Source organism: Chloroflexota bacterium (assembly GCA_026710945.1).
Taxonomy (GTDB): Bacteria; Chloroflexota; UBA11872; order VXOZ01; family VXOZ01; genus VXOZ01.
Genome location: JAPOQA010000070.1, coordinates 1 through 57,671, shown reverse-complemented (window position 1 = coordinate 57,671; position 57,671 = coordinate 1). Strand labels below are relative to the sequence as shown.

Here is a 57,671-nt window from a genome sequence, read left to right as displayed (position 1 = left end):
ACATTCAATGCCCAAAGCAATCCCTTGTCACGTGCCGCACGACAAAAGTATAATCGCTGTGAAATAGGGTTGCCTAATGCGGGCAAGACTTGTCCGTGGTGATGTCTCGTTTCTTGGGCAGTCTAGCTGGTATGCGTCCCTCATGTTAAACGATGGACGCGGATCTTACCCTACCACTGTTGGGCAACGACCCTTTCACTGCTTCTTTGAGAACTGCATAGAATTGCTCTGCACGCTAGGTCAACCACATGAAGGTACGTAAAGGGGTCTTTCTGGTTGCCGGACTGGGCACCCGCACACTCCCCGCGGCAAAATCAGTCCCGAAAGTTATGCTACCGCTTGCCGACAAGCCGGCAATCCAGTACGTGGTTGAAGAGGCCGTGGCAGCAGGCATCGAGCAAGTCATTCTTGTCACGGCTACCGGCAATCAAGCTGTCGAGGACTACTTCGATACCGCCTACCGTCTTGAAGAGAGTCTTGCCGCGAGAGGCAAGCGCACGGAACTGGCGGAGTTGCAAGCGCTCAAGGAAATGGCAACGGTCATTGGCGTACGCCAGCATGCGCCGCTCGGCACCGGCGACGCCGTACGCACGGCCCGCAGCGTCGTCGGCGATGAACCCTTCGCGGTTTTTCTCCCGGATGACGTTATTGACGGCAATCCTCCTGCCATCAAGCAGCTCATCGACGCGCATGAAACCTACGGAGGAGAAGTCGTTGCCGTGATGCCTGTGCCGCATGCCCACGTCGACCGGTACGGCATCGTGGAAGGCACACACGTTGCGGCAGGCATTCAGCGGCTGCACCGTCTCATCGAGAAGCCGCCGGCAGACGAAGCGCCGTCTAACCTGGCCATTGTCGGTCGCTACGTCTTTACGCCGGCAATATTCGATTTCATCGACCGAATCCCCGTTGGCTCCGGTGGCGAAGTTCAGATCACGGACGCTATAAACTCCCTTGCCCAAGCAGGTTCTGTCTACTCGTGCGAGTTTACGGGCAAGCGCTACGACATGGGCGACAAAGTAGGCTACTTGAGCGCCTCTATCGACCTTGCCCTCAAGCGGCCTGACCTTAGGCCCGGGCTGCTCGCCTATCTGCGCAGTCTCGATCTCGACCATCTGGACACCGCAACGTGAGCCCTGGGATTGCGCGCGCTCAGTTGCTTGCGGAGCTTACCTCTCGCCGTGAACGCGTCTATGGCTACCTTCAAACAGGAATTGACCCTAACGCTCTGCGTTCGCTCCACCTCGGCGAGGCAGTGGCCAGCTACCTGCAACAGCCGGGCAAAGGGCTGCGGTCAAGCATCCTCCTCTTGTGCTGCGGCGCCACCGGCGGCGCAGAAGAACGCGCAGTTCCCGCCGCCGCCGCAGTAGAACTCTTCCACATCTGGACGCTAGTGCATGACGACATTATCGACCAGGACGACCTGCGCCGAGGCAGACCGACGGTTCATGCAGACTTTGCGGAACGAGCCAAGCAAGAGCTGCACTTGACCGGTGCTGACGCCGCCCACTATGGACGTACGCAAGCCTTGCTGGCCGGCGACCTGCAGCAAGGTTGGTCCGCTATGCTGCTCACGAAATCCACAACAGAGCGAGGCGTAGATGCAACTCTTGTCCTTAATCTCATTGCTGAGCTCTTCGGCTCGGTAGAGGCGCGTCTCGTAGACGGCGAGGCGCTCGACGTGCAGTTCAGCTTACAAGATATCACGGAGATTACTGAGGCAGAAGTTCTTGACATGATGCAAAAGAAGACCGGCGTTCTCTACGCGTTTGCTGCCACCGCCGGAGCTTGTATCGGCCTGAACGCCTGGCGGCCGGAAGACTCTACGGTCTCAGCGCTGACAGCCTTTGCCACCAACTGTGGCATCGCCTTTCAACTGCAGGACGACGTGCTTGGCGTAGTCGGGGATTCCGCTGCCACAGGCAAGCCGGTCGGCGCGGACATTAGAGAAGGTAAACGGACACTCATCGTGAAAGAGGCACTGCGCAATGCTTCTGCCGCACAGCACAAACAGATACTCAATACCCTCGGCAACCGCACAGCCAGCAACGAGCAGGTCCAAGTCGTGACGCGACTGCTGCTGGATTTGGGTGGCGTTGCCCACGCGCATGCGCTCGCCCAAGCCTACATTGACCGGGCACACAGCAACCTCGCGCCCATACCGCAGCAGCCCCATCGCCAACTCCTGCACGCGATTGCCGACTTCGTCCTGGAGCGCGATTCCTAGCTCGTTTCTCGTTTGCATTCACTAGTGTAGTAGCGTACTCTAGCGCCAAGTAGACCACAGGGACTTAGCGCCCAGAGTGTGACAGTTCAGACTGCCGGTAAGGCTCAAGAGACTGGGCTTTCATCGCTCCAAGGGAGCCGAAAACAGGCCCATTTTCACTAGACGGTGGCAAGACCACTACCGTGCGGTAGTGCGTAGCAGACGAGGCGCCGGTCCGGGCACACAGTTTACCAAAGGAGAAGGCAGCATGGCAGACGTTATGGGAGTTGGCTTGATTGGCCCCGGGTGGGTAGCCAGCGAGCACATTCGCGCTTTCAATAAGAACCCGCATACGCGAATGGTGGCAGTTTGCAGCCGGGACAAGGCCCGCGCGCAGGCGGCGATTGACGAGTTTGGGCTTGACGCCAAGCCCTATACCGACTACGAAAAGATGCTCGCCGATCCCAACGTTGACATAGTTTCCATCTGCACGCCCAACTTCGCCCACGCTGAACAGGGCGCCCTGGCAGCGGAAGCAAATAAGCATCTCGTCATCGAGAAACCCATCGCAATCTCAGCGGAGCAACTAGAGCGTTTGGTAACGGCGGTAAGGAAAGCCGGCGTCAAGAGCGTCGTGAGCTTTGTGCTGCGCTGGAACCCGTTAGTCCAAACGCTGCACCACCGGCGGGAAGCAGGCGACTTTGGGCACCTCATCTATGCTGAAGCAGACTATATGCACGAAGTGGGCTACTTGCGTCCACCCGGCCACTGGGGCCGCTATAAGAAGAACGTGGGCAGCGCAATGCTCTCCGGCGGCAGCCACGCGATGGACTGCATCCGCTGGTTGACCGGCAAGAACGTGGAATCGGTGTCTGCCTATGCCACACCGGTGCGCTTGGAGGAAAAGGGCTTCGACTTTCCGCTCACCACAGCGGCAGTGCTGCAGATGGAGGATGGCGTCGTCGGCCGTGTAACCGCCACCATGGAGGCCCACATGCCCTACGTCTTCCACATGTCTTTGCAAGGCGATCAGGGCACGGCACGAAACAATCTCTTTTATTCCTCTGCCTTTCCCGGCACCACCGGATTCATGGAAATTCCAACTGTACCGCCGGATTCAGGGGACGTGGCCCATCATCCGTTCCAGGGGGAGATCGATCACATAGTTGATTGCATTCTGAACGATGAGGACTCTTTCGCCGACATCTTCGACTCGGTAAATACACATGAAGCGTGTTTTGCCGCCGATATTTCGGCCGCGGAAGGACGCCCCGTCGCGTTGCCCCTTGTCGGTTGAGTCGAAGAGCGTGTTTGTGGTGTCACAGGATTTCGCAGGCTGAAGTTTCCGAACTTGCAGAAGCCGTTCGTGGTGATTGCTGCGCGCAGCACCGTTTGAACCATGAACGGCCCTTCCACAAGCTCAGAGCTTGCCCCGTACGCGATACTTCGTATCGCACGATACAGCGTATCGGACGATACGGGGGCGAATGGAAAACGTAGCCCTACGCCCCATTGCAACACCCACTAAGCGAGGTGAAGCGCAACCATGCCAATCGTCGAATCTCACGTTCACATCTGGACCCAGGACAAGAAGTATCCCTTCTCTCCCACATTGCCGGATGTGCCTGTGCCGACGACGTCTGCCACTGCCGAATTGCTGCTGGAAGAAACGGGCCAAGCAGGCGTCGATCACGTTGTTCTCGTCCAGCCGAGCACATACGGCTGGGATAACCGCTACCTTGCAGATAGCATAGACCGCTATCCTCAGCAGCTTGCCGGGGTCTGCCTAGTAGATCCCTTGGACGACAAAGCGCCGGAGCAGCTTGAGTACTGGGTCACGGAACGCAATTTTCACGGCGTGCGGCTCCACGCGGTTCGACCCGACAGCGCCAGTTGGTTCACGACCGCACAAACCGACCGCATCTGGCGAAAAGCTGCAGACCTTGGCATCCCAATCTGCTTACTCTTGGACTTAGAGCATGCCCCAATGGTTGAAGTGATGCTGCAGCGCTTTCCTCAGGTAGATGTCGTTCTCGACCACATGGGTCGCATTGATGTTTCGGAACAACCGCCATATCCCGTTTTCACTCGCTTTCTTGCGCTCGCGGACTTCCCCCGCACGTATGCCAAAGTCTCGGGCATGCTGCACTATAGCGCCGAGGCGTATCCTTTCGCGGATACCCATCCCTTCTTCCGCAAGGCAAGAGACGCGTGGGGGCCGCAACGCCTCATGTGGGGCACTGACTGGCCGATGTTGCTTGACAAAGCCGGATACCTACCCCGCTTGACCGCAGTCCGCGATGAAATGCCGTTCTTTAGCGAAGCTGATCTCGAATGGGTTCTCGGCGGGACTGCTCTGAGACTCTGGGGCTTCGCCACGTAAGGGTTCAGAGAAGCCGAACAACGCCTGTTGCAGGCTCAGACGTGAGTCATTGGGGCTGCAAGGCGTATGTCAAATAGACCTTACATGTGTTCGGTCGTTCGACCGTTTCGGCACTTCTTACTCACAGGGGTCCGCTATTTCCCAGCGCTTTCAATGGTTGAAGCGTAGATTGCTATGGCTTTCAGTTTGTCTCCCCACAACGACGAGCTTCTCAGTTTCTCCTGCAATGCCGTTCTCGTGAGCGTAGACCCACCAAGGCTTCCAACCCATTCTCCAGCGCAGATCTCTCAGTCTTAGACTGTCATTTTGCAGTGATCGACGGGGTAGTGTATTATTGACACAGACAGTTTGCTCAATCCAGCCGAGCGGGATCAACGACGAATGCCCGTGCATCTTAAACTCGGCAGACTGGCTACCTCTCTAGTTTTAGGTATCACCCTCAGTCTGCTTTCCTCTACTCTGCCTCTCTACGCTGCTGATTCTATGGATCATGCAATCAGCGGCGGGCACTTCTATCGGCAAGCCAACGGATTCGGTGGCCAAGGCGACCGGGGATTCCTGATCTGGGATGAGCCTGGTGGCCCTGCATTCTACAGTGTGTTCCGCCAGCTTGGCGGCGTGAGAACGCTTGGCTATCCGGCCTCGCGGCGGTTTGAAGAAGACGGCTTCATCTATCTGGTAACCCAGGGCGCGCTGCTTCAGTATGACCCCAAGCTGCGTCAGGTGCTCCTTGCCAACACCTTCGAAATCCTCGAGAGAGCCGGCTTGAATGACCTCCTCTATGCCCGCGGTATCCCCATGTCTATTGTCGATGACGGCTCAAACGGGGACTTTGCAAAAGCGAAGCAGACGCGTCTCAGTTGGCTGACAAACGACGCCATCAAACAACATTATTTGAGCGTGGGCGGCGAGGAAAGGGCAATCAATCTCTTCGGTCTTCCCATGTCAAAGCCACAAGCGTTTGGTCCGTTCGTTACCCAGCGCTTCCAACGCATCACGCTCCAGTACTGGATAGAGGACATTCCCGGTGTTGCGACAAGAGGTGACGTAAAGACGATTCTCGGTGGAGACCTCTTGAAGGAGTTCGACCTGCTGCCGCTTGAAGCAAAGCTGCCGCACATGAGCTACGAACGTCCCTCTCCAATCAATGTCAGCACATTGCAGGAAGAGAAGCGTTTCGCAAACATCATTGCCGAAGGCAACTCAGAATTCACTGGTTCCTCCCGATCGCGCGTACACAACATTGTTTTGGCTGCGTCGAGGATTCATGGCAACGTCATCCAGCCCGGTGAGACCTTTTCCTTCCTGAAGGCACTTGGTCCTATTACCCTTAGCGCCGGGTATCACACCGGTCTCTTGATCTGGGGAGATCAAACCATTTGGGGTGTTGGCGGCGGCGTCTGTCAGGTGTCAACTACGGTGTTCCGCGCTGCCTTCTGGGCCGGCTTGCCAATTACGGAACGAAACCAGCACTCGTATCGTGTGAGCTATTACGAGCTAGACGGCAGCCCTCCCGGCTTCGATGCCTCAGTCTACAATCCGGGCCTGGACCTCAAATTCGTCAACGACTCCGAGCATCCCATTCTGATACAGGCGCACGTTGACCCACATGACATGGAACTTACAATCACGTTGCGCGGCAGGGAGCTCAACCGCACTGTAGAGATGCTGCCGGTCATCGAGACGAACGTCGAGGCTCCGGGGCCGCCGCTGCCGGACACGCCGGATCCCAGTCTTCCATGGGGCGTACGCCTGCAAGTCGAGTGGGCCGTAGAGGGCGTAGATACTGTGATTCAAAGGCAGGTGGTGCAAGGAGAGGATACTCGTACTGATGAGTTCCGCAGCGAGTTCACTCCCTGGCGGGAACGCTGGGTAGTGGGTAGGGCGAGATAACGAGATTGGAATAAGCAACGACAGTCGGCGGTGTAATCCCTTATCGAAACAGCCTGAGCCCAATCCTCCAGCCAGCCTAGACGCGGAACAGGCGATCCGCTCACTGGCGACCGTGAAAGCAAGAGACCTGCCTCAGAATGCTGAACAATCTGAGGCAGGTCTGTTTCATTTAAGACAGAGGATTTTGTAACGCAGAATCAAGAACGTCCACCGCCGCCACTAGCTATTCATCACACGCTGCTCAAACTCGGTGACGACTGCCAGCAAGTGGTCATCGAGCCGTTGCAAGACTTCCTCGCGTATGTCCGGCGGCACGCCGCCAAAATAGGGTTCCGCAATGGACCCGGCAATACAGGCCAGGGTGTCCGCATCGCCGCCAAGTGAAATGGCGTTGCGGATAGTATCTTCGAAGTCCTCTGCTTCCAAGAAAGCCGTAATCGCCTGCGGCACTGTTCCCTGGCACGATTCGTCAAAGCTGTATGAGGGTCGGATTTCATCCAATGTTTGCCGCAAGTCGTAACCGCACGAGGATTCCACGAATTCTTTAATCTCGGTCTTGTCGTGGCCGGTCTTTGCAAGGAAAACTGCGGCGGCAGTGGCCTGTGCGCCTCGTATGCCCTCCGGATGGTTATGCGTAACCGCAGCACTGCGTTCCGCCAGATCCAATGCCTCCTCGAGGTTGTTTGCAGCGTAAGCTACCGGGCTAACTCGCATGGCCGACCCGTTGCCCCAACTGTTGTAGGGCGCGAACGAGTCGGACGTTGCCCAGACGTGAAAACTCGTACCATATCCGGCACCGGGATAGCGCCCATAGTACTCCTTGAGCGTGACAGCATAGTCGAGATCGTGCAGCAACGCGTCGGCCAACGCGATAGTCAACACTGAGTCATCGGTAAAGAAGCACTTGGGGTCAATTAACGGAAAGTCTTTCGTCTTGGTAGCAGTATACTCGTGTACCGAGCCGATCACATCACCAGCTATTGCGCCAAGCATTGCTCGACCCCCTGACTAACGCGCGTTGATAAAGACAATGGCAAACATCCCCAATACAATGCCGGTGGCGGTGAGTCGTCCAAACCGCTCGCCAAACAGCACCATGCCACCGATCAAGGTCGTTGCCAAGCCCACGGTTGCAGCCAGCGGAAACACGATCGTGCCGGGGAGGACCTCCAGCGCACGGAGCAGCATGGCAATTTGAAAGAGATTGGCTGCACCCATCAACACACCCAAGCCGATGTTGTGCCGCAGCGAAGCGGTCCTCCATTCCGGCAAGCGGAAACGCTTGCGCAAGGGCCAGACAAACGCGGCGCCTAAGGTCGCGGTCACGAACACGGAAGCAGTATACAGTGGTTGATACTCCGGTGTACTCCACACGGCAAACGCTTTTGCCGCGGTAAATCCCACGCCGGACAGAACTAGCACCACCAGCAACACGCTCCACGTCCGCAGCGAGTGCCCGCGTCCGTTACGCGCTGCCTGGTGCGCGTCCGCGCCCAACAGCGGCAAAGCTACGAACGCGAGCGCGAGACCGACCACTTGGAGCGCGGCCGGCTGCTCCCCCCACAAAAAGACCGACGCCAGCGTTGGCAACGCGATTGAAAGACGAATGATGCCAAACGTTACACCAATACCGACGAGCTCTACTACCGTAAACAGCACCGCCAGGCTGATCTGGTATTGGAGTCCGTTGATAGCTCCCAAGACAATTACGCGCACGTCCAGGTCGGGAATACCGTTCAGCACCGCCCAGGTGACAGCCAGCAGCGCCGCTACCGCATAGTTGATAGTTCCTACGGTCAAATAGTGGTACTGCTTGCCCCGCGCCAGGCGCAGTGACATGGCAAACACAAAGTTGCCGAAGACTTGACCGGCAATGAATATCATGCCGGCCTGAAGTGTGCAGGTTGAACCGGCATACCGGTCTGCCAAGATTCAATCGCGGCAAGCGCCACGGCGACCGTGTTGGCCCCCTCCCACACGTTGGTGAGGGGAGTTTCGTTCTTGACCACACACTGGTATACGTGATCGACCACGGCGGCAATGGGTTTTCCGCCTGGGGGTTGAAACGGCACAGGCCATGCTTCTTCATCAAACGCGTGATTTGCTGAAGAGACAAACTGTTTGTCGCGATCCTGCTGCCCTCGCGCGCGCTCGATCGTGCCGTCGGTACCGAAGAGTACCAGGTTGTGCATTGTCTCTCGCACCAGGCCGTATGAGGTAGTGCACTTCCCTACGGCGCCGTTTACAAAGTGCAAATTCGCAATCATACAGTCCGGGAAGGGAAAGTCCGGCAGAGCTCGTCCCGCTGCCTCGCAATGGACTCGGTCTACTTCACCGACGAGCCAGCGCAGCATATCGAGAGAATGCGAGCCACCGCCAAGTATGGGGTAATGCGAGTGTTCGGCGGAACCGCGCCATACAGTCCGTTCGCGAATTAGCCGGGCAGTGTTGTGAAGGTAGTCGGCCTCGGCATAGTAGATGTCTCCCAATCCCCCACCGACAAGGTGTTCCTTGATTGACTGGTAGTAGGGATAGAACCGCAAGACCTGATCGACCGCCAGCAGCTTCCCAGATTCCTCCACCGCCCGAATCATTGCCTCGCACTCCTGGAGCGAAATGCACATCGGCTTCTCCACAATGACGTGCTTGCCGGCGTGCAGAGCCTGCACCGCCATGGAGGCATGAAGCGCGTGGGGTGTCGCAATTACCAAGAGCTCGATGTCCGGATCGGCCACAATCTCGGCGAAGTCCGTGTAGCAGCGCACATTTGCATGCTCTTGACTGACCGCCGCAAGCACGTCTCGCTCCTTACCGCAAATGGCGGTGACCGTCGCGTGGGGATGCGCAGCGAACGCTTCAACGAATCTCCGGCCTACTCCGAGTCCAACAACACCCACGCGCAAGCTGGGGAAATGCGATTTCATAACGGCTACCTCTCTCACACTGGACTGTTGCACGTGCGCCCCGGCAACCGAGCGCAGCGTTCTCCATTCTAGCGTATTCCAGACTAAGTCACGTATGCTTTCCGTGAGAAAGAACGTGGGTGGGAGACCTGACTTTGCATCCAGCACTTCATTTGATAGTATGCTAGTCAAGATTTCGCATTATTGCATAGTTAGAGTTAGACCGAGTACCAACTAAAGGAAGTCTTATTGTGGCTTTCGATGTCATACTCTCAATTGGGCTGCTAATCGTCGTCGCCAAGCTCTTGGAGGGTGTGCTCCGGCGGTTTCGACTTAACTCTATCGTGGCATTTACTGCGGCGGGCGTGGCGTTAGGCCCAATTGCCGGCGTCATCGAGCCGACGGAAGAATTGCAGGTACTGCTCGGCATCGGCATCTTTCTCTTCTTCTTTCTCATTGGCCTCGATGAGATTGATATTTCCGGCTTTATAGCCACAATCCGCGGTCGTTTCTTTGTGGCCGCGACCCTATCGGTCATGATTTCTCTCCTGCTGGCGCTTGGCGTTACCTCCGATATTTTCTTTGACTTCGGACTGGGCCTGGACTTCACGGAAGCGCTGGCATTGTCAGGGATCCTGTCGCTTTCCAGCCTTGGTTTGGTAAGCAAAGTTCTCGCCGATGAAGGTCATCTGCGCAAGCCAATCGGCATCCAGATTTTCGTCACCGTTCTGATTGCGGAATTGATCGCGCTGCTCATTGTGGGGTTTACTATTGGCGAGCACGTGGCGGAAATCAACGTGCAGAGCATCCTCATTCTCCTGGCGAAGATCGTCGGCTTCACGCTCGTTACGTGGATTCTCTCCAGTCGCGTGATCCCGCCTTTGATCGTACTCTTGAAACGTACGTTGCACGTGCCCCAACTCTCATTCGGCTTACTCATCGGCGGGCTCTTTGTAGTGGTTGGAATCTCCGAAGCTGTGGGCACCCACGGCTCACTGGGGGCATTGCTCTTTGGCGCCGCCCTCTCCGGTCTGCCTTACCAACTGCGCCAGGACATCGTACCGGGCATGCGGAGCGCTGCCGAAGGGTTGTTCGTGCCCCTCTTCTTCGCCTCGGCGGGACTGCATCTCAGTCTCTCATTCACGGAGTTGCCGATTGAGACTATTATCGCGCTGGTGAGTGTTCCGCTCGTGGGCAAATTCGCCGGTTCTCTCGTCGGCGCCTTTGTATCGCGGCTGGAAATGCCGTTCGCCCTCGCGACGGGGCTGATGGCAAAGGGCGTAGCGGAAATTGCATTGCTCTTGGTGCTCCTGGAAACCGGCATTATCGGGGATGACATCTTTTCACTCCTCGTGCTCATCATGTTTGCGTACATCTTGCTGGCGCCGTCGGTGATCAACTATGCCGTAAACCGCGCCAAGCCTTCGGAACATACAACGCTGCCCGATTCAATTCCGGCATCTCTGGCGCGCTTTGCCCTCGACGACATTACCGTCAACGACATACTTGACCGCACGCGTAGCTATCCTGAACCGCAGATTTCGGTGCGAAAGTTCGTGGATCAGTGGCTCATCCCCCAGCAACACGACTATGTGATCGCGGATAATGGGAACATCTCCGGAATTGTTTCATTGGGCATGCTGCGCTACTTGCCGAAGGAAGCATGGCCCACGACTCAGTTGGAGAAAGTCGTGCGCCGCAAGACACCAATGGCCCGACCCGACGAGCCGATAGAAGACGTGCTCCAACGCATGATGGAAAACTCACTAACAGTCATTCCGGTGGTGGAAGAGGACAGTGGGAAGTTTCTCGGAGTGGTTTCCCGGCAGGACGTTGTGGATCTCATAACGCTGGAAGCCCGCGGGGCGCACTAGCCACCCGTTTGAGAGGCGCTCGGACGAAACTGGCGGTTACTCGTGCCCTCCACAGGCGAGTGAAGACCCCGGTGCGGATGCCGGTTCCCTCTATGGGGAAACCCGCAAATCACCCCGTCATTCCGGCTTTAGCCGGAATTCAGGGGGAGTGGATGGCTTGGCATTGCTCGCCTTCAAGCCGTTCTTCACCCCAATCCCGATCTCTCTCCCTCAAGGGAAAGCAATTCGTAAAGGTCTCAATTGGGAGTGTAGCTATCCCGTTTTCATGAAAACAGGCACCCCTCCCGCTATCATCGAATCTGCTACCATGAAGCGAAAGCCTGTATAGAGCACACCCCAAAACGATAGGAATTAGGACTTCTATGAGCGCCGTCGATGCCAGCCGCATACAAGCAACTGCCGAGCTACTTTCCGCCCTCGTAAGCATTCCGAGCATGAACCCGGCCTTTATGGCCGATGGCTCCGGCGGCGAAAGCGGGCTTGCCGACTTCGTCGAGTCTCAGCTACAGGACCTCGGCATGGAGACTCAGCAACACGAGGTGCTGCCGGGGCGGTCTAACGTCTTCGGCCGGCTGCGCGTGCCCAACTCCAAGGGTCTTTTGCTCTTCGAGTGCCACATGGATACGGTCGGCGTAGATACGTGGGGGCCGGAAGCCTTGGAGCCACGGGTGGAGGGGACCACGCTGCACGGGCGGGGCTCCTGCGATGCCAAGGGCTGCCTGGCGGGCATGATACTGGCAATCCGCGAACTGGCAAAGCACCCGGAAGACCTTGACTATGACATAGGATTGCTCGGCGTCGTTGATGAAGAGTACCGCTTTCGCGGCATCGTCGGATTCATAGAGCAAGGGATTGAAGTAACAGCAGCAGTGATTGGCGAACCAACAAGGCTAGAGCTGGTGACCGCCACGAAAGGCGCGGTGCGCTTCACGCTGCAAACCAAGGGCAGGCCCGCCCATAGCAGCCAGCCTGAACGGGGTAACAACGCGATTTACCAAATGGTCGACGTCATTCACCACTTGCGCGAAACGCTGGACCCGCGCTTTGCGGCGCGCTCGCATGCGCTGGTGGGGTATCCCACCTGGGCCATCGGTATCATCCACGGCGGCCACGCGGCCAATGTGATTCCGGAGACCTGCGAGGTGGTGGTAGACCGCCGCATCATTCCAGGTGAGACTTCGGAGGGGTCAATCCGGGAATTCGAAGAGGCCATGGAGCAACTCGCTGCAACCAAGCCGGACTTGCATCCCAGTGTCGCCTCGCGCGACCTCGCCGATTGGCCGCTGGATACGGCTGAAGACGAGGAGATCGTGCAGGCCGCTATGCGCGCGCTGCGGGCACACAACCTCCCGCCGGAGCCGCAGGGCGTGACCTACGGCACCGACGCCAGCAAACTGCAAGTCAAGAGCGGTGTGCCCTGCATCGTCTATGGCCCCGGCGACATCGGCTACGCCCACACCGACCACGAACGCGTCGACCTCACCGAAGTCGCTCAAAGCGCCGACATCTACGCCCAAATCGCCCGCGAGTTCAAGCCCTAGCGAGCAATCCGTCTTGGATTGCTGCTATGGGGTGACCTCGCTCATTGACGCAGTTGCCCTTAGCACTAGTAGACACGGAGATACAACCCACCAGCCCTTCGGCGGAACATGCTCCTAGCGTGAGGCGTTTCCGCGCTCCCAACTACGCTTCAAGCTGTGGGGGAGGGAGAAGTTGGTTGATGTGCGCCATGGCGGCGTCGACGTGGCGCTTGCCGTCTTGCAAGCTGAAGCCCACGTGGCCGGGGAAGAACTGCGTGAATTCCAGTTTGGCAAAGCGCCTTACGGTGGCGATGGACTCCTCAAGCGAGCAATCCCAAATGTTCTGGAGCAGGATGCGCCCGCCAAAGAAGAGGGCGTCGCCGCAAAAGAGGGCACGGCGAACGCAGTCGTTGTATTCCGTGCAGTCTGCACGTTCCGCACAGTCGTCGCTTGCGGCGCGCTCGTCAACCAGAAATGCCAGGTGACCCTGGCTATGCCCATCGGCTTTCACTACCGTTACAGCGAGGGAACCCACACGAATTACGTCGCCACCTGAAGCTCCGGTGGCGGAGGAAACCGGCCGCAGGCGGTTTTCTACCGGATACATTCCCGTCTGACGCGCGGCCACCAGGCTCGCGGCCTCCTCATCACCCGTCTCAAGCCAACCTGCCACGTCCTGGGAAGCGACTATTTCGGCACCACATAGTTGCTGCAATTCCGCCGCGCCGCCGGCATGATCGAGGTGCAGGTGCGTGATGAGAATCTTCGTAATGTCGCTGGGCCGAAAGCCTGCCGCCTCTATCTGGCCCACAATCGCCGGCACGTCTCTGCCCACGCCGGTGTCAATGATTGCCAGCTCCGTACCGCCGTCCAGCAGATACACATGGCAATCCAACGGGTGGGTAAGGCTGAAGCCGTTCTGGCCGCTACCAACGAGATGAACGGTATCCGTGAGCTGCATGAGACAATCCCTTTCTAGCGGGTGCCTTGGCGTTTGATTGCGAACCAATCGGCTTCAGGCCTGAGCGATTCAGATCTGTTTCAAGGAGAGGGGGTCAGTTCAATCTCAGGCCCAAGTCGTGCATGAGCCTCTGAATGGGAGAGCACAATGCCACTTGCTAACCCAGGTACTGCAGAGCTTGTCCCGCACCTGGAACACGAGGCTCCCGTCCAAGTGTCGCTCAGCGGCGAATGAGACGAAAGAGCACGTAGCAGAGTCCGATTACGAGACCGCAGATCGCCGCGCCGCGCGTATCGAGAAGCGTGTTGACGTTGCCATTAACGCGACCGCCGACCACCACCACGCTGGCAACCTGCTCCGCCTCGATCTGCCCGCCGACGATCCACTGCGACACGGAGTAGTTCGTATCCACGCTGCCGCCAACCACCAGCCATGTTGCCCCTTCGGTTACGCTGACTTCGTGGCCGGCAGCGATCCCTGTCAGCCCTTGTTGCAGCGACGCAGCCTCCGCCTGCACGACGCCGGTAGCCGTGTTCTGCATGTCGATATCATCGGCGACCACGTGCCGCACGAGACTGTTTGTGATCTGAAAGCGTTCGTCAACTTCCGAAGCGTCTCCGGCAGCCTGTTGATCGCCGTCACTCATTGCTTCTTGAGAAGCGTCTTCCGAAACGTCATTGCCTGCCGGCGCCTGTTCCGGCCGCACCTCAGAAGACCCCATATTCGGCACCCCTTCTGCTCAACGGTTGCTTTCGCCCCGGCACGTGCCGTTCGTAGCAGCGCGCCCCTCACATTCTATGATAACAGCCCCGCATAGTGGCAAAGTGATCCGGCGCTACTGTCCCGCTGTCCGCACGAAGTCCATTACCTCTTTTACCGGCACCTGCGCCGCCGTAGCGACCCGCAGGCAGTCCTCGTACTCGGGGCTACGATTCACAACCTTGCCGCGCCAATGCGCCACCTTGCGGCGCACCGTGCCCCACGGTGTATCCACGTGCTCTACCTGCCGTTCAAGCTTGATCCGCTCGACCCGATGCAGCCGCACGCCAATCGTCGTTGTCTCTCGAAAGATTATGTCCAGGAGAGGCGCATGGTCTGCGGCCTCCGTGAGCACACTGAGCACATGCCCGGGCCGTCCTTTCTTCATTTGGACCGGGGTCAGCGTCACATCCAGCGCGCCGGCTGCAAACAAGAGCGCGGCAACATGTCCATACAACTGCGGATTCATATCGTCGATGGTGGTTTCGATCACAGTCGCCATGCCAGTAGCGTTACCAACAGACTCCTCCCCGATGATGAGGCGTAAGACGTTGGGGATGTCAGTGTCGCGCATACCCGCGCCGTAGCCAATGCGGTCCACCTGCATTGTTGGTATGGGGCCGAATGTGTCCGCTAACTCGCTGAGCACGAGCGCCCCGGTGGGAGTGAGCGTCTCGCCCATGTCCGGTGTGGCATAGATTGGCTTCTCCTTCATGAGGTCCAGCGTCGCCGGACCCGGAATCGGCCACCAGCCGTGACGGGTTTGAATAGGGGGGCTGCCGCCAACATTCACGGGCGAGCAAACAACGCGCTCAACGCCGAGCGCCTTCAGTCCCGCGACCACACCAACGATATCAAGTATAGAATCCACCGCGCCGACTTCATGAAAATGCACCGCCTCCGGCGCAACTCCGTGCATACGGCCCTCTACTTCTGCTAACCGGACAAAGAGCCTCTCGCTCGTAACAGCAACGTCGTCTTCCAGATTACTCGTCTTGAGCAGTTGCACGATATCGCCAAGATTACGTTCTACCTTGTGCTCGTGTGCATCGATGTCGATGTGAACTTGCAGAGCACGGAGCAAACCCTTGCGCACCTCTTCCGCCCGAACTTCGTAGCCGCCGAGCGGGATCTTGGCAAAGGTCGCCTTGAGATCTTCCAGCGCCCACCCGCCATCTACCAGAGCGCCAAGCATCATATCGCCCGAGGCGCCGGCAAAGCAGTCGAAATAGGCTATTCGCATGACGCATCCTGGACACTGCCTACTTCCGCCATGCGGCAAATCATGCCGGCCATGTATCCTGCGCCAAAGCCATTATCGATGTTCACGACGGCGAGTCCGGCCGCACAGCTATTGAGCATGGTGAGGAGCGGCGTCAGGCCACCGAGCGAGGCCCCGTACCCCACACTCGTCGGCACGGCAATGACGGGTCGATCGATCAGACCGGCAAGCACACTCGGCAGCGCGCCCTCCATGCCAGCCACGGCGACCACGGCGCGGGCCTGCTGCACGGTTTCAAGGTTGAGCAAAAGCCGGTGCAGCCCTGCCACACCCACGTCTGTCAATCGATCAACCCGGCACCCCATCAGTTCCGCCGTTAAGCTGGCTTCAGCAGCTACCGGCAAGTCAGCCGTGCCTGCAGCGACTACCGCTACCCGTCCCTCTGCCAGGTGCTGCAATTCGCGGCGGACGACGATGGCGTGGGCGTCTTCATGGTACTCGGCAGCCGGAATCCGCGCGTTCACGTCCGCAAAGAGTTCCGGTGTTGCGCGTGTGGCCAGGACGGTCTGATCATGGGCGAGCAACTCCTCGGCAATGCCGATGACTTGTGCCGAAGTCTTGCCCGGACAGTAGATAACCTCCGGGAAGCCTACCCGCAGTTGGCGTTGCGCGTCTACCTTGGCGAAACCCAAATCCTCGTAGGGAGCCAACCGTATCCGGCGTACCACCTGCTCTATGTCTGCGGTCCCACGTTGCAAGTCCGTGAGCAGCGCGCGTAATGTGTTTGTGTCCATCAGGGGAACACCAGACTCCAGTGCGTTCAATCACTTTACCAAGCAACAATGTGGCGATACTTGCGTCACTCGCCGCAACGACTATTGTAGCGCAGGCCGTCGTGTGCCAGAGGCGCAACGCATCTACAAAGCAATTGCCTAAGCGGGCAAGCGAGTTTCGGGAACAGAATTTGCGAGTAATATCCAGCTCCCCGGCTGGACACCCCAAGGTCACATACCGACTTGAGCACAGCCGCGATCACGGCACTCTTCGGTCGTGCAGGTCTAAAGGAACGGGTATGCCGCGGCGCCCGCATAGACGGCAGTCTTGCCAAGTTCATCTTCGATGCGCAGCAGGCGGTTGTACTTTGCCACGCGGTCGGAGCGGCACGGCGCGCCGGTCTTGATCTGACCCACACCGGTCGCCACGGCAATATCGGCAATTGTCGTATCTTCGGTTTCTCCGGAGCGGTGGGAAATCACCGCGCCCCAGCCGGCCTGCCGGGCCATCGCTACGGCATCGAGTGTCTCGGTGAGCGTGCCAATCTGATTGGGCTTGATGAGAATGGCGTTCGCAGCTTGCCGTTCTATTCCCTCTTTCAAGCGCCGCGTATTGGTCACAAGCAGGTCATCGCCCACAAGCTGCACTTGGCTGCCCAGTCGGGCCTGTAATCCAACCCAGCCATCCCAGTCGTCTTCAGCCAGCCCGTCTTCTATGCTAATGATCGGGAATCTCCGGGACCAATCCGTCCAGAAGTCCACCAGTTCCTCGCTCGATAGGGTCCTACCTTCTCGTTCCAAGACATATGCATTGTTTGCATAGAGCTCGGTAGTAGCCGGATCGAGCCCGATGTAGATGTCTTCACCGGGGCGAAATCCGGCCTGCTCGATTGCGGTCATGATTGTCTCGATAGCAGCCACGTTGGTGGCTAACGACGGTGCGAAACCGCCTTCATCGCCCACCGTCGTGCTCAGCAACTTTTCTTCAAGAATTGTGTGAAGGGCATGATATGTCTCCGCTCCCCAGCGCAACGCCTCGCGAAATGTCGGCGCAGCCACCGGCAGAATCATAAACTCCTGAAAGTCCGTGGAATTTGCGGCATGCTTGCCGCCGTTGAGGATGTTCATCATTGGCACGGGCAATGTGTCGGCGAACGCACCGCCAAGATAGCGGTAGAGCGGCAGGCCCACACACGCAGCCGCGGCCTTGGCAACTGCTAACGAGACCGCCAGCAGCGCATTGGCGCCAAGGTTTGCCTTCGTCGGCGAGCCGTCCAGAGCGATGAGAGTTTGGTCAATTGCTGCTTGTTCCAGCGCATCTTGACCAATGACGGCACCGGCAACGGTGTCGTTTACGTGGCTGACTGCGTTGAGCACGCCTTTGCCGCCGTAGCGCACTTTGTCGCCGTCGCGCAGTTCCACCGCTTCGTGGATGCCCGTTGACGCGCCTGACGGCACGCCGGCCCAACCGACTGCCCCACACGTCAGCCGGACTTCAGCCTCAACCGTCGGGTTGCCGCGGGAATCGAGTATTTCCCGCCCCTGTACTTCGCTAATCGTGCTTGCACTCAAGAGTAGGTTCCTCCGTTAGCGGCTCAGGCCAAAGTGGACTGCAAGCGGGCGGCCCGTATCGTATTCGCGATGAGCATCGCGTTCGTCACGGAGCCAACGCCGCCGGGTACCGGTGTAATCGCGCTTGCCACTTCACTCACAGCGTCGTATTGAACATCTCCGGCGAGGCCGTCGGGAGTTACGTTGATGCCAACATCCACCACGACCGCCCCCGGTTTCACCATGTCGGGCGAGACAAAGTTGGGTCTTCCCATCGCCACAAGGAGGATGTCGGCCTGCCTGGTGTGACCGGCAAGATCGGCCGTGCGGCTGTGCGTCACGGTTACGGTGGCGTCATGGGCAATGAGTAGTGCTGCCAAAGGCCGTCCCACCACGTTGCTGCGGCCTATGAGCACGGCATGTTTGCCGCGCAAGGGAATCTCGTAATGTCGCAGCAAGTATATTACACTCGCAGGCGTATTCGGCACGAACGCCTCCATACCCAGGAATTGACCACCCAAAAACACGCGTCCGGCATTCAAGGGATGCAAACCATCGACATCTTTGCGGGGGTCCAAGGTCATGGCGACTAACTCTTGGTCCCAGTCCTCCGGCAAAGGCCAGCTAAGCATGATGCCGGTTACACGCGGATCGACGTTCAGGCTGCATATACGACCAATGAATTGCTCGCGGTCGGTCGAAGAAAGCACGTGCTCTTGAAACTCCATACCCACACGCTGACAGAGCTTTTCAATTTGGCGAATGTAGCTCGCCGAAGCCTTGTCATCACCTGCGCGCACAACCGCCAGCGTCAGAGGATGTCCCAAGCGTCTTTGAATATCTGCAAGCTCGTCTCGGTGTCTCCAACTCAAAGTACGGGCGATGCGACGACCGTCAAGCACTAGTGCCATTTCGCTCCGTCCCCTCTTCAATCTCTCCGAAATTCTCGCTCTTGGCCTCGTTGGACTCACAGCTTGCGGCCCAGTCACAATTCCTTTGGTCCAATCGTCTCTATCTCTCGGCGAATTCCCGCCAACGCTACGCTACTGGGCGCACGACAGTGCCTCTTCCCGCGCCTCCGTCATCTTGTCGTAGGAGACCAACCGCTCTCCCATCGCAGCAACCACCGTATCGTCCTTGATAAAGCCGAGGCTTGAGCGAATTGTGACAACCGTCCCTTGCAGTGCCGCCTCCGATAGGAGGACCGCCATTACGGCGTCCGCAAGTAGATTGCTATTCCCATGCTTCGCTAGCCACAAGGCATGATCGCTCACCTGTACGCACCCGTCAGCGATGGCAAAGAGTACTTCCGTAGCCTGAATCGATGCCTGCTGGATATGCACGGACCGCGCTGCTTGCTCTTCATCGGAGCCGCGCGGCATCGCGAATCCCGCTCCAACTACCCCGTAGGCCTCGATATCTTCCTGTACCAATTCCTCGAGCGCGCGCAAGGATTGGCTCAATTGGGCGAGCCGCTCTTCCACCTCGGGAGCGACCGCCGCATACTTTTTTCTGCCCCGAGTGAAATTGGCCACCATGGCAGCCAGACCCGCGCCAAGCGCGCCTACCAATGCCGCCACACTGCCTCCACCGGGCGTCGGCTCCCGCGCAGAGAGCGCCTCCAGATATGCATGGATGCTTTGATTGGTAACCACCGCGCCCGGACTCTCATTAGTGCCGCTCATTAGGCGTCGCTCCACCAGCGGGACGGTATCACCCCGGCAATTCTCACGCAATTTCCTTCGACGTGCACTCTATCCTCGGCAAACCAGCTTACGACTTGAGGCAGCAGTCGATGTTCCTGTGCCAAGATGCGGATTGCGAGGGTTTCTACGGTATCGTCCGCAAGCACGGGCACCGCAGCTTGAGCAATGATTGGGCCGGCGTCCACCTCATCTGTGGCAATATGCACCGTACATCCGGCAATCTTAACCCCGGCCTCCAGGGCATCCTGTTGCGGCTGCGGATTCATGCCTCCCGCAAAGGCTGGCAAGAGCGATGGATGAATGTTGATGATCCGATTGTGATAGGCCCCCATCCACGCGGTTGATAGAACTCGGTCAAAGCCGCCGAGCACGATTAGCTCCGCTCCATGCTGCTGCGCACATGCCAACATTGCCTCGTGCTGTGCTTCGCGGGAAGCATAGTCACGCCGCAGAATGACATGCGCGGCGATGCCGGCAGCGTGAGCCTTTTGCATGCCCGGCGCGTTTCGGTGATTGCAGATGACTGTGACAATCTCGGCGTCAAGGCGACCTTCATCGATCGCATCAATGAGCGCTTGTAAGTTACTGCCTCGTCCCGAAATGAGCACTGCCACGCGCAGAGCGGTCTCCGCATCCAATTTCGACCAGTTGCCCTTCTTCTGCTACAAAATCATCGCGATATCACCACACGCGGATCGCCCGTGTGGCTTTCAACCACTCCAATGCGGTGAAGCGTGGGGTCAAGTCGCAGGGCTTCTGCCGCCTCTCCCTCATCACAGATCACTACATATCCGACGCCCATATTGAAGACTCGGCACATCTCATCGAACTCTACTCCCCCACGCTGCTGTAAAAGCGGAAAGATTGGCGGCACCGGCCACGATCCCCAGTGCAGGCGGACCTGTGTTCCCTGGGGCAGGACTCTTGGAATGTTGTCCCACAGTCCGCCGCCGGTTATGTGCGCCATTCCCTTTATGTCGAGTTTTGAGCACAGACGCTGCACGGCGTGCAGATAGCACGTGTGCACAGCGAGCAAGGCATCCGCCAGCGTCGCTCCCAGCGTTGGCGCCGTCACCTCAAACGCATCAGCAGCAAAGACACGGCGCGCCAACGAATACCCATTCGTATGCAAACCGTTGCTGGGAAAGGCTAGCACCGCGTCACCGTTCTCAATGCGCTCGCCACTGACGATCTTGGCGCGTTCTACAACTCCTACGATTGTTCCGGCAAAGTCTAAGTCGCCTGCGGCGTACAGGTCGGGTATCTCCGCCAATTCACCGCCCAGCAGCGCGCACCCGGCATCTTTGCACGCCACTGCCGCTCCGGAGACGACATCCCTCATTACTTCAGGCACAAGCCTGCCCACCCCGACGTAATCGAGAAAGAAGAGCGGTCGCGCTCCCAGAGTGAGAATGTCATTGATGCAGTGATTTACGATGTCCTGACCGACCGTGTCGTAGCGCTCTAACTGTGTCGCCAGCTTAATCTTGCTGCCGACGCTATCGGTACTGGCTACAAGCACCGGTTCAACGTAGCCTGTGGGAAACTGAAAGAGTCCGCCAAAGCTGCCGATACCGGTAAGCACCTCTGGTCCGTGAGTGGCTTCCACCTGAGACTTGAAGAGTCGAACGGCCTCAGCCCCGGCGTCGATGTCTACGCCGGCTTGCTGATAGGTCAAAGGGGGATGCGGAGAGTCACGCATGAACCTTAAGATTCCGATCAACGAGTAGTGCGGCCGGAATGGACTTAAACGCTACGCGGGCAAACACCCGATCGCTCACATCCCACATGGCAGGAGTTCTCTGGGCCCACTGCCTCTTGCGAAGAGGGCGTTGCAATGCATCCGTACGGTCCTCTGTAGACTTTGGTAGCAAAGTCGCCGTTCCGTTAGAAATCGACTTGCTACAGCGCCCGGTCCCGGTCTCAATGCACTCCATCGCGTTCATGAAACTGTTGCTCGCACTTGCTCTAACGAGAGCTTATCGAATTCCATCTGCACAGGCACCGGGTAATCGCCATTGAAGCAAGCGAGGCAGAAGTGGTTGTAGGGCAAGTCAACGGCCTCTACGATGCCATCGATACTCAGGTAGCCCAGGCTGTCCGCCTGTATAGCCGCACCAACGGCCATTTCGGCTTCCTCTCGCGACTGGAATGCGGAGGCAATTATCTCGTCCCGGGTCGGCATGTCAACGCCCAGAAAGCACGGGTGACGGATCGGCGGGGCAGCAATGCGGACGTGCACCTCCTCGGCGCCGGCCTGACGCAGCATCTTCACAATAGGGAGCGTATTCGTACCGCGCACTATGGAGTCGTCTACTACGACCACGCGCTGGCCCTCCAGCACCTCCGGCATCGTGTTGTACTTCATGTGCACGCCCTCGCGCCGTAATTGATCGGTCGGCTGGATAAAGGTGCGGTGAATGTAGCGGTTGCGCACCAAGCCGTCGCGGAGCGGCAGGCCGCTTTCTTCGGCGTATCCCTGAGCCGCGGCTATGGCGCATTCCGGCACACCCATCACCAGGTCGGCGCCCGGCGTTGGGCGTTCCCGTGCAAGCTGGCGGCCCATCTCGCGCCGGGCATGATAGAGGAGCGTGTCTTCGATGTACGAGTCCGGCCGCGCAAGGTACATAAACTCGAACATGCAGACGGCCCGCTTCTGGACCGGCTGCATGCGGTATGAACGAAGCCCGTCTTCACCCACCGTAACCAGCTCACCCGGCTCCACTTCGCGGACAAACTCCGCGCCAACCGTATTGAGCGCGCAACTCTCGGAAGCCACCACCCAGGTGTCATCGACCGATCCCAAGCAAAGGGGTCGGTTCCCCAGCGGGTCGCGCGCCGCCAATACCTGGTCTGTCGTCGCCATCACAAAGGTATACGAACCCACCAGGCGGGGCAGCGTGTGCTGCAATTTTTCAGGCCAGGTGCTTCCCGGCGCGAGGGCAATGAGCCAGGCGGCAATCTCACTGTCCGTGGAGGACTTCGGGCGAACGCCTAGTTCTTCCAAATCGTCTAACAATTGATCGGCGTTAACGAGATTTCCATTGTGGGCTAGCGCCAGCGGCCCGAGCGGACCTTCGACGTAAATGGGCTGGGAATTGTCTTCTCTACTTGATCCCTTCGTGGAATAGCGCGTGTGTCCTATTGCCAGGATTCCCTGCAGGTCCTCCAAGATCTCTTCCGAGAATACGTGAGAAACCAGCCCCATTTTGCGGTAGACCTGCATTTGCTTGCCGTCGGCGCTGGCGATGCCGGCGCTCTCTTGGCCGCGGTGCTGGAGCGCGTGCAAGCCGAAATAGGTCAGTTTGGCTACATCGAGGTCGCGACCGTATATGCCAAACACGCCGCACGCTTCACGCGGGGAATCTGTGTCGGTGGTAGGTGGAGTCCCATCCATAGCGTACGCGCCCCTCTTTGAATCTGCGTGCTCATTACCCTTCCCCAGCCAGTGCCTCCGCAACTCCATTCTGCCACGCCCGCCGTGCAGATGCCAGTGAAACCGACAGCCTGTCACCCAGCACGAGCGCGTCGCCCCAGACACGCCCGATCGCTGTGCACGGCACACCGTTTTCTTCGGCTGCCACGCTCACCGCCGCCATCTCCTTTTCCGGCACACTAACGACAATTCGTGATTGTCCCTCGCCAAACAAGAGAGCGTCCGCTCGACCCTCGCCCGGCAGGTCCACCTGAAACCCAATGCCACCTGCAATGGCGCTCTCCGCCAGGGCTACGGCGAGGCCCCCTTGAGAGCAGTCGTGCGCGCTGTTTATCACGCCGGCGCGAATAATCTGACGGCAGACGGACTGCACACGCACTTCCATGCCGAGGTCGATGGGAGGCGCCTTACCTGACACACGACTGTGAATTGAAGCCAGATACTCACTACCACCGCAGTGATCGCTTTGCGGGCCGAGAAGCACAATCACGTCTTCTTCATTTTGGAATGCCATTGTGACACTCTGCTCTACAACATCCAACTTGCCGACCATGCCTATCATCGGCGTGGGGTAAATGGGCTGACCGCGCGTTTCATTGTAAAGACTGACATTCCCGCTCACCACCGGCACGTCGAGCGCCTCGCAGGCTGCGGCCATGCCGCGTATCACCTTTTCCAACTGGTAGTAGACGTCGCTCTTTTCCGGGTTGCCGAAGTTGAGGCAGTTGGTGAGCGCGAGCGGCTCGGCGCCCACACACGCCAAATTGCGTGCGGCTTCCGCTACCGCGATAGCGCCGCCTGCAAATGGATCAAGCTGGCAGTACTGCCCATTGCCATCTATCGTGACGGCAAGCCCTATCGGCGTTCCCTTGACCCGCAGCACCGCCGCGTCCCCGCCGGGGCCTTGCACGGTGTTGACCTGGACGCTGTAGTCATATTGCTGAAAGACGCACTCTTTGCTCGCGATGTTGGGGCTTGCGAGCAACTTGAGAAAGACATCATTGTAGTCCTGTGGCTCGGGCAAGGTCTCTTGCCGAAAGGCGTGCGTTTCCTGTAGGTAGGCCGGTGGGGTGCCTTCCCTCTCGTACGTCGGCGCGTCCGCCAGCAGGTGCGCTGGGATGTCAGCTACCAACTCCTCACCGTTGCGAACCCGCACCATGCCGTCGGCGGTAACCTGACCGATTACGTTCGAGTGAAGCCCCCATCGCGAGAAGATCTCGGCTACGTTCTCCTCCGCGCCCCGGCGCACAATTGCAAGCATGCGCTCCTGGCTCTCACTGAGCATCATTTCGTAGGGGGTCATCCCCTCTTCCCGGCACGGCACACGGCTCACGTCAATTTCAACACCACTCTCACCCTTGTGCGCCGCCTCCACGGAAGAGCTTGTCAGCCCAGCCGCACCGAGGTCCTGCAATCCCACCAGGTAATCGGTTTCACCCAGCTCCAGACACGCTTCGATAAGCAACTTTTCCATGAAGGGATCGCCAACCTGCACCACGCCGCGATGGGACAGCTCAGGATCATCCAGGGAAGCGAATGAAGCGCCGTGAATGCCGTCGCGGCCGGTCGCCGCTCCCACGAGCATTAATGTGTTCCCGGCGCCGTGGGCGCGAGCGCGTATGAGCTTATCCTGCCGAATGAGACCGACGCACATGGCGTTGACGAGAGGGTTGCCGGCATAGGAAGACGCAAAATTTACTTCACCACCCACGTCGGGGATGCCCACACAGTTGCCGTAATGGCTAATGCCGCCGACAACGCCATTGAACAGATAGCGGTTGCGCGCATCACTCAAGGGGCCAAAGCGCAGTGAATTGAGTAGCGCGATGGGGCGGGCGCCCATGGTAAAGATGTCCCGCACGATGCCGCCCACACCGGTCGCCGCTCCTTGGAACGGCTCCACGGCGCTGGGATGGTTGTGGCTCTCCACTTTGAAGACCACTGCCAGCCCGTGACCGATGTCGACGGCACCGGCGTTTTCCTCTCCCGCGCCGATGAGGACGTGCCTCCCGGCGGTTGGCAGCAGTTTCAGCAGCGGTCGCGAGTTCTTATAGCCGCAGTGCTCACTCCACATCGCGCCGAACATGCCTACCTCAACACGATTTGGCGCACGGCCAAGTTGGGAGCAAATGCGATCGTACTCACTACGAGTGAGCGAGACTTCTCTCAATTCAGCATCAGTTACGGCAGACTCAATTTGAGGCACGCTGTTACTTACTCCTGAAAATCATCTGCAGGCTCCATCCCTCGCAGGCGTCCGACCCCCATAGGGCAATGAGATCGAGTGGTATCTAGTGGTTCGACACGCTCGTATTGACGGGTAGGAACGCCGGTAGCGTAGGTTTGCAACCTGCGCCCGCTTCCCACGTTGCCGGCCAGTGACGCCAAAGACAATTGTCCATCACTACAATGTTGTTAGACTACTAGCAGCCAGGTAGTGGCGTTGCACTGTTGTTCATACCAGGAAGCATTCACGCTCGCAAAGGAGCGGCTGCAAGCGCCAGAACCATTGCCTGCCAAATGCCCAAGCCGTCGGAACCTCCCAGCGCAGCCTCCGCGCAACGTTCCGGATGCGGCATGAGGGCAAATACGTTCCCGGCCTCATTGCATATGCCAGCTATATTGTCCACGGAGCCGTTCGGGTTTGCGTCCTGCGCAACGTCGCCCTTCGCATCGCAATAGCGCAGCAATATCTGTCCGTTCTCACGCATGCGATTAAGCGTCTCCGGATCAACCACGTAGTTGCCGTCGCCGTGGGCAATCGGCATGCGCAGCACCTGGCCGGGTTGATAGGTGGCCATGAACGGTGACTCCATGCCTTGCACCCGCACGTTCACCCAGCCACAGTGGAATTCCATCGAGTTATTCCTGAGCAGCGCGCCCGGCAGCAATCCCGCCTCGGTAAGAATCTGAAAGCCGTTGCAGATACCCAGCACGAGCCCTCCGGCATTGGCAAAGGCGGTCACCGCACGCATTACGGGAGAAAACCGCGCTATGGACCCCGAACGCAGGTAGTCCCCATAGGAGAAACCGCCCGGCAACACGAGCGCATCAAATCCGGCAAGGCTTGTCTCCTCATGCCAGACTAGGTCTGCCTGCTGTTGGAGCACGGATCTTGCGACGTGTAGACAGTCGTTATCGCAATTGGAACCAGGGAACTGGACAATGCCAAACTTCATCGATCGGTCTCTAAATCAAAGCGATAGCTTTCGATAACGGGATTTGCCAACAGTTGCTGGCACATTGCCTCAACCTCTGCGTGAGCCTTGGATGTGTCGTCCGTGCCCAGTTCAACTTCCAGGTACTTGCCCATCCGCACGGAATTCACATCCTCAAAGCCAAGGTGATGCAACGCTTCACGGATGGTGTTTCCTTGCGGATCAAGAACCGTGGGTTTATAGGTAATGTAAATTCGCGCTATGGTCATTGCAAAGGAGACCTCGGCAAGATTCCGATCGAACAAGACTCCTGAAACTCAAGGCCCTGACCAACCGCACAGCTTCTTGCCCGGCGGCACGAGCCTTGCTTGCTTTCAGTCTACCGTACAGACCAGGACCATCGCCACAACTGTAGATACTCCGCCGCACCGGCCGCGACCGCTTCGTTAACTACATTCTCCTATGTCGAAGCCGTCAGCATGAGAATCCGCGTGTCTGCCAGCAGATCCTCAATGTCCCTCCAAGACTCAACGCTGTCTTACCGCGGCATCACAACGCCCATGACGACGATGTCCGGCATCCAATCTTATGCGCGAGTTTCTGCCGCTACGCCATCTCCCGCTCGACCCACGACCGCGAATTCACCCAATCAATCTGAAATTTCTCTTAGGCTGTCCCTGACGATGGAGTGGTCGTCCACCAGCATCGCCTTGAACTTTCTGGCTGAATACACATCGGCTTCTGTTTCCAAATTATCCAAACGGAATCACGCAGGCTACAGTCGTGCCTTTTCCGTTACTGCCTGTATCCACGACGAGCGTGCCGCCCATTCGTTCTGCATCCGCCCTCATGCTGTCAAAACCATGACCACGATTAAGGTAGTCGTCAGGGAGACCAATCCCGTCGTCCACGATAGAAAGTCGAATGCAATCGTCATCGAAGTCCAGGCGGACCTCGACCTTCCCCGCATGGGCGTGCCGAAAAGCATTCGTGAGTGCGTTGTGTGCGATAGCAAAGAGCCCCGTCCGAATCTCTGCCGAGAGATTCGGCTCGATGCCGTACTGAACCATCTCGGCTGGAACTGACGTTATGTCCCGAAATGTCGAAGTGTGTGACCGTAGCACCCGCCCCAATTCCTTGCCCTCGAATATTCGACCTGCATCAATGGGGCGCCTCAACTCCCACATTGCGGACTTTGCGAGCGCGGATGTCGCCTGGAGCGAGGCGGTCAGCTCCTTGTTGGATTCACCAGCCAACTCCATGGCTGTGTCTATGCCCAATCCAATCATGTATGCCGCCTGCGCGGTCGTGTCGTGAATAGATTGCGAATGCTCAATGCGCTCCTGCTGTAGCACGTGTTCCCGCTCCATTACCTCCCATCTCCGCATACGCTGGAATCTCGAGATCAAGTTGACCACCAGGACTACTGCAAACATGAATGCAATCCTGGCAAACAGGGTCTTGTCTTCTCTTGCTTCGAAATCAAGCCCCCCGCCGAAGGCTAAGCTCACGGCCGTGTAGATGGTCGTTACCATAGTTACCCATACGACGTTCAGCGTGAACGAAGTAAATATGGCCGCAAAGTAGGCCAGCGCGGGGAAATACATCAAATAGGGGTAGAAAGTGGTGAATCCACCGTCGACAGCGACAACTAACGTAGCGAAGAGGATGTCTATCGTGCAGAAAGCGATAATCCAATGCCATGTCATAGTTCGATTAGACCTGAGCAGATAGTGTATGTAACCGTTGTACATCACAAACAGCAGCAATATCAGCAGGAATGTAACGTACAACGCCTGCTCCATTGGTATTGGTCGAAAAAGCAAGTAAAAGCAGCAGACGGCACTTATGAACCAGCGACCCCAGACGGCAACTGTCGCGGCATACCGCAGCTCCCCAGGATCGGCCCAAATCGCTTGCCAAACCCGGTCCTGCACGCCACATGTTTTGGTATTTAAGAACTCAGGGTCCCAATTTAACAATCTTGACAATTGGCGCCACCTAGCATAACGAGTACAGGAAATGACACGCACTTCGCCCTTTGGCGAGAACACACACGTGTCACGCTCGTCTGAAGCACGGCAAGCCTACGACCCTTTGGCAATTGATCGCAGGACGTGCTGGTCGACACTGCAAGTAAACTACGTCCAATGCTCGCGGATTTCAAGATCAAATCCCACCAAACTGAGGTGTCTATAGGTCTCTTCAGCTCCAATGACTTTGGCCGAGAATCGAACAAGAGATCCTATCGCAGCTCTCCAAGGCTTTGTATCCTAAATTGAGATAGAGGAACACCCAGGGCAAGAGTTGGATAGCGTGAGCTAAGAGAGTTGCCGCAGATCTAAAATCGGCAACCGGCCTTTGTGCCAATCGGACAAATGCGACGGGCCTTCAACTCTACGTATTCGGGCCTGGGGAAAAGGCTGCAAGCTCGAAATTGACCTTCACTGAATTCAGCATGACTCTCTCTCAATGTTAGAAAGTGTACAACAACCCAATCACCGCGGGTACCAATACTACGCAAGAATTCGTCACCGATATGCCGGATCTCCAGGGACGCGCAATTCGCCAATCTATGCTGTCTGTGAAATTGAGAATTAGAGCGGTGGCAAAGATGGCGCTTGCCGCCTCCCAGTCATGAAAGACAATGGGGCCTCACACGATCACTCATGAGTCGGTTTCCCTGAGTTGGGACGATCCGGCAGACAGCAGCGTCGCCGGCTACCAGATACTCCACCAGGACAGGTCGTTACTCGCGACCGGAGAATACATTGAGCTGCAGGAGGACCCGGAGACCGCGGAAACATGCTACGTGGGCTCCGAGGTGGAGGCGGGGAGGCGCTAAGTGTACCGGGTAAAGGCACGGGATGCCGGCGGTCTCAGCCCGCAAGGCAGTACTTTGGATGCCAATCTGCCGGCGGCGCCCGATGAGGTGCCTACTCCGAGGTGGAGGTATAGTCGCCAAGATACAGCGAAGGCCGCTCTATCAATGCGATAGTGCCCTGACTTGGCGCATGCGCCAAGTCAGGGCACTATCCTATCGTCATACTCTCTATGCAACCAGCCGGAGCACTACTCTTCGATCTGATTCTCCAACTCATCGAGGAGTTGCTGATTCAGCTCGAGTTGCTGCTGGATTAGCTCATTCTGTCGCTTAAGCGCATCGAGCAGATCCTGAATCGAGGTGTCAGTCCCAGGTGTCGTGGTTGCCGGTGGCGTAAGCTGACTCGGCGATGGCGTTGCCCCTACCTGGGGTGTCACCTGTGGCTGTGCCGTCGGCTGTGCTGACGCAGTGGGCGTTGGCAGGATTACAGGCGCAGGCGTGGGCGAAGGCGCGGTAGTCGTACTTGAACCGCTTTGAGCCCCACTGCTTCCCGACGCCGCGGCAGTTTCAGTGAAGATTCCCTCTACCCCCTCACCGAACAACTGCTGCAGTCCCTGCAATACGGTTTCTGTCATCACGATGTTTGAACCGTTGGCAATAATCACCCGCTTGAGCTCAGGTAGCTGGCCTTGCTCGGATTGCAGGTAGATCGGCTCTACGTACAGATTCGATTGCCCAATGGGCACGACCAAGAGATTGCCACGAATTACGCGTGAACCGCCCTGCCCCCAGAGAGTGAATTGCTGAGAGATCGTGGTGTCTTGATCGGCGCGGGCTTCAATCTGCATCGGGCCGAAAATGAGCTTATCCTTGGGATATTTGAACGCAAAGAGCGATCCATAGCCCTCCGGATCCGACCGTGCCGCCAGCCAGGCCACCATATTGTCCTTCTGGATTGGCGTATAGGGCATGATGAGGATGAATTCTTCACGTGGGAATTCGGGAAGCCGCATGATCACGTAGTAGGGCCGCACGGGCACCTGACCGCCGCCATAGAGTTCTCGCGGCCGCGAAAACGCATCTTCGCGATTGTAGAAGATGTCCGCTTTTTGCATGTGGTAGAGGGAGTACAGTTCGACCTGCACCTGGAAGAGAAACGCAGGATAGCGAATATGCTGGAGAAGTGACGGAGGCATCTCGCTCAAAGGGTGGAAGAGGTCGGGAAATGCCTGCGAGTACGCCTGCAAAATCGGTTCATCTTCCTCCACGGCGTACAGGCGCACGGTGCCGTCATACGCGTTCACGGTGGCCTTCACGCTGTTACGGATATAGTTGAAAGCGCCGGCCAATGGTTGTGAATAAGGGTAACGGTCGGTGAACGTATATGCGTCAACGATCCAGAAGAGCTGGCCGTCGGCTACGACAATATACGGATCCTGGTCTACGACGAGAAACGGCGCCACCGTTGCCACACGCTCCCGCACGTGGCGGCGATAGAGGATCTGGCTATCGGGTTCCAACTCGTCAGAGAGCAGGATGTTCACGTCTTTGAGGTACCAGGCATACAGTAACTTGCGAAGATACGTACCGATGCCCACTCCCGTACGCGACTGGTAGAACGATCGTGCGTTGTCCTCACCGCTCGGATAATCAATCTCCGCAATGCGAGCGTTGACGATTACATAGTCAAACGTCTTCTCACCGTAGTAGATTTCCGGTCGTTCAATGTCCATGATCCCGGTGGGCGGCACGTCCTTGAGGAAGAATGACGGCAACCCCTCGGGCGAGACCTCGTTGACGGGACTCATTACAACGCCGTAGCCGTGGGTAAACTGCAGCCTGCGGTTGACCCAAGTTTGCGCCGAGCCCGGTAGCTTCTCCGGTGAGAGCTCCCGCGCGCCGACCATCACCTGGCGATACTCGCCATCGACGTAATAGCGATCCACGTCCGCGTCGAGAATATCGTAATACAGACGGATGCTCTGCACCTGGTTGTACGTAATCAGCAGCGGTTCGGGGTCCCATAGCCGGAAGTTGCGTACCGTCAGGGGATTACCCACCAGCTCTTCTTGCGTTACCGCGGGCTCGCCCGGGTGCTCCATCTCGACGATACGGTTGAGGCCGTAGGCCTCGCGCGTGAAATCTATGTTGTTCTCAATATAGGGACGCTCACGTTCCAACTCATTCGGCTGCACCTCCAGGCGATGCGCCAAGCCTGGGTATGCCCACCCGCCCACAATCAGCACGAGCAACCACAATCCAATGCCGCCGACCGGCAGCCACTGCTTATTGAATATGCCGCCAAGGACGAGTCCAATTGCGGCCACTACAGCCAGTACAATGAGCACTTGCTGCACGGGCTGCATGATGTTGGCGTCAATGTAGCTTGCGCCATAGGCGGCGCCCCGTGTGGAAAATTCCAGCGTGTGCAGACTGAGCCAATGGGCCCAGCCCACCAGCAGCATCAGCACGAAACCCAGCACGGAAAGATGAACGCGAATGGGCGCTCCGGCAATGATGTTGCGGGGGATTTCACGCCTTTCACCCTCGTCGTCTTCCGGCGAGATCATGTATGGCAACACAAGGCGGAATCCGTACGCAAAGACCGCGACTACCAGCACCATCAAAATCGCTCGGAAGAGCCAGCCTTGCACAAACTCCAAAAGCGGAAGCGTGAAGACAAAGAACGAGAGGTCTCTTTCGAAGAGCGGATCCGTGGTGCCGAATTCAATGAGGTTCTGAGCGCGGAGAACTGTATTCCATTGTCCGGAGGCCAGCAGGCCGAAGATTACGGAAGCAATTACACCGACTATTCCGGATATAATCCGTGACGCTTGCTCGGTCCGCCGCGCTGAATTCGAGAGGAAGTCTTCGCCCGTACTGTACGCCTGCCGCGCAACAATCTTGCGGACCAGCGTCATGTTGCCAAAGTACAAGGAGCCAAAGACGACCAGCCCGGTGGCGAAAAGGCCTATTTGCAGTGAAATGATTCTGGAAAAGACATCGGTGCGCCCAAGGCTTTGATACCAGAGCCAATCAGCGATGATGTTCGGCACTACAAGCACAAGCGCGATGAGCACGACGATGCTGACGAATACTGTACCAATCACGGTGTTGCGCTGCATGGACATCCTCTCAGTTTACATCGTGCGCCGTTGATACGATGTTCCACTAAACGTGCGTAACGAGCGGAGAAAAAGAGCGCACTACCCCCATGCTACTCTCAGCACGCTGATAGTGCGCCGCTTTCGACAAAGTCGCAGTCTGCGACGAAGCCGTCGTCTTTGACGAAGCCGTCGCCAATGACGAAATCGCCACGAACCAAGCGTAATCAGCCTTTCCCGGTCTGTTATTGGGAATCAGGTTCCTTGTCCGTTTCCTCGCTTGATTCCGCTTGGCTATCGTTCGATACAACCGGGTTACCATTTGGTCCAGGCGAATCCGAGGGGCCATTACTCTCTTGGCCCAATGCCAGGCCGCCTGCGTAGCCGGTCAGTGCGGCGACTCCGGCGCCCACGGGCTCACGCTGGGATCGCTGCGCCTCAAGGATGTCCTTGACATCCTCACCGTGCAGTTCCAATTCCTCCAGGAGCCGCTCAGCAATGATATGCACCTCATCGGCATGCTCGGCCAGCAGTTGCTTTACCTCGCGGTACTGCTCATCGAGCAACGCCTCGATGCGGCGCTTGGTATCCGGGTCAATGCCGCCAAGGCCGCTGGGCATGGCAAGATACGAGTAGAAGCTGTTGCCCATGCCATAGAAGCCAAAGTACCCCATCGCCAGGCGCGTAGCCTGTTGCAAGTCTGAGGTCACCCCGGTGAGGCCGGTTCCCAGGAACAACTCCTCTGCGGCGCGACTAGCGAGGGCAACCTTGATTTCCGACAGAATTTCTTCGCGGGTCTGCGTATAACGCTCTTCGAGGGGCGTACTGGCAGCAAGACCCAGCGCACGTCCATAGCGAATGATCGTCACCTTATAGAGCTTATTCTCAGGCTGCAATAAGGCCATCGATATGGCGTGTCCGGTCTCATGGTACGCCAGTCGCCGCCGTTCCTTATCGCTCATGCTGCGGATAGGCTGGCGCAGGCCCCATTCATTCGTCTCCCGCGCTTGGCTGAAGTCCTGATAGGAAATGTAGTCGCGACCTTCAAAGTGCGCCACGACTGCCGCTTCGTTGATCAGGTACTTGATGCTGACAGGCGTATAACCCACCGTGTCGGCGGCAATCTTGTCAAGGTCGATATTCGGGTCGTGACGTACCTTATCCACGTAGTATTGGATGACGTCTTTCCGACCATCGAAATCGGGCGGGTCAATCGTAATCTTGCGGTCGAAACGTCCCGGTCGCAACAGCGCCTGGTCCAGCACTTCAGATATGTTCGTCGCACCAATAGTTAACACTACGGGTTGCACCATTCGCCCTCTACGCAGACCGAGGCGACGCAAAATCCGTGCCTTCCAACTCGTATCCACATTGGGAGGATCCATCTCAAGAAGCAGCGTATTGAGCATACCCATCCCACCGCCGCCAAACATGCCGCCCATCATGCCCGCGCCTCCGCCCATTTGCGAGGTACGCGCTGTGCCGACGGCATCGATCTCATCGATGAAGATAATGGCGGAACCATAGCGCCGCGCCAGCCGCCGCGCCTTTGCGTAAAGCATCGTGATACGCAGGTTACCGACACCCATGAACATGTTCTGAAAGCCGGGCGCAGACGCATAGGCAAAGGGCACGCCTGCTTCGGTAGCAATTGCCTGCGCTAAGTACGTCTTACCAGTACCTGGCGGTCCAATAAGTAGCAAGCCGCGTGAAACCTCGCCGCCCATACGCTTGAAGTCGCGTACACCACGCAGCAAAGTCACGATCCGCGCTGAAACTTCCAGCACTTGCTCGTTTCCGCGATAATCTTTGAAGGAGATTCCGGTCTCGCCCCCGGGCATGATCCAGTACACACGTCCGCGGCCGAGGAACCAGAACAACGCCACGAATTGAATGAGGACAAAGAGGATTGCAAAGGCAAGCTGGAAGAGCGTGGCGAAGATGAGAAACAGAATCTGCAGAACGTTGCCTGCGCCGAAGGTGGCAACAGACCACCAAAAACCGATCGCAACCAGCACCCATAGCAGGATACCGCGCCAGTGTCGACCGATGAACCCCAGGACTCCCCCTATCATAGTTTCACCGTGCCTTCCAAACTAAAGGACGATTGTTTACTGATACCGTACCACTCTGCTCTATTCGCAAGACTCCTGCGCTCCTACACCGTGCGAGCGATCCCAGTAGCAACTGCTACCCATTATAGCATGCAGTATTATGGCGATTGTCACTAGGTTCTAGACAACCTTAAGAATTGTATAAGAGTCTTCCGCTTACGGTAAGGAATATTACATTGCCGGCTTGCGGGTTCCTCTGCTCCTGCGAGACTGTCTATTGGGGAACAGCTCTCGCCATCCTGACGCCAAAGCTTGCACGAACGGGATGCATTGCGAGAACACAGTCGGGAATCCGGCAACCGATCTGCATCGCAATCAGGTCTTCGGGAGCCGATTCCTGCCATGCGCCGCCAGAGCAACCACGTTTGGCTCGGAACCGGGCCAATCGTTCAGGGACGGAAGCAGTCCACCCAGAGAGAAAATAAACTATGACCGTTGATAAAAGTGACATTCGCGCGGGACTTAAAGAGCTTGGCATCATGACCGGCGACCTGCTTCTTGTCCACAGTTCGCTGCGCAGCTTCGGTTACGTGCAAGGCGGCGCCAATACAGTTATCGATGCGCTCCTGGAGACGGTTGGCGACGGCGGCACGGTCCTTGTGCCTACGTTGACCTTCTCAGTCCTGAAGTCCTTGCCGCATCGCTTCTCAGTGAGAAATTCGCCATCATCGTCCGGTCTGATCACCGAGACGTTTCGCCAGCGGAAGAACGCGCTGCGCAGCCGACATCCCGTCTCTTCAGCCGCCGCCATTGGACCCGATGCGGCCTACCTGACTGCCGATCATCGCGATACTCCCTGTGGCCCGGATTCACCATACTTCCGCCTTTACGAGCTTGGCGGCAAGGTCGTTTTCTTTGGTGCGTCGCTCGGCTCGAATACGGTCTTTCACTGCGCTGAGGAGATCGCGCGTCCCGCTTACTTGGGCTTCGCAACGATTGAAGACGCAGTTGTAGTAGACGCAGACGGCCGCAGCCGCACCGTAACTGCCCGTCGCTACGACTGCTTCGATCGCGGGATTACTCGGCATCTTGGCAACATGGAGCCGGTGTTCCGCGAGCGCGGTCTTTTGAAGCGGACCGTAATCGGAGAGAGTCGTACATACGTCATCAATGCCCGCGAAAACGTCGACGTGTCTTGTGAGACATTGACGACGAACCCAGACTACATCCTCTCACCACGCTCCTGACAACATCTTGCATGTTTAAGACTTTATGGAAACTACATAGTGTGCTATAGTGTTGACTGTATTAGTGCTAGAGTGCTTTGGTGCTCGGCACGGTTGAGTTTGTTTGCTCGGACGTCCCGTTTGCACGGACGAGTCGTCAAAAGACGGCGGAGGTATGCCCATGCGATGCCCACAGTGCGCCAAGCATGATACCCGAGTGGTTGACAGTCGACCGGAAGAAATGAGCATTCGCCGCCGTCGTGAGTGTGGGAATTGCGGTCACAGGTACACCACGTATGAGCGCTTGGAAGTGCTGGCTTGCCCACACTGTGAATCTATCGAATCCCGCGTCGCCACATACCAACTGCTCAGGGCCGGTGCGCGGCGCTTCCGCGAGTGCCTGCGCTGCGGGAGAGAGTTCACGACCACCGAGCGGGTGGATCCCGTGCCGTTGACGGTGGTGAAACGTGACGGGCGGCGGGAAGAGTTTAACCGTGGGAAGCTGCGCGACAAATTAAGCACGGCGTGCTGGAAGCGCCCGGTGAGTTCGGAGCACATTGGGCAGATTGTGGACCGCATCGAACGCGACTTGCTTGAGCTAGGTGAACCCGAAGTAGAGTCCACGGTCATTGGCGACAAAGTGATGCAGCGCCTGCGCATTCTCGATGAAGTTGCCTACGTGCGGTTCGCCTCAGTCTACCGCCACTTTGAAGACATCGACAGCATTGCTGAAGAGATTGCCGAGTACCAAGAGTGGAAGCGCAGCCGCGCCCAGCCCGATCAGATTGCTCTCCTGCCGGAAGAGTCTCCGGTCTCCTGATAAATCGCTGGCATTCACTTAAACGTTTAAGGCTAGTGGCGCTGCCCGGCGTCCAGCGGAGGCTAATCTTTGCAAACCTTCCCAACGACATAGCGTAGCTGTCTAGCGAGTTTCCTGGCCGCATGCGCAATTTCCTGTTCTTCTGGGCGCCTCCACTACTCTGGATGGCCCTCATCTACTACGGCTCCGCCCAACCTACACTGCCGTCGCTCTCGCATAGTCTGTTGGACCAACTCCTAAAGTATGGCGCTCACTTTGTTGAATACGCCGTGCTGGCCCTGCTCTGGTATCGGGCCATATATTCCCGTTTCTCCCACCCCATCATCCAGCCTTTGGCATTCGTCATTGTCGCCATCTACGCCCTGAGCGATGAGTTTCACCAGTCCTTTGTGCCAGGGAGAAGCGCCACGTGGCAGGACGTGGCGGTCGATCTGCTCGGCGGCGCGTGCGCCCTCTTACTTTGGAATGCCGCGCAACAGTTGTGGAATCGCCTCAACAATTCGCAGGAAGAGCACCGGTAAAATCGCTAGTCCGGCATTCTGCCTACTTACCAATACAGAATTCGCCGAAAATGCGGTCGAGCAGGTCCTCTGACGCGCTTTCGCCCGTTAGCTCGCCCAGCGCATTGAGTGCCGCGCGCAATCCGATGCAGACAAAGTCTTCCGGGAGGCCGTCTGCTGCCGCGCAACGCGCCTCCTCAAGCGTAGTTTGCGCTTCCAGCAATACCGCCTGGTGGCGGGCCGAGGTGATAATGGCGCTTTCCGTCTGCAGCCCTTCTTGCAGCAAATTCCGGCCGATTTCAGCTCGCAGTGCGTCGAGGCCGTCGCTGGAGACTGCGGAAGTCAGCACAATCGAGCAGCCTGGCAGCAGGTCCATTACGTCCCTTGGAAACAGTACCTGCGGCTTGTCGGCCTTGTTCAATGCAATTATCGCCTGCCGCTCGGGGTCTCCTTCCTGAGCATCCTTGACATCCGCGATTACCCTACGGTCGGTAGGTTGGAGCGGCATGCTGCTATCCAAGACCACGATGATCAGGCGGGCCGCCGCCAACGACGCGCGGCTCCGTGCCACACCAATTTGCTCGACCACATCCTGCGTCTCCGCAATACCCGCGGTGTCGGCCAACAGCAGCGGTATGCCGCCAACGTCAACGGTTTCCTCGAGCACGTCGCGTGTTGTGCCGGGAATATCCGTCACAATAGCTCGGTCTGCCGACAAGAACGCATTCAACAAGCTCGACTTACCGACATTGGGGCGACCTACCAGCACGGCGGGCACGCCATCACGCACCACGGCGCCGCTGGGAGCAGTGGCTAGCAGTTGATTCACGCCGGAAAGCATGAGTGCTACGGACGCTGCCACCTCGTGGGAAGGGACCGCCGGCACGTCGTCTTCACTGAAGTCGATGTTCGCTTCCAGGCGTGCGAGCAAGCCGAGTACCTGCTGGCGCAACTCCTGCACCTGACGCGACAAACGGCCTTCCAGTTGGTCGAGCGCAAATGAGAGCCCCTTGCCCGTGCGTGCTTGCACGACGTCCATTACCGCTTCGGCTTGCGCCAGATCGAGTTTGCCGTTGAGAAAGGCCCGCAGCGTAAATTCGCCCGGTTGAGCCAGACGCGCGCCGTGATCCAAGAGCATTCCAAGCGTCCGCCGCAGTACCGCCGGGCTGCCGTGGCAAGAAAATTCGAATACATCCTCACCCGTGTACGAGTGCGGCCCACGCATGTAGGTGCAGAGGGCCTGGTCCACGCGCTCGTCACGTACCGAATCGAACACGAGCCCGACATACGACCGGTGGCTCTGCCACTTGCCGGGATTCTGCCGCCGAAAGCAATGCCTGCCGATCGCCAAGGCTTCACGGCCGCTCAAGCGGACAATCCCGATGGCGCCCTCTCCCGGCGGCGTAGCCACAGCGGCAATGGTATCCTCAAGGTTCACTCGCGCCATCCTCGAGCTTGGATTATGTAGTCCCAAGCGGGGTTTTGACCATTAGTTCCGATTTAGCCAAGTTCCTTTTCCCGGTTGCTGTACAGCAAACATCTCCGTTCGTGCTTCGACAGGCTCAGCACGAACGGAAACGGCGTTCTTCGGTCAGCGGGAAAGCGCACAAACGTCTACAGATACTGCTGGTCTTGAATCGTATAAACGCAATCCAACGTCAACTCTCGTTCATCGTTGGCTCAACTCCCAGGTCCTCGATCGTGAATATGTGCCCATATCTGTAGCCAGCCGCCGCTATTTCCACCGCGCCGCCCTGCAGTCGATCCACCAGAGTCCAGATGCCAGTTACGCAAGCACCCGCGTCCTTAACCGCCTCCGCAGCACGCAACACCGAACCGCCCGTTGTCACCGTATCCTCTAGAATCGCCACGCGCATTCCGGGCTGCAGAGGCCCTTCCACTTGTTTTCCGGTGCCGTGCTCCTTGGCGCGGCTGCGCACAATCAGCGCCGGGACAGACGCGCCTGCGGTAAAGCTGGCAACTGCAACGGCCGTCACCACGGGGTCCGCAGCCACCGACATACCGGCCACAGCATCCGGCAGGGGTTCGCCCAGCGCCCTGAGCATCACGCGACCTGTCAGGAAAGCTCCTTCAGCCGACAACGTAACGAGGCGGCAATCAATGTAGTAGCTCGCCCGCTGACCGGAGCTCAAGATGAAGTCACCTTCTTTGATCGCTTCCTTCTGCAATAACTCACGCAACCGCTCTCGTTCAACATCCACGGAGATTCCCTTCCTTAGCAAGATCCTGCAACACTCCAAATTTTAGCCAGCCGAAGTTGCCCTGACCAGAGCTATGGCACTACGGTCGCAGTTACGTTCTGCAACGAGACTGCATGCAGAAAATCAGCTACTAACCTACGTCGATCCACCCAGCAACCTGTAGCAGACTACAGTTGGATAACTTGAATGCCCGGAGGCACGGTTGACACATCCCGACTCACCCACGGACAATACAAGCTATCCACGAAGCTGAACCACATAGCCTATACTTGGCTCTCGCTCCGCAAGAAACCATGGGACAGAACACGCTCAAGGGCATATTCTTCGATCTAGGCGGCACCCTGGCGACGGCATATCCTTCGGTAACGGAACACATTTCTCAGACCCTTGCCGATCTTGGACATCCCATTCCGCATCGCGAGATTGCGAGCGCGGCCGCAATAGTCTCACCGGATTTCGATGACCCCAGCAATCGAGGGTGGTCGCTATCGCATGAGCGCTCGTACGCCTTTTGGATTGGCTACTACACTGAACTCTTACAAGAACTCAAGATCTCACCTACTGAACGCGCTACATATGCCTTGCACATCTATAACAGACTGAGCAGACCGCAGGGTTACGCGCTCTATCCTGACGCAATTCCGGTGCTAGAGCAATTGGCGGGAGCGGGATACACTCTAGGACTGATTTCCAATTGGGAAGCCTGGGGCATGGAGCTTATTCCGTACCTGGGTATTAGTCGGTATTTCCCCACGCAAGTGCTTTCGGGCTGCGTCGGCCTTGAAAAGCCGGATACGGCCATCTTTACGCTCGCGCTTGCAGAGGCCAATATCGCGCCCGAACACGCACTCTACGTCGGCGACAGTGTGCGGTTCGACATCGAGCCGGCCCTGGCGATCGGTATGCGCGCAGTCCTGATCGACCGCCATGCCGAACGCAGCGACCGCGGCGCCTCGACCATCCGGTCCCTCCGCGAGCTCTTTAGCCATGAATCCATACGTTGCTCGTAGGCAGACGCTCGCACCGCTGGCTGAAGGGAATGGGGTACATCAATGGCACGTGTAAGCATCAATCCTGAACTCGCAAACGATCTTGGGACTTTGCTGGCAGCAAAGTTCGGGCACAAGAGTTTTCTGCCACTCCAGGAAAACGTCATCAAGCATGTCTTGCATGGTCAAGATTCTCTAGCATTGATGCCCACAGGCAGCGGTAAGTCTTTATGCTACCAATTGCCCGCGCTCTGTCTCGAAGGCTTAACGTTAGTCGTTTCCCCGCTCATTGCGTTGATGAAAGATCAAGTTGATGCCCTGAAGAGCCGCGGCATTGCCGCCGACTTTATCAACAGCACCATGAGCGCCGCGCAAGCGCGGCGCGTGCAAGTGGCCGCCTACAAAGGCCGCCTCGACATCCTGTACGTTGCTCCCGAGCGCTTGGCCATGCAGCAGTTTCGGGACTTTCTTCACGCTGTGAAACTCGCACTGATCGCCATAGATGAGGCGCACTGCATCTCCGAGTGGGGTCACGATTTCCGGCCCGATTACCGCACGCTGCAAGTGCTGCGGGATAACTTCCCTGCGGTGCCGGTAATCGCGCTCACAGCCACTGCGACGGAACGCGTGCGGCAGGACATCCTCGACCAACTACGTATGCCCGACGCCGCCCGATTCGTCGCCAGCTTCAACCGGCCAAACCTGACGTATGACGTTAGACCCAAGCGGCGGAGCTTTGCAGCGCTTGTAAAATTGCTGGACGAGCATCGCAGCGGCGCCGCCATCGTCTATCGCTTCTCCCGGCAGAATACAGAGAGCCTTGCCGCCGAGCTATGCAGTCACGGCTTCAATGCACTGCCCTATCACGCCGGCTTGGACGACACGGTGCGCCGGGAGACTCAAGAGCGATTCCTGGGAGATGACGTCCCGATCATTGTGGCGACAATCGCGTTCGGCATGGGGGTGGACAAGCCGAACGTGCGTTTGGTTGCACACTATGACCTGCCAAAGACCATCGAGGGCTACTACCAAGAAACCGGACGCGCCGGGCGCGACGGACAGCCAAGCGCATGCGTGCTTTTCTACTCGTACGGCGACAAGATCAACCAAGATTACTTCATTAACCAGATCGAGGATGACGCAGAGCGGGCGCATGCCGCGGAAAAACTTGCCAGGATGGTAGCCTACAGCGAAGCGAAGACCTGCCGGAGGGCATTCCTGCTGGACTACTTTGGGGAAGAGTGGCGGGAAGAGAATTGCGGTGGCTGCGACGTCTGCCTTGCCAAGACGCGGCAAGTGGAGGCCACACACACATTTGACGGCACTGAAATCGCGCAAAAGGTGCTGTCGGCAGTCATACGGACGGGCGAGAGGTTTGGGATGAACCACGTCGTTGACGTCCTGCGCGGCAGCCGCTCGCGTCGGGTTCTGCAATTTCACCACGACACGCTGCCGGTCCACGGCATCGCACGAGACATGACCAAGGAAGAGCTGCAGGACATCGTCGACCAGCTCATCGACAAAGACCTCATCGCGCGCAGCTCGACCAGCAGTTACCCAACGCTTTACGTAACCTCAGAAGGGAAGGCCCTACTCAAGAACCGAGAGTCTGTGACGCTCATTGGACATCCTCCGCCGAACCCATCAGTGGAGCAGCAACCCGACAAAACCTTATTCGAAAAGCTACGCGCCCTGCGCGCGGAATTGGCCGCTGAGTTAGCCGTGCCAGCCTACGTAGTCTTTCCCGATGTCTCGCTGCGGCAGATGGCTGCATATCTCCCAACCGACCGTGCGGCGCTGCTCCAGGTCAAGGGTGTAGGTGAAGACAAACTGCGCCAGTTCGGTGATCGGTTCATCGGCGAAATCCGTCAACACGTAGAGGAGTGTGGCGGCGCCAATCCGCCTCCTGCCTCAGAGGGAACCACGCACGCGAGAGCCAATTCAGACTCAGAGGAAGTCCGAGATTCTCATCCCCGTGCTTACGAGAAGTGGACATACGAAGAAGACGAACAGCTCACCGCTCTCTACAAAGCGGGACGCTCAATTGATGAAATTGCGTCAGAATTGGGCCGCCGACCCTCCGCCGTAGTATCGCGGCTGCGACAGTCCGGCACTGCATCTGAACGCCGCTTGCACCTAAATGAAACCGAGAAGCACACTCTGGAGCTGGCACGTGCAGGACTCAACGTCCAGGAAATCGCCGCACGGCGCGAATTGTCGCCCGGCACGGTGATTACGCATCTAGAGCGCATCGCCGAGACGAATGAAACCCTCGACGTCATACACATGCTCCCCCCGCCCGACCGTTGCAAGCACATTGCGGACGCCTTCCGCCAGGCTGACAGCGATTATCGCCTAGCGCCGGTCAAAGAGCAACTCGGTGACGACTATTCGTATGAGGAGTTAAGGATGGTGCGCATGCACCTGCGGCAGCTTCAAACGACGAGAGAGCGTCCATAATAATTAGCCCCTTTGGAAGTAGGAATAATCGTGGGTAATAGTCCAGGCGACGACGCCGATCCGCCGCTGGGTTGGAAGGTAATTGAATCGAAAGTGGCCTACAGTGGACGCTTCCCGGTGCGGGAAGACGTGCTGGAAGCGGAGCTTGACGGCAGGCGCATGCTCTACACGTACCTGGACATTCGCCGCGATGCGGTTGCCATCTTGGCGCTTACCGACGCTGGCGAAGCCGTGCTGGTGCGGCAATACCGCCACCCGTTGCGTAGCACCACGCTCGAGGTGCCTGCAGGCGCGCTCGATCCCGGTGAAGACCCCCCATCCGGCGCACTGCGAGAGTTGGAGGAGGAGACGGGGTACCGGGCAAGAGAGATTAGACCGTTAGGTCTGTATCATCCCAGCGCACCATTGCTGCCGCTCACGATGCGTCTTTACTTCGCAACCGAACTTGACTATCATGCACCAAAGCGTGATGAGTTCGAGATCATGCAGGTTGAGCTCGTGCCCGCAAGGGACCTCTTGCAGCAAGTTCTCGACGGCAAGCAGCCGGAGGCAGCACTGACGGTGAGCGTCTTGTGCGCCGCCCAACGCGGCTGGCTGCCAACATGACGTTTGCTGGCACGTACCAGTTTTTCCGGCGAAGTCCGGAATCCAGGCCAAGAAGAAACAAACTATGCGCAATGACTCTGTAATCCTCGTGGGCGCGGACAATCTCGCTGAACGTGTGGAAGCGTACAAACGCCTGCTGCCGCCGGAGGCTATAGCGATTCTCAAGCCCGATAGCACCAGCGACAGTCGGAATACGTTTCTCGGCGTTCCCGTTGCACATGAGTGGCCGAGCCATAGCGAGGGGCTCGCGGACATTGCCGGTGACGTCACCTCAAGAGCCATTAACTTGCGCCGCGCCTTGGAAAGCGGCAGGCAGGCAATCATCCATCCGCCTTTTGGCGATTCATATACGAATGCAGAGGCTATTCTCGCAGCAGCCGGCGGCTCTGTACGCGTCGCACTGCCGGTGCACTTTACCCACAAGTACGAGACCGCCGCTCAGTCCGCAAAATCGGGAATCGGTGACATCATCACCGTGCGCGCCATCCGTGTATTTCCCCCTACCCAGGTGTGGCAGCAGAGCCTTTTTCACCTAATGGAATCACTCGAATTGTTGGGAGGCCCCTTGCAGAGAATCTATGCAAGAGCAGCCGCGCTGAAGTCAGCGAACACCGACACCGTGTTCTGCAACGGCCGCTATGCAAACCGTGCCATTCTTTACGGCGAGATGAGCGCCGCCTACCCCAGCAGCTACAGCAAAGAAGTAATCGAAGTCACCGGACGCGATGGCATGGTGGAATACGACTCCAATGCCCGGAGCTTCTGGATGGCGTCCGAGGGCGGAGTGTCGCTCACGGAGGCATACCACCGCACGCCATATGAGAAAATGGCCGCCGCCTACGTGCAGTCATGGCAAGCAGAAGAAGCGGAGCTCTCAAGCCTTCCTGATGCCTTGCCTGCGCTGCGCGCTTTCTGGGCAGCCATGGAGAGCATTGATAGAAATGAAGCAGTGACGATATGAGTGCAACGCGCGCGTTGAATATTGGCGTCATTTCGTTCGACCACGGCCATCAGAACGGGTACGTTTCTGCCATGCTCGAACTACCTTCGGCAAATCTCGTTGCCGCAGCCGATGCCGTGCCCGAACAGCTCAATAGCATGCATGCTATGCTCGCCGCCCATCCGGCAGCGCCGGATGTAAAAGTCTTTTCCGACTATCACGAACTCTTGGAGCTCGACGAGGTGGAAGCAGTCTCGATCTGCTCTGCCAACGCCGACCACGCGCAGATGACCATCGATGCAGCGCAAGCCGGCAAGCACGTCCTCTGCGAGAAGCCGCTCTGCATCACGCTGGAAGAAGCAGACGCGATGATTGCCGCCTGCCGCGATGCCGGTGTGCACTTGGCCACCGCCTACCCCTGTCGCTTTGCGCCCGTCGCGTGGCAGGCCAAGCAGCGCGTGGAAAACGGGGAGATTGGCGATATCCTCGCCATGCACGGCACGAACCATCTCAGGCCGTTTACAGAAGGGTGGTTCATCGATCCGCAACGCTCCGGCGGCGGCACGATTCGCGACCATATCGTACACGTCACCGACCTGATGCGGTGGTTTACGGGTAAAGAAATTGTGGAGGTGTACGCCGAGGGAGACACGCTGAAGCGGCCGCACATTGCCGTGGATGACGTCGCAATCCTCGTCGAGACGTTTGAAGGCGGTATCCTGGCCTCCACCGACCCCTCATGGAATCGACCGGAAAACTGGTCCAAGTGGGGCAACGTCTATCTTCGCCTGCTCGGAACCAGGGGCATGATCGAAATTGAAATCACGGGACAAGCCCTGGTGCGCACTGAAGCGAAGAGTGGTTCTGTCTCGTCGATTGATACATCAGAGTCAATGAATTACTATTTGCTTAAGGATTTTTGCGAAGCAATTATCGCTGGACGCTCTCCATTGGTCACAGGGGAAGACGGTCGCGCCGGGGTGGAAGCCATCCTCGCTGCATATCAGTCCATTGAAGAAGGACGACCAATTCGTATTGGCTCACGCCAATGCGGCTGATGCCGATGCGGCTGACGCTGGTGCGGCTAAGGACGGTGAGGTCTGCTGCGCGAAGGTTAGGAGACGTAGTCATTGTGATAGAGAACCTATGAATATCGCTCCGTTGAGTGGAGGAAAGTAATGCGAAGACGTCTTTTCTTGGTAGTCGCTGGCGGCACGCTTCTAAGCGCCTGTAGGCTTGGCATTGGGGAAGCGCCGCCTGAAGAAGCGCAGTTCATCCCCTTACGCATCCTCACGTATTCCGAGATCGTTCACCGTGGGAAAGAAGCAATTCTTCACGCGGCTTCTAAAGAAGGTAGCGAGCTCACCCCTGCGCTGATGCGCGGTGAGGAGACCATAGCCATCGAGGAGTTCACATCCAAGATGGCGGGAGATGACGGTTATGTGCGGTGGACCTGGACCGTGCCCGAAACGCTTGAGCCCGGCACGTACACTATTGTGGTGACGGCAGTGGCTGCTGAAGGCGAGATTTCGTGGACTGAGGAATTCGAGGTTAGGTAGCGTCGCCTAAGGGGATGGCCATGGTGGGTGACCGCCTGAATACCGCTGTTGTCGGTGTTGGACTCATTGGGGAGCAGCACGCCGACGTCTATGCCGCGTATGAACGGTCGAATCTCTCGCAAGTTTACGACGCCAATCCCGAGCGCGCACAGGCTGTGGCAGAACGCCTGGATTGCCAGGTTGCCCCCAACTTAGAGGCAATTGCAGCCTCAGACGCAGCGCTCGTAAGCGTGGCTACACCCGATTTCGCCCACCGCGACGCGGTCGTTACCATGCTGGAAGCCGGCAAGCACGTGCTCGTCGAGAAGCCGCTGGCCACCACCGTCGCCGACGCCGTGGCAATGGTACAAGCCGCCGAACGCAACAATCGCTTGTTCAGCGTGAGCCTTGGCAATCGCTGGGTAAACGACATTCAAGAACTGCGCGATTGTGTGCAAAGCGGCGAGATTGGCGAGCCGGTTTTTGGCTTCTCGCGCCTCTCCGACACGATATGGGTGCCCACGCAGATGCTTTCGTGGGGCAGTCAGTCCGGACCCCACTGGTTCCTCTTCCCTCACACCATGGACTACATGCGCTGGGTCATCGGCCAAGAAGCGGTCAGCGTCTATGCCCGCGGCGAAAAGCGCCTGCTGCCTGAGAAGGGCGTGGATGCCTATGACTTCGTGCAGGCCATGGTGGAATTCGAGAATTGCACAATCACCTTTGAGACTTCCTGGATTGTGCCGGAAGGGTACCCTGCTATCGTCGAACAATACCTCTCCCTGTATGGGACGAAGGGCAAGGTTACCCTTGATCGCTCGAATCGCGGTTTCACCTTGGATACCGAGTCCCGCCAACTGACGATACGGCCCAAGATGTGGTCGTACTTCAAGACTGACCACTCCTGGGGCAATTCCATGCGCAACATGGTGGACTGCGTGCTGGACGGCGGCGAACCGGCGATACCGGCACGGGACGGCCTGGCCGTAGTCGCCATGATAGAAGCTGCCGAACGCTCGATCCTCACCGGCCAGCCGGTGCGACCGGCCGACCTGATCGCGGAGCATATATAGGAAAGTAACCAGCCGGCCCCCGAGAGATTGCCCGAGATTGCACACACTCCTTGAGGAACCCACTGCACAGTCTTGGTCAGCGTTGCAAGGACACTCGCTCTTCCTGGGGAGACGGCCGGGGTAAGGGGAAGATGCCGCAATCAAGCCGATTTCCACCAGTTTAGCATAGCTTCACAATACCTGCCACACACACCGATACCGAGGTCTACTAAATGGAGAACGGGGAAATGAACCAGATCGGCATCGGCGTCATTGCCGCCGGACAGATGGGGCAGCGGCACGCCAACGTCTACCGGCAACTTCCCGAGGTGGAGCTGCGTGCGGTAGCAGACCTGAATGCGCAAGCCGCCCACGCAGCCGCCGATCCGGCCGGCGCAGCCGTCCACACCGACTGGCACGACTTGCTTGCGCGTGACGACATTCAGGCGGTGAGCATCTGCCTGCCGGACTGGGACCACCGTGACGCCGTGATTGCGGCAGCGGAGGCTGGCAAGCACATATTGCTTGAAAAGCCTTTGGCCATTGACGTTGCCGATGCAGACGACATGGTCGCCGCAGTGGAGCGCACCGGCATCACGCTGCTGGTGGGGCACACGCTCCACTTCGACCCCCGCTACGCCATGCCTTTGGAAGACTACCGGCGCGGCGCAATCGGCGACATCATTCACGTCTTCGCCCGCCGCAATAATCCCATCACCAGCGCCGAGAAGTTCGAGGGCAACACCACGGTGTTGCAGTTCTTGGGCATTCACGACATCGAATACGTGCTCTCGATGGTGGACGAGCCGGTGGTGCGCGTAACCGCGGAGTCGCACCAGGTGCTGGCGACAAAACTCGGCATCGATGACGCGGTCTTTACGCTCGTAAAATTCGCCTCCGGCGCCGTTGCCAGCTTCGAGCATGCCTGGACCTTGCCCGGTCAGACGTATCGGGCGCTGGACGCGCGCCTCGACGCCGTCGGTACCGAGGGGATGATCCGTATAGATTGCGCCCCCGCCACGAGCATGACGATAGGCCAAGAGCAGGTCGAGACCCACGACACGTGGTACGGCCCGACGCTGGACGAGAACTACGTGGGCGCTATCTTCCACGAGGTCAAGCACTTCGTAGACTGCGTGCGCACTGGCAAAGAACCGGCGGTAAAGCTAGTGCACGCCTATGAAGCAGTGCGCGTGGTGGATGCGGCACAGCGGTCAGCCGCCAGCGGCAAGCCAGTCAACCTGGCAACGGGCACGTAGCGTTCACGGGGTCTTCTTTGCTTCTCGTCCATCAGGCGGATCGTCAGGTGTTCCAAGCTACCAGCGGACCACTTACCGTTCGTGCTGAGGGCTGCGCGAAGCCCTTGTCGAAGCACATCCCAAGTCAGAGCGGGTCCAGACCGGCTATCCGTTCGTGCTGAGCCTGTCGAAGCACTCTTCAGCGGACGCTTGCATGCCACCTGTGCTCACGCAACGACCCGCTCTAGCTGACCAAACACCTTCTCGAACGCTCGTACGTACCCCGCCATGAGTGTTTCATCGTTAGGCGGGGTCAGGCCCATAAGCGGAATCACTCTATCCACCGCGTTGGATGCATGCGGATAGTCTTCCGGGCGATATTCTATCGAGCCGTCGTAGCAGCACGTCCAGGGGCAGCCGCGGCCGTAGCCTTCCTGCTCCTGAAAGAGCGTCATGCGCGGCAACAAGAACTCCGCACGCCCAAGGCCGACGCCTTCCGCGCGCAGCGCCTCCCGCACTTTCTCGCTCGCAGTTCCCGCTTCGACATCCAGTCCCGCCTCCTCCGGCGCGAACTCCGCCACATAGCGGAAGTAAACGTGGGTGCGATTAGGGGGCACGTGCGGCAATCGGAGTCCAGGGATGTTTGCCAGATGCTCGTTTAGATAGCTGGCGTTCGCCTGGATGTGCGCCGTTGTCTCGTCAATGCGCGTCAGTTGCGAGCGGATGAAGGCGTTGGTCATTTCGGTGCCGCGATACATCCAACCCATGCCGTAGACGTTGTACTCGCGTTCGCCGTCCGAGCGCCGCCGCTCGCCGAACTGCTGCACCCGCGCCGCCATGTCCCACGCTTCCTCGTCGTCGGTGACCAGCGCGCCGCCTTCCCCGCCGGGCAGGTTCTTATTGCCGTTGAAGCTGAACGCGCCGATGTGACCGAGCGTACCGACCGATTGCCCGTTGTACGTCGCCGCCTGCGCCTGGCAACAGTCCTCGATCACCTTCAACCCATGCTTCGCCGCCACCGCCATGATGCCGTCCATGTCGGCCGGCAGGCCGTAGAGGTGCACCGGCAGAATGGCGCGGGTGCGCGGCGTGATCTTGGCCTCGACATGCTTGGGGTCCAGCGTGTAAGTTGCCGGATCGATGTCGGCAAAGACCGGGATCGCGTTGTGGTGCAAGATGCTGGTCGCCGTAGACGACCACGACATGGGCGTGGTGATGACCTCGTCGCCCGGCTGCACACCCGCCGCGGCCACGGCCATGTGCAATGCCGCCGTGCCGCTGTTCGTCACCAGGCAGTGCCGCGCGCCTACGTACGCCGCCCACTCCTCCTGCAACGCCATGGCTTCCGGCGCCGCCGCACCCCACAGCACACCCCGCTCCAGCACACCCATCACCGCGGCTTTGTCCGCCTCCGCCACCTGCGGCCACGGCTGCACGGCACTCTCGCCTACTACCTGCGGGCCGCCAAGGATTGCAGGCTCATTCTGCTTGCCTAGCATTGCTAACTCCTTCACGCAACATCACACGTCAGCTGAAACAGGCCTTATCAGCCATGGTAATTGTATTGGCAAATTCACCGGCTTACGCATTCAGGCTCCACAAGGTACAGCAATCACTCTTATCGGATCTCACTGTGGCGGGTTTGCAGGTGCCAGATTGCCGTCTTCTCCCCTTTTCACCAAGGCGCGCAATTCCGTTCCATCCCGGGCTACTGTGTAGATGTGGGGTGGTATTTGGAGGTCGAAATCACCCGGTACATAGATAGCGATGCGCTCTCCATCGGGAGACCACGCTCCAACGCGCCAGGCTTTGGCAAGAGGATTCGCAAGCTCCACGCGACGCGCGTTGCTGCCGTCTCGTCCGACGATGAAGAAGTGACTGTCAGAGCCAATCAAGAGTTCCAATCCGTCCGGCGACCACAACACCTTGGAGACACGCCACTCAGGATCTTGCGCTGCCAGCACCTGCGTTATGTCGGCACCGTCAGGTCGCACCGTATAGACGCCGACTGGCTCGCCCTTCTCATCGGCCATCACAAAAGCTAGAAGCTCTCCATCCGGCGACCATGCCGGTAAGACCGGTGTCTTCCAGTAGTATTTCGTGGACTTCACACTTAGATCCGATACTGCGATTACAACCGGGCCGGCTACTCGCGTCCACTCCGTGCCGTCGGACCGAATGGTGTAAAGGAATCCACCCTCATAGGCGGCCAGAAACGCCAAGCGCTCCCCGTCCGGAGACCACAGTTGTGGCGCTTGTACTATAGATACGTAGTAGGTTTTCTCCTTCAGGGTAGGCGTGACAGTCGCTATACCTCCCTGCTCCACATCCGACATGTCTGCATCTATGGCGACAAAGTATGTACTCTCCTTCCCCATATAAAGTGTCGTGAGCGCTGTCCCCTCCTGTACATCGGACCCGTCAACCGCCATCGTGTAGATCTCCCCAGCCCAGTAGGCGATGCTCGTCCCATCCGGCGACCAGGCCGGATAGTGCTCAAATCCGTTGTTCCGTGTTAGCCGCTCCTTGCCGGTGCCATCAAGATTGATAACGGCGAATTCATACTCATGGTCGGTCCGGCGCTCCTCATCTACATTCGGCCCTGCCACTGGGAACTCGCAGGACGTGTAGACTACGCGCGTACCGTCCGGAGACAGTTTAAAGTAGAAGCCGTGCAGAAAACTGAACCGCAGTTCGCGCTCCCATATGGGATGCCGAGGATCCGCATCTACAAGCATTCGCAACCGCGTGCCTTCACGATCAACCACACTTATCGTCCCGAGGTGATCGAATACGAGATGCCCGCCATCCGGCGTCCATTGCATCACCTGCTCGAAATGATACTTGCCTTGAACAGGACCTAACTGAGGACCACAAGACCCGTAATATTCTCTGACAACTCTCCCACGCCGATTCACATCCCTATCGCTGCTCACATCAACCCCGGTGCCGGCGGTGTTTGTCTCACAGCCGGCGAGGCCCGCCGCCAACGCCAAGAAGAGAAACCCAACCAACCGCACGTGTACTCGATGCAATGGAATGCGCACTTTCAAATTCCTCAGTTACTGCGTCTGATAGAGCGCATAGATCGCAATGATTTCTAACGGCTGGGGGCATCCAAGATCTTCAGCAGCACTTTGCAACACCGGAGACTACTCCTCGCTAAACACCACGTATCCGAACCGGTTTGGCATATGGAACTGGATTTCGCCGGTGGGGGACCAGGCGGTGTATTCATCGGCGTCGTGGGCGCGGTCGATGCGGTAGAAGTTGGCGCGCCAGCGGTCGCCGTGGCGGGGCGGAATGTGGGGCGCGGTCATGCACTGGTCGAAGGGGATCGCAATCTCGGTCGACCAGGCGGTATCCGTGCCGTCGAAGGAGTTCACCTTGCCGTCCACCTGCACCGCCGTCTGCAGGTCGGGGCAGTCCCAGCACAAAAGTTCATGACTCTTGCCGCCGCGCCGGAAGACGGCGAGGTCCACGAGCACATTGTTCGGGCTGACCTCGAATTCGAGGAACGACCATTCATCGCTGTCGTCATCCAGGAAGACCTCCACCACCTCTTCATCCCACAAAGGCTCATCGCGATTCTTGAGCGTGCCCCAAATGTAGGGGTCCTCTGCCTCAAAGCCGACGTAGAGGTACGTATCGTCCCAGAGCGCGCGCACGACCGTGGGATAGCGCGGGGCATCCCCGCTGACGGTTTCCACTAAGCGCATCGGCTCCGCTTGCTGCCAGGCCGGTTCGTCGAGCGCGCCGTCGACAGTGATGGGCGAGGTAGCCCGGTGGCAGGTGTAGGAAGGGAGTGGGGGAAGACTTGGAGTTGTCATTAGCCATTCTTTCTTGCTAGAGAGTAGAACAGTCACTGAATTAGGGTGTGTTTATACTATGACCGTCATTCCCGCGAAAGCGGGAATCCATCTGCTAGAGGCACCAGGTTGTGGCGGCATGCAGGGAAAACAAGCGGTCGCATACGCACACAATGCGCTTGTCAACCGTTTTCGTGCACTCTGCGGCGCAAAGCGCGCTAGAATTCTGCGCCAAACCCTTGAGATTCCTCGCTGTCGCTCGGAATGACATTAAGATTAAACAGACCCTAGTCTAAATTCGCAAAATCGTGCTTCGACAAGCTCAGCACGAACGGATGTATTGCTTCAAGATATCTATCCCGATCCCCCTACTCGATCCTTTCACCCAAAACCTCTTTCTGATCAGCTTTTCGCGCCAGCGGGTTCTCATTCTTCCATTCGCCCCCGTATCGAGTCGGGGCAGGATCTGAGCACTTCGGCAAGCTCAGCGCAGGCCTGTCGAAGAGCATTCCTCCAAAGGCTACGGTGTTCCTGAGAAGGAGTTTAGTCAGAACTGTCAGCTAGCGACAGCACAAGCCAGCACCGTAATGGGTCCGACTTACTTCCACTAGAGAACGGCGGCGAGGCTATCTTTCCGGCTACATCACATCTAACCACACCGGGCTGGACCACGCCATTTCTTCATCCTCTTGCGTCACGCGCACATAGTAGTAGTCGCCCGTGCGCGCTGCGGCGGTATCTTCCCACGCCAAGTCAACGCCATGCGACGGATTCTGCCACGTATGCACGTCCTCATTGTTCTTGATCACCGTCACAGTGCCAAGCGGCGCGGTGCCAGTGACGTTCACGACCAGCCGACGGGGATCGGTGGACCCAAGCGCAAGATCAGACCCCATCCAATGGCCGTTTACCTTGAATGAGAGCAAAATGCGCTGGCCGGAGGTAGCATAGGTGCGCCGCGCCCGCCACGCCTCGAAGATCTCTTTGCGCGTGAGGCCCGTGGCCCACACCACCGCCAGACCCGATGGCTTCCAAATGGCGTCGGCCACGGACTTGCTGAACTGTTCGCCGATGCCCGCGTAGCCGGGACGGGCGTCGTGGTTGTCGCTGCCGGCGATCACGCCCACGCGCGAGCCGGTTGCCAGCACTTCCTGCAATGAGAGGCCACCCTGTGTTCGCCACGGCTGGCGCGGGTTGCCGCGAATCTCCGAGTTGCCCCAACCGGAGTACATCTCCAGCAGCCGCTCGTATTTGGGATTGTGCTGGTGCCAGCGAAGCGCCATCAAAGGATGGTGTCCAAACGCCAGCACGTCCTCGCGGCCTTCCAGGTGGTGCCACATACGTTCAAGATTTGCCGTGGCGACATCACTGCCGCGGAGAATCTGATGGTAGTCGTTTTCGCTGTACACGTTCCGGTGACCCAGGCCGTGTCCCTCGCCATCCGCATCCATATACGCCCACTCAAAGCCACTGATCGGCACGAACTCTCCCGGCGTGTGGTACCGCTGCACCAGGATCTGATTGGCAGTCCACTGGTTGTCGGTCTCGTACTCGGCGTGCTCGGAGGCGCACATGAAGTCGAGATTCGCCACGTGGCGGCCGTGCTCGTACTGGGCCTCGATTTCGCCCACCGCGTCACCGGAGTAGAGAGAATGCGAATGTATGTCGCCAAAGTACACCTGGTGTGCCGGCATTTCAGAAGCGCTTACAACCGGGTTCGACGTACCGACCAAACCATCATCAGTCTCGGCCATGATGACATACGTGCCCTCGCCCTTCGGCACCCACGTCACGCGGCAGTGGCCGCAGTCGCCTTCAGCCAAGTGAATTGGACCAGGCAGGTCTACATCATCCCGGTCGCACGCAAAGCGCACGCGCCCGGCGTACGCCGGCTGGGCGAGCGCCTGATACCGGTCCACCACTGCTACGTTCAGATCATGGGGGACACCGATTTGGGCATCGGCCTTGGCCGTGACAACGAGCTTTGCAGGCTCATCGGTAACCACCGTAAAGGAGTGGGCATGTTCGCGTTCAAGGGGCAAGAACGTCTCAGTGGCGCGGGCGTCCACCCAGACCGTGAGCACGGGCATGCGGTGCCACCACGCGCGCTTGTAGTTGTGGGTATATGTCCAGGCGACGACGTTGGCCTGCGCGCCGGGACCGCCCCCGCTGCGGTCGCCAAAGACGAGCGTAATCGTATCGCCCGGCCGCAGCGGCCCCTCGGACACGGTGACGCGAATGCCATACTCGCGATCGTGCAGGCCGGTTACCGGTTCGACGATCTCGGTTACGTCAACGCGGCCACTGCCCTCATGGGCAACCGTTACGTAACCCGGTGCGGTTGGGTCTGCGGTCTGTGGGGTATGGGTTTCACGCCACAGCGATCCTTCTACAAACGCCATGATGCCGCCGCCCACGGCAATGCCCTCTTTGCCTACGGTGTAGGTCATGCGAAACTCGTGGCGGGAGCAAGAGACCACCCGGTTCGGCGTCAATTCGCTGAATCCACTGGGATCGCTGAACAGGGCATGTAAATCGGACTCGGTGCGCACAGCCGGCGGCACTTCCAATTCGAGATCGTCGCTGAGAATGACGCCGTCAAATCCCCGCAGCGTCGCTTCCGGCGTGGAGACGCGCATTTGCAGGAAGTTCGGCCGCACGGTGACCGTGGCCACCCGCGTCCAGACGGTTTCGGGCCGCACCTGGGGATCCAGGCGCACGCGCCCGCTGGCGCCGTCTAGCTCCACTTCCACGTAGCGTTCCTCCGCCGGATGGGGCGATACGCCCAGCCACAGGCCGTAGGGTCGATCCGTCCGCCAGCCGCGGGTCTGAAGCGTGAGATCGGCAACCGAGCGCTGGTAGTGTTGTCCCCGGAAGGCGACCTTCTGCTCACTGTAGGCAAATTCATTTGGCTCGAACAGCAGATAACGGCGGTCGTTCATGCGTGCTCCCTTTCTCAAGAATCACGAACGCCGGAGCCGCGTCGCGGGCAGATCCGGCGTTTGCGATGTAATCCGCGCGACAATTGTATTTTCCAGCACTCGGCCAGACTTCTCACGCCATGGCCAGCCGGGGCATGCCGCTCAACCGGGCCGCCAATGCGAGCGGCCAATCGTAACGTGTCAGCCGCACACGCGCTCTTCCGGCGCACTGACCGGCACAAGTTCCTACTTTGAGACTCCCAGCCGGGCCAGCTCTTCTTGCTCTTTCTCCAGCACGAGATCGCCGGCCTTCACCGCGGTCGCCACTGCTTCATCGATGCCGACCTCGTTTAGCCAGCCTTTGTTGATCTCGTTCCTGACGGCCGCTACCCACTCATTCGTGAAGAACGAATACGGATACGGATAGCCGATTTCCATGGAGTCTACGAATATCTTCGCGGGCTCGGGATAGTCGCTAAGTTTTGCCCAGTTGGCCGCGCCGCGCCATGTGGCGGGCAAATTCCACACTGCCGTCGACTGCTCGCCCGCTTCGGACGTCGTGGAGTGCTTGATGAACTCCCAGGCCTCATCGGGATGCTCGATCGGGTTCAGCACCGCCATGGCGCCGGCATGAATCACACTGGCCGATTGTACGCTCACCGGCAGCACTTGGGCGTGCCAACGGAATTCCGCCATTTGCGGGCGGCCGAAGAGGAAGGAACCGCTCGGCATGAGCGCCAGCGCACCCGTCGTAAACATCTGGAAGGCGCCGCCCAATGCCGATGCTTCCTCGTTTGTGGGCGCCACCCGATACTTGTAGACAAGATCGTGCACCCACTTGATGGCATCGAGGCCGGGGGCCTCGCCGAAACGAAAGGCGGTCTTGTCCTCGCTGAGGATTTCGCCGCCGTTGATGACGATCCAGTTATAGCCCTGGGTCTGTCCCCACGGCCCTACCTGGGTGCCCCACCGCTCGACCTTGTCGCCCTGGCGAACGGTGAGCTGTTCGGCGAGGCTGAGCCAGTCCTCCCAATTCCAGTTGCCCTGAGGCACGTCTATGCCGGCCTGTTCGAAGTGGTCGACATTGTAGAACATGCCCACGGTCGCTTGGTTCTTCGGCATGCCCCAAAAATTGCCGAACAGTGTGTAGATGTTGAGCGCGTAGGGAGCGAACAGGTCGCCCATGTCGATGCCGTCGCGGGCTACGTACGGGTCCAGCTCCGTGAGCATGCCCAGCGCGGCAAAGGACATGATGCCGTGGGCATTGATCCACATCAGATCATAGGGTATCGAGCCCGCGGCCGCCGCAATTTTCAGATTGTTCTGCATCTCGGTCTGATTGGGGGTGATGTCGGTAGTCACGTTGATGCGATCACCGAACTCGGCGCGATACGCCTCGTTGACCCGGTCATTGTCGTCGGCGACCACTTGCGCGTGGGTAATGCCCTTGAGTTCAGCGGTCTCCGGCTCGGGCGCGGCCTCGGCGGCCGGCTTGGCCTCGGCTTCTCCCTCGCCTTGCGCCGGCGCTGCCGGCACGGTGGCAGTGCCGCAGGCAGCCAAAGGAACCGCCAAGCTCGTCGCGCCGAGCAGGGCCAGTAGCTTGCGTCGTGTAGTAACAGTCATGGGAACCCTCCAAGCAGTGTGATTAGAAAGATTTACTCTTGAAACACACTTACAGGGGCAGCATACTTAGCCAGCGCCTTGTCTGTCAAGCGCGACCACGTGTCGAGTTCGTGCAGCGACTGGTCGTCAATGGGCGTGACCGGCTGACGCACGGTAGCATGCTCAATGGCGCCCGCACGGACGAGAAGGTGCTTGGCGGATTGGATGAACGACTGCAGGTTGCCTCCCTTGGCCACAAGCACCGGCAGCATGGCGGCATAGATGGCGCGAGCAGTCTCAATGTCGCCGGCCACGTAGCGATCGTACACCTGTCTCATCGGCCCTATGGCATCGGCGCCGGGCATGCAGCCGACGGCGCCGCGCTCCAGCGCCTCGATGAAACCGATGCCGCCCCAGCCCACGAGCATTTTGAGCTGAGCGCCGCATTGCTCTTTGAGCGCTTCCATCAGCGGCCAGGCGGGCTGCGCCTCCAGCTTGACGTATTGGATGTTCGGGCACTGCTCCGCCATCTGCGCGATCACGCCGGCCGATAGGCCGTAGCCCACCACCTGCGGGCAGTCCTGCACCATGATGGGCACGTCGACGGCCTCGGCAACAGCGGCATAGAATTGCTGAACACCAAACATGTCTACGGGGCCGGGCGGCGGCAATACCATTAGTCCGGCCACGCCTGCTTCCACAAGCCACCGTGCCATGCGCCCGGCTTCAACCGTGGACGCCGCTTGCAGACCCGATAGCACCGGCACCCGGCCGTCCACTTGCGCCACGACGGCCTGCACGATGCGCTGCTTCTCTGCCTCGCTCAGACGATTGGTCTCGCTGGCAAGGCCCAAGCACACGATGGAGTGCGTTCCTTCTGCTAATACATAGTCGGCCAGGCGCCGCAAACTGGTGTAGTCCACGGCCTCATCCGGATAGAACGGCGTGCAAAGGACCGCCAGCACACCATGAAAGTTGCTCATGCCTTCCCTTTCACTCTGAATTCTTGCCAGTAATCGTGACATAGATGACGGTGAAGCCCGAGATTTGTTGCCTTAGACTCGATAGCTTTGCAGGACTGTGTTTCATGTCATTCCGAGCGCAGCGAGGAATCTAGGAAAGGTCTGAACAAGTCGGCATGAGTTCGTGCGTTTTGGTGGAGGTGGGAATGTGGGGGTGTTTTGGCGTTTAGATGGGAGTTGTTTTGTCCCTGTTGCGGCATTGCTGGGAGCGTTTTCCGCTCCTGCCCGTGTGCTGGGCGCACTACCGCCGTGTCACGCTGTCACGTAGCGTGCGGCCGTCACCAGATTGGTCAGCCCCAGCAGCAACGCCAGCCGTTGCGTGTTCTTGTGCAAGCCCCGATAGCGCACCGTGGCGTAACCGAAGCGCCGCTTCACCCACAGGAACGGATGCTCGACCTT

General features: G+C 58.4%; 47 protein-coding genes and 1 pseudogene. 20 read left to right on the top strand and 28 right to left on the bottom strand.

Annotation, left to right across the window (positions count from 1 at the left end; all coding sequences use genetic code 11):
• Positions 1–248 precede the first annotated feature (248 nt).
• The 5 genes from OXE05_14745 (at position 249) to OXE05_14725 (ending at position 6,482) form a co-directional block, all read left to right on the top strand.
• Positions 249–1,133 carry a UTP--glucose-1-phosphate uridylyltransferase gene (locus OXE05_14745; protein ID MCY4438573.1) on the top strand — a complete coding sequence of 295 codons (885 nt, stop codon included), beginning with the start codon at positions 249–251 and terminating at the stop codon, positions 1,131–1,133.
• Entirely contained in the window at positions 1,130–2,227 is a 1,098-nt protein-coding gene (locus OXE05_14740; protein MCY4438572.1) for a polyprenyl synthetase family protein, read from the top strand. The genes OXE05_14745 and OXE05_14740 overlap by 4 nt, the downstream gene beginning before the upstream one ends.
• A gap of 247 nt (positions 2,228–2,474) precedes the next feature.
• Positions 2,475–3,503: a Gfo/Idh/MocA family oxidoreductase gene (locus tag OXE05_14735; GenBank protein ID MCY4438571.1), complete on the top strand. Its 1,029-nt coding sequence runs from the start codon at positions 2,475–2,477 to the stop codon at positions 3,501–3,503.
• A gap of 249 nt (positions 3,504–3,752) precedes the next feature.
• Positions 3,753–4,589, top strand: coding sequence for an amidohydrolase family protein (locus tag OXE05_14730; protein MCY4438570.1), 837 nt, complete (start codon positions 3,753–3,755; stop codon positions 4,587–4,589).
• Positions 4,590–5,072: 483 nt separating this feature from the next.
• Positions 5,073–6,482 (top strand): VanW family protein, encoded by a 1,410-nt coding sequence (locus OXE05_14725; GenBank protein MCY4438569.1) that lies wholly within the window; start codon positions 5,073–5,075, stop codon positions 6,480–6,482.
• A 219-nt stretch (positions 6,483–6,701) separates the two neighbouring features.
• Here the strand turns inward: OXE05_14725 and OXE05_14720 are convergent, their stop codons facing one another.
• The 3 genes from OXE05_14720 to OXE05_14710 are packed head-to-tail and all read right to left on the bottom strand — an operon-like array spanning position 6,702 to position 9,406.
• Positions 6,702–7,475: an ADP-ribosylglycohydrolase family protein gene (locus tag OXE05_14720; GenBank protein MCY4438568.1), complete on the bottom strand. Its 774-nt coding sequence runs from the start codon at positions 7,473–7,475 to the stop codon at positions 6,702–6,704.
• A gap of 15 nt (positions 7,476–7,490) precedes the next feature.
• Positions 7,491–8,411, bottom strand: coding sequence for a hypothetical protein (locus OXE05_14715; protein MCY4438567.1), 921 nt, complete (start codon positions 8,409–8,411; stop codon positions 7,491–7,493).
• A complete protein-coding gene (locus OXE05_14710; protein MCY4438566.1) occupies positions 8,363–9,406 on the bottom strand; it encodes a Gfo/Idh/MocA family oxidoreductase in 1,044 nt (347 codons plus the stop codon). The genes OXE05_14715 and OXE05_14710 overlap by 49 nt, the downstream gene beginning before the upstream one ends.
• A gap of 230 nt (positions 9,407–9,636) precedes the next feature.
• On the opposite strand from OXE05_14710, the gene OXE05_14705 reads away from it, so the two are divergent.
• Positions 9,637–11,259, top strand: a complete 1,623-nt coding sequence (locus OXE05_14705) for a cation:proton antiporter (protein MCY4438565.1) — start codon at positions 9,637–9,639, stop codon at positions 11,257–11,259.
• A 362-nt stretch (positions 11,260–11,621) separates the two neighbouring features.
• Positions 11,622–12,800: a M20 family metallopeptidase gene (locus tag OXE05_14700; GenBank protein MCY4438564.1), complete on the top strand. Its 1,179-nt coding sequence runs from the start codon at positions 11,622–11,624 to the stop codon at positions 12,798–12,800.
• 142 nt (positions 12,801–12,942) lie between these two features.
• Here the strand turns inward: OXE05_14700 and OXE05_14695 are convergent, their stop codons facing one another.
• From OXE05_14695 to OXE05_14630, 14 genes are all read right to left on the bottom strand, one after another.
• On the bottom strand, positions 12,943–13,740 hold the full coding sequence (locus OXE05_14695; GenBank protein MCY4438563.1) for an MBL fold metallo-hydrolase: 798 nt from the start codon (positions 13,738–13,740) through the stop codon (positions 12,943–12,945).
• A gap of 220 nt (positions 13,741–13,960) precedes the next feature.
• Positions 13,961–14,461, bottom strand: a complete 501-nt coding sequence (locus OXE05_14690; protein MCY4438562.1) for a hypothetical protein — start codon at positions 14,459–14,461, stop codon at positions 13,961–13,963.
• Between the two features lie 114 nt (positions 14,462–14,575).
• Positions 14,576–15,742, bottom strand: a complete 1,167-nt coding sequence (gene larC / locus OXE05_14685) for a nickel pincer cofactor biosynthesis protein LarC (GenBank protein ID MCY4438561.1) — start codon at positions 15,740–15,742, stop codon at positions 14,576–14,578.
• The gene (gene larB / locus OXE05_14680; protein MCY4438560.1) at positions 15,733–16,515 is read right to left on the bottom strand and encodes a nickel pincer cofactor biosynthesis protein LarB; all 783 of its coding nucleotides are present in this window, start codon (positions 16,513–16,515) and stop codon (positions 15,733–15,735) included. Before larB ends, larC begins: the two co-directional genes overlap by 10 nt.
• A gap of 264 nt (positions 16,516–16,779) precedes the next feature.
• A complete protein-coding gene (gene eno / locus OXE05_14675; GenBank protein ID MCY4438559.1) occupies positions 16,780–18,066 on the bottom strand; it encodes a phosphopyruvate hydratase in 1,287 nt (428 codons plus the stop codon).
• Between the two features lie 23 nt (positions 18,067–18,089).
• Positions 18,090–18,956, bottom strand: coding sequence for a bifunctional 5,10-methylene-tetrahydrofolate dehydrogenase/5,10-methylene-tetrahydrofolate cyclohydrolase (locus OXE05_14670; protein MCY4438558.1), 867 nt, complete (start codon positions 18,954–18,956; stop codon positions 18,090–18,092).
• 132 nt (positions 18,957–19,088) lie between these two features.
• Positions 19,089–19,730 carry a cyclodeaminase/cyclohydrolase family protein gene (locus OXE05_14665; protein ID MCY4438557.1) on the bottom strand — a complete coding sequence of 214 codons (642 nt, stop codon included), beginning with the start codon at positions 19,728–19,730 and terminating at the stop codon, positions 19,089–19,091.
• A complete protein-coding gene (purN, locus tag OXE05_14660) occupies positions 19,730–20,365 on the bottom strand; it encodes a phosphoribosylglycinamide formyltransferase (protein MCY4438556.1) in 636 nt (211 codons plus the stop codon). Before purN ends, OXE05_14665 begins: the two co-directional genes overlap by 1 nt.
• 56 nt (positions 20,366–20,421) lie before the next feature.
• A complete protein-coding gene (purM, locus tag OXE05_14655; protein MCY4438555.1) occupies positions 20,422–21,453 on the bottom strand; it encodes a phosphoribosylformylglycinamidine cyclo-ligase in 1,032 nt (343 codons plus the stop codon).
• Between the two features lie 240 nt (positions 21,454–21,693).
• Entirely contained in the window at positions 21,694–23,148 is a 1,455-nt protein-coding gene (purF, locus tag OXE05_14650; GenBank protein ID MCY4438554.1) for an amidophosphoribosyltransferase, read from the bottom strand.
• 34 nt (positions 23,149–23,182) lie between these two features.
• A complete protein-coding gene (purL, locus tag OXE05_14645; GenBank protein MCY4438553.1) occupies positions 23,183–25,393 on the bottom strand; it encodes a phosphoribosylformylglycinamidine synthase subunit PurL in 2,211 nt (736 codons plus the stop codon).
• Between the two features lie 265 nt (positions 25,394–25,658).
• Positions 25,659–26,366 carry a phosphoribosylformylglycinamidine synthase subunit PurQ gene (purQ, locus tag OXE05_14640; protein ID MCY4438552.1) on the bottom strand — a complete coding sequence of 236 codons (708 nt, stop codon included), beginning with the start codon at positions 26,364–26,366 and terminating at the stop codon, positions 25,659–25,661.
• Positions 26,363–26,614 carry a phosphoribosylformylglycinamidine synthase subunit PurS gene (gene purS / locus OXE05_14635; protein MCY4438551.1) on the bottom strand — a complete coding sequence of 84 codons (252 nt, stop codon included), beginning with the start codon at positions 26,612–26,614 and terminating at the stop codon, positions 26,363–26,365. Before purS ends, purQ begins: the two co-directional genes overlap by 4 nt.
• A gap of 483 nt (positions 26,615–27,097) precedes the next feature.
• Positions 27,098–28,138, bottom strand: a complete 1,041-nt coding sequence (locus OXE05_14630; GenBank protein MCY4438550.1) for an ATP-binding protein — start codon at positions 28,136–28,138, stop codon at positions 27,098–27,100.
• 854 nt (positions 28,139–28,992) lie between these two features.
• Here OXE05_14630 and OXE05_14625 point away from each other — a divergent pair.
• Positions 28,993–29,190, top strand: a complete 198-nt coding sequence (locus OXE05_14625) for a hypothetical protein (GenBank protein ID MCY4438549.1) — start codon at positions 28,993–28,995, stop codon at positions 29,188–29,190.
• Between the two features lie 227 nt (positions 29,191–29,417).
• On the opposite strand, the gene OXE05_14620 is transcribed toward OXE05_14625, so the two are convergent.
• Positions 29,418–32,294, bottom strand: coding sequence for a UPF0182 family protein (locus OXE05_14620; protein MCY4438548.1), 2,877 nt, complete (start codon positions 32,292–32,294; stop codon positions 29,418–29,420).
• 224 nt (positions 32,295–32,518) lie between these two features.
• Complete coding sequence (locus tag OXE05_14615) at positions 32,519–34,348, bottom strand: AAA family ATPase (protein ID MCY4438547.1); 1,830 nt, start codon at positions 34,346–34,348, stop codon at positions 32,519–32,521.
• A 467-nt stretch (positions 34,349–34,815) separates the two neighbouring features.
• Here OXE05_14615 and OXE05_14610 point away from each other — a divergent pair, with 467 nt between their 5' ends.
• The 4 genes and pseudogenes from OXE05_14610 (at position 34,816) to OXE05_14595 (ending at position 36,894) form a co-directional block, all read left to right on the top strand.
• Positions 34,816–35,574: an AAC(3) family N-acetyltransferase gene (locus OXE05_14610; GenBank protein MCY4438546.1), complete on the top strand. Its 759-nt coding sequence runs from the start codon at positions 34,816–34,818 to the stop codon at positions 35,572–35,574.
• A 160-nt stretch (positions 35,575–35,734) separates the two neighbouring features.
• Positions 35,735–35,863: pseudogene (locus OXE05_14605) on the top strand (transcriptional regulator NrdR).
• Positions 35,864–36,373, top strand: coding sequence for a transcriptional regulator NrdR (gene nrdR / locus OXE05_14600; protein ID MCY4438545.1), 510 nt, complete (start codon positions 35,864–35,866; stop codon positions 36,371–36,373).
• Between the two features lie 122 nt (positions 36,374–36,495).
• Positions 36,496–36,894 (top strand): VanZ family protein, encoded by a 399-nt coding sequence (locus OXE05_14595; protein ID MCY4438544.1) that lies wholly within the window; start codon positions 36,496–36,498, stop codon positions 36,892–36,894.
• Between the two features lie 22 nt (positions 36,895–36,916).
• Here the strand turns inward: OXE05_14595 and mnmE are convergent, their stop codons facing one another.
• Both mnmE and pyrE read right to left on the bottom strand, forming a co-directional pair.
• Positions 36,917–38,311 carry a tRNA uridine-5-carboxymethylaminomethyl(34) synthesis GTPase MnmE gene (mnmE, locus tag OXE05_14590; protein MCY4438543.1) on the bottom strand — a complete coding sequence of 465 codons (1,395 nt, stop codon included), beginning with the start codon at positions 38,309–38,311 and terminating at the stop codon, positions 36,917–36,919.
• 220 nt (positions 38,312–38,531) lie between these two features.
• Positions 38,532–39,095: an orotate phosphoribosyltransferase gene (pyrE, locus tag OXE05_14585; GenBank protein MCY4438542.1), complete on the bottom strand. Its 564-nt coding sequence runs from the start codon at positions 39,093–39,095 to the stop codon at positions 38,532–38,534.
• Positions 39,096–39,388: 293 nt separating this feature from the next.
• On the opposite strand from pyrE, the gene OXE05_14580 reads away from it, so the two are divergent.
• From OXE05_14580 to OXE05_14545, 8 genes are all read left to right on the top strand, one after another.
• The gene (locus tag OXE05_14580; protein ID MCY4438541.1) at positions 39,389–40,105 is read left to right on the top strand and encodes an HAD-IA family hydrolase; all 717 of its coding nucleotides are present in this window, start codon (positions 39,389–39,391) and stop codon (positions 40,103–40,105) included.
• Positions 40,106–40,147: 42 nt separating this feature from the next.
• Complete coding sequence (gene recQ / locus OXE05_14575; protein MCY4438540.1) at positions 40,148–42,544, top strand: DNA helicase RecQ; 2,397 nt, start codon at positions 40,148–40,150, stop codon at positions 42,542–42,544.
• A gap of 30 nt (positions 42,545–42,574) precedes the next feature.
• Positions 42,575–43,150, top strand: coding sequence for an NUDIX hydrolase (locus OXE05_14570; GenBank protein MCY4438539.1), 576 nt, complete (start codon positions 42,575–42,577; stop codon positions 43,148–43,150).
• 64 nt (positions 43,151–43,214) lie between these two features.
• Positions 43,215–44,111 carry a hypothetical protein gene (locus tag OXE05_14565; protein ID MCY4438538.1) on the top strand — a complete coding sequence of 299 codons (897 nt, stop codon included), beginning with the start codon at positions 43,215–43,217 and terminating at the stop codon, positions 44,109–44,111.
• Complete coding sequence (locus tag OXE05_14560) at positions 44,108–45,148, top strand: Gfo/Idh/MocA family oxidoreductase (GenBank protein MCY4438537.1); 1,041 nt, start codon at positions 44,108–44,110, stop codon at positions 45,146–45,148. Before OXE05_14565 ends, OXE05_14560 begins: the two co-directional genes overlap by 4 nt.
• Positions 45,149–45,268: 120 nt before the next feature.
• Positions 45,269–45,649 carry a hypothetical protein gene (locus tag OXE05_14555; protein MCY4438536.1) on the top strand — a complete coding sequence of 127 codons (381 nt, stop codon included), beginning with the start codon at positions 45,269–45,271 and terminating at the stop codon, positions 45,647–45,649.
• 20 nt (positions 45,650–45,669) lie between these two features.
• A complete protein-coding gene (locus OXE05_14550; GenBank protein ID MCY4438535.1) occupies positions 45,670–46,701 on the top strand; it encodes a Gfo/Idh/MocA family oxidoreductase in 1,032 nt (343 codons plus the stop codon).
• A 227-nt stretch (positions 46,702–46,928) separates the two neighbouring features.
• Positions 46,929–47,939: a Gfo/Idh/MocA family oxidoreductase gene (locus OXE05_14545; protein MCY4438534.1), complete on the top strand. Its 1,011-nt coding sequence runs from the start codon at positions 46,929–46,931 to the stop codon at positions 47,937–47,939.
• Between the two features lie 206 nt (positions 47,940–48,145).
• Here OXE05_14545 and OXE05_14540 read toward each other — a convergent pair whose 3' ends face one another.
• From OXE05_14540 to OXE05_14510, 7 genes are all read right to left on the bottom strand, one after another.
• Positions 48,146–49,417: a DegT/DnrJ/EryC1/StrS family aminotransferase gene (locus tag OXE05_14540; GenBank protein MCY4438533.1), complete on the bottom strand. Its 1,272-nt coding sequence runs from the start codon at positions 49,415–49,417 to the stop codon at positions 48,146–48,148.
• 129 nt (positions 49,418–49,546) lie between these two features.
• Positions 49,547–50,965, bottom strand: coding sequence for a hypothetical protein (locus tag OXE05_14535; protein ID MCY4438532.1), 1,419 nt, complete (start codon positions 50,963–50,965; stop codon positions 49,547–49,549).
• Positions 50,966–51,070: 105 nt separating this feature from the next.
• The gene (locus OXE05_14530) at positions 51,071–51,748 is read right to left on the bottom strand and encodes a carbohydrate-binding family 9-like protein (GenBank protein ID MCY4438531.1); all 678 of its coding nucleotides are present in this window, start codon (positions 51,746–51,748) and stop codon (positions 51,071–51,073) included.
• Positions 51,749–52,365: 617 nt separating this feature from the next.
• Positions 52,366–54,669, bottom strand: coding sequence for a CehA/McbA family metallohydrolase (locus OXE05_14525; protein ID MCY4438530.1), 2,304 nt, complete (start codon positions 54,667–54,669; stop codon positions 52,366–52,368).
• Between the two features lie 225 nt (positions 54,670–54,894).
• Positions 54,895–56,271, bottom strand: a complete 1,377-nt coding sequence (locus OXE05_14520; protein ID MCY4438529.1) for a sugar ABC transporter substrate-binding protein — start codon at positions 56,269–56,271, stop codon at positions 54,895–54,897.
• Between the two features lie 32 nt (positions 56,272–56,303).
• A complete protein-coding gene (locus OXE05_14515) occupies positions 56,304–57,233 on the bottom strand; it encodes a dihydrodipicolinate synthase family protein (protein MCY4438528.1) in 930 nt (309 codons plus the stop codon).
• 291 nt (positions 57,234–57,524) lie between these two features.
• The coding region (locus tag OXE05_14510; protein ID MCY4438527.1) for a transposase at positions 57,525–57,671 on the bottom strand (147 nt) is incomplete at its 5' end.

What these genes read in the sequence shown, in the direction of transcription:
- OXE05_14745 (MCY4438573.1), top strand. Translation starts at nt 249, where the DNA reads ATGAAGGTACGTAAAGGGGTCTTTCTGGTTGCCGGACTGGGCACCCGC.
- OXE05_14735 (MCY4438571.1), top strand. Translation starts at nt 2,475, where the DNA reads ATGGCAGACGTTATGGGAGTTGGCTTGATTGGCCCCGGGTGGGTAGCC.
- OXE05_14730 (MCY4438570.1), top strand. Translation starts at nt 3,753, where the DNA reads ATGCCAATCGTCGAATCTCACGTTCACATCTGGACCCAGGACAAGAAG.
- OXE05_14725 (MCY4438569.1), top strand. Translation starts at nt 5,073, where the DNA reads ATGGATCATGCAATCAGCGGCGGGCACTTCTATCGGCAAGCCAACGGA.
- OXE05_14720 (MCY4438568.1), bottom strand. Translation starts at nt 7,475, where the DNA reads ATGCTTGGCGCAATAGCTGGTGATGTGATCGGCTCGGTACACGAGTAT.
- OXE05_14710 (MCY4438566.1), bottom strand. Translation starts at nt 9,406, where the DNA reads ATGAAATCGCATTTCCCCAGCTTGCGCGTGGGTGTTGTTGGACTCGGA.
- OXE05_14700 (MCY4438564.1), top strand. Translation starts at nt 11,622, where the DNA reads ATGAGCGCCGTCGATGCCAGCCGCATACAAGCAACTGCCGAGCTACTT.
- OXE05_14695 (MCY4438563.1), bottom strand. Translation starts at nt 13,740, where the DNA reads ATGCAGCTCACGGATACCGTTCATCTCGTTGGTAGCGGCCAGAACGGC.
- OXE05_14690 (MCY4438562.1), bottom strand. Translation starts at nt 14,461, where the DNA reads ATGGGGTCTTCTGAGGTGCGGCCGGAACAGGCGCCGGCAGGCAATGAC.
- larC (MCY4438561.1), bottom strand. Translation starts at nt 15,742, where the DNA reads ATGCGAATAGCCTATTTCGACTGCTTTGCCGGCGCCTCGGGCGATATG.
- larB (MCY4438560.1), bottom strand. Translation starts at nt 16,515, where the DNA reads ATGGACACAAACACATTACGCGCGCTGCTCACGGACTTGCAACGTGGG.
- OXE05_14670 (MCY4438558.1), bottom strand. Translation starts at nt 18,956, where the DNA reads ATGGCACTAGTGCTTGACGGTCGTCGCATCGCCCGTACTTTGAGTTGG.
- OXE05_14665 (MCY4438557.1), bottom strand. Translation starts at nt 19,730, where the DNA reads ATGAGCGGCACTAATGAGAGTCCGGGCGCGGTGGTTACCAATCAAAGC.
- purM (MCY4438555.1), bottom strand. Translation starts at nt 21,453, where the DNA reads ATGCGTGACTCTCCGCATCCCCCTTTGACCTATCAGCAAGCCGGCGTA.
- purF (MCY4438554.1), bottom strand. Translation starts at nt 23,148, where the DNA reads ATGGATGGGACTCCACCTACCACCGACACAGATTCCCCGCGTGAAGCG.
- purQ (MCY4438552.1), bottom strand. Translation starts at nt 26,366, where the DNA reads ATGAAGTTTGGCATTGTCCAGTTCCCTGGTTCCAATTGCGATAACGAC.
- purS (MCY4438551.1), bottom strand. Translation starts at nt 26,614, where the DNA reads ATGACCATAGCGCGAATTTACATTACCTATAAACCCACGGTTCTTGAT.
- OXE05_14625 (MCY4438549.1), top strand. Translation starts at nt 28,993, where the DNA reads ATGGGGCCTCACACGATCACTCATGAGTCGGTTTCCCTGAGTTGGGAC.
- OXE05_14620 (MCY4438548.1), bottom strand. Translation starts at nt 32,294, where the DNA reads ATGCAGCGCAACACCGTGATTGGTACAGTATTCGTCAGCATCGTCGTG.
- OXE05_14615 (MCY4438547.1), bottom strand. Translation starts at nt 34,348, where the DNA reads ATGATAGGGGGAGTCCTGGGGTTCATCGGTCGACACTGGCGCGGTATC.
- OXE05_14610 (MCY4438546.1), top strand. Translation starts at nt 34,816, where the DNA reads ATGACCGTTGATAAAAGTGACATTCGCGCGGGACTTAAAGAGCTTGGC.
- OXE05_14595 (MCY4438544.1), top strand. Translation starts at nt 36,496, where the DNA reads ATGCGCAATTTCCTGTTCTTCTGGGCGCCTCCACTACTCTGGATGGCC.
- OXE05_14580 (MCY4438541.1), top strand. Translation starts at nt 39,389, where the DNA reads ATGGGACAGAACACGCTCAAGGGCATATTCTTCGATCTAGGCGGCACC.
- recQ (MCY4438540.1), top strand. Translation starts at nt 40,148, where the DNA reads ATGGCACGTGTAAGCATCAATCCTGAACTCGCAAACGATCTTGGGACT.
- OXE05_14565 (MCY4438538.1), top strand. Translation starts at nt 43,215, where the DNA reads ATGCGCAATGACTCTGTAATCCTCGTGGGCGCGGACAATCTCGCTGAA.
- OXE05_14560 (MCY4438537.1), top strand. Translation starts at nt 44,108, where the DNA reads ATGAGTGCAACGCGCGCGTTGAATATTGGCGTCATTTCGTTCGACCAC.
- OXE05_14555 (MCY4438536.1), top strand. Translation starts at nt 45,269, where the DNA reads ATGCGAAGACGTCTTTTCTTGGTAGTCGCTGGCGGCACGCTTCTAAGC.
- OXE05_14550 (MCY4438535.1), top strand. Translation starts at nt 45,670, where the DNA reads ATGGTGGGTGACCGCCTGAATACCGCTGTTGTCGGTGTTGGACTCATT.
- OXE05_14545 (MCY4438534.1), top strand. Translation starts at nt 46,929, where the DNA reads ATGAACCAGATCGGCATCGGCGTCATTGCCGCCGGACAGATGGGGCAG.
- OXE05_14540 (MCY4438533.1), bottom strand. Translation starts at nt 49,417, where the DNA reads ATGCTAGGCAAGCAGAATGAGCCTGCAATCCTTGGCGGCCCGCAGGTA.
- OXE05_14530 (MCY4438531.1), bottom strand. Translation starts at nt 51,748, where the DNA reads ATGACAACTCCAAGTCTTCCCCCACTCCCTTCCTACACCTGCCACCGG.
- OXE05_14525 (MCY4438530.1), bottom strand. Translation starts at nt 54,669, where the DNA reads ATGAACGACCGCCGTTATCTGCTGTTCGAGCCAAATGAATTTGCCTAC.
- OXE05_14520 (MCY4438529.1), bottom strand. Translation starts at nt 56,271, where the DNA reads ATGACTGTTACTACACGACGCAAGCTACTGGCCCTGCTCGGCGCGACG.
- OXE05_14515 (MCY4438528.1), bottom strand. Translation starts at nt 57,233, where the DNA reads ATGAGCAACTTTCATGGTGTGCTGGCGGTCCTTTGCACGCCGTTCTAT.